At 72.7% G+C, this 55,238-nt stretch carries 57 protein-coding genes and 1 riboswitch (2 of these 58 cut by a window edge); of the genes, 24 read left to right on the plus strand and 33 right to left on the minus strand.

What is annotated here, in order from left to right:
* Positions 1-148: the final stretch of a helix-turn-helix transcriptional regulator gene (locus ASE25_RS03250; protein WP_056772203.1), read on the plus strand. 776 nt of this gene lie to the left of the window's left edge; 148 of the gene's 924 nt are visible here — the last part of the coding sequence; its start codon lies beyond the left edge, outside the window; it ends in the stop codon at positions 146-148.
* Between the two features lie 32 nt (positions 149-180).
* Here the strand turns inward: ASE25_RS03250 and ASE25_RS03255 are convergent, their stop codons facing one another.
* Both ASE25_RS03255 and ASE25_RS03260 read right to left on the minus strand, forming a co-directional pair.
* Complete coding sequence (locus ASE25_RS03255; protein ID WP_200958952.1) at positions 181-645, minus strand: OsmC family protein; 465 nt, start codon at positions 643-645, stop codon at positions 181-183.
* Between the two features lie 49 nt (positions 646-694).
* Positions 695-1,708 carry an LLM class flavin-dependent oxidoreductase gene (locus ASE25_RS03260; protein ID WP_235508517.1) on the minus strand — a complete coding sequence of 338 codons (1,014 nt, stop codon included), beginning with the start codon at positions 1,706-1,708 and terminating at the stop codon, positions 695-697.
* Between the two features lie 160 nt (positions 1,709-1,868).
* Here ASE25_RS03260 and ASE25_RS03265 point away from each other — a divergent pair, with 160 nt between their 5' ends.
* The gene (locus ASE25_RS03265; RefSeq protein ID WP_056822675.1) at positions 1,869-3,398 is read left to right on the plus strand and encodes a hypothetical protein; all 1,530 of its coding nucleotides are present in this window, start codon (positions 1,869-1,871) and stop codon (positions 3,396-3,398) included.
* A gap of 51 nt (positions 3,399-3,449) precedes the next feature.
* On the opposite strand, the gene ASE25_RS03270 is transcribed toward ASE25_RS03265, so the two are convergent.
* The gene (locus tag ASE25_RS03270) at positions 3,450-3,899 is read right to left on the minus strand and encodes a DUF732 domain-containing protein (RefSeq protein WP_056772209.1); all 450 of its coding nucleotides are present in this window, start codon (positions 3,897-3,899) and stop codon (positions 3,450-3,452) included.
* Positions 3,900-3,914: 15 nt separating this feature from the next.
* Between ASE25_RS03270 and ASE25_RS03275 the strand changes: the two genes are divergently transcribed.
* Complete coding sequence (locus tag ASE25_RS03275; RefSeq protein WP_056772212.1) at positions 3,915-4,196, plus strand: hypothetical protein; 282 nt, start codon at positions 3,915-3,917, stop codon at positions 4,194-4,196.
* Between the two features lie 10 nt (positions 4,197-4,206).
* Here the strand turns inward: ASE25_RS03275 and ASE25_RS03280 are convergent, their stop codons facing one another.
* The 7 genes from ASE25_RS03280 to ASE25_RS03310 form a co-directional block, all read right to left on the minus strand.
* Entirely contained in the window at positions 4,207-5,421 is a 1,215-nt protein-coding gene (locus ASE25_RS03280; RefSeq protein WP_056823816.1) for a pyridoxal phosphate-dependent aminotransferase, read from the minus strand.
* A gap of 186 nt (positions 5,422-5,607) precedes the next feature.
* A complete protein-coding gene (locus tag ASE25_RS03285; protein ID WP_056822678.1) occupies positions 5,608-6,141 on the minus strand; it encodes a hypothetical protein in 534 nt (177 codons plus the stop codon).
* A 75-nt stretch (positions 6,142-6,216) separates the two neighbouring features.
* Positions 6,217-7,773, minus strand: a complete 1,557-nt coding sequence (mptB, locus tag ASE25_RS03290) for a polyprenol phosphomannose-dependent alpha 1,6 mannosyltransferase MptB (protein WP_056822679.1) — start codon at positions 7,771-7,773, stop codon at positions 6,217-6,219.
* Positions 7,766-8,362 (minus strand): histidine phosphatase family protein, encoded by a 597-nt coding sequence (locus ASE25_RS03295; protein WP_056822682.1) that lies wholly within the window; start codon positions 8,360-8,362, stop codon positions 7,766-7,768. Before ASE25_RS03295 ends, mptB begins: the two co-directional genes overlap by 8 nt.
* Position 8,363: 1 nt before the next feature.
* Positions 8,364-8,894: a hypothetical protein gene (locus ASE25_RS03300; protein WP_056822684.1), complete on the minus strand. Its 531-nt coding sequence runs from the start codon at positions 8,892-8,894 to the stop codon at positions 8,364-8,366.
* A gap of 60 nt (positions 8,895-8,954) precedes the next feature.
* Complete coding sequence (locus ASE25_RS03305) at positions 8,955-11,285, minus strand: ATP-binding cassette domain-containing protein (RefSeq protein WP_056822687.1); 2,331 nt, start codon at positions 11,283-11,285, stop codon at positions 8,955-8,957.
* 22 nt (positions 11,286-11,307) lie between these two features.
* Positions 11,308-11,922, minus strand: coding sequence for an ECF transporter S component (locus ASE25_RS03310; protein WP_056772225.1), 615 nt, complete (start codon positions 11,920-11,922; stop codon positions 11,308-11,310).
* 89 nt (positions 11,923-12,011) lie between these two features.
* A riboswitch (TPP riboswitch) is annotated at positions 12,012-12,128 on the minus strand.
* Between the two features lie 63 nt (positions 12,129-12,191).
* On the opposite strand from ASE25_RS03310, the gene ASE25_RS03315 reads away from it, so the two are divergent.
* The gene (locus tag ASE25_RS03315) at positions 12,192-12,659 is read left to right on the plus strand and encodes a DUF4235 domain-containing protein (RefSeq protein ID WP_056772229.1); all 468 of its coding nucleotides are present in this window, start codon (positions 12,192-12,194) and stop codon (positions 12,657-12,659) included.
* 17 nt (positions 12,660-12,676) lie between these two features.
* Here the strand turns inward: ASE25_RS03315 and ASE25_RS03320 are convergent, their stop codons facing one another.
* Together ASE25_RS03320 and ASE25_RS03325 are read right to left on the minus strand one after the other, a co-directional pair.
* Positions 12,677-13,354 (minus strand): response regulator transcription factor, encoded by a 678-nt coding sequence (locus tag ASE25_RS03320; protein ID WP_056772231.1) that lies wholly within the window; start codon positions 13,352-13,354, stop codon positions 12,677-12,679.
* A complete protein-coding gene (locus tag ASE25_RS03325; protein ID WP_056822689.1) occupies positions 13,351-14,535 on the minus strand; it encodes a sensor histidine kinase in 1,185 nt (394 codons plus the stop codon). The genes ASE25_RS03320 and ASE25_RS03325 overlap by 4 nt, the downstream gene beginning before the upstream one ends.
* Positions 14,536-14,702: 167 nt before the next feature.
* Between ASE25_RS03325 and ASE25_RS03330 the strand changes: the two genes are divergently transcribed.
* On the plus strand, positions 14,703-16,115 hold the full coding sequence (locus ASE25_RS03330) for an MBL fold metallo-hydrolase RNA specificity domain-containing protein (RefSeq protein ID WP_056822691.1): 1,413 nt from the start codon (positions 14,703-14,705) through the stop codon (positions 16,113-16,115).
* A 91-nt stretch (positions 16,116-16,206) separates the two neighbouring features.
* Positions 16,207-16,416 carry a DUF1918 domain-containing protein gene (locus ASE25_RS03335; RefSeq protein ID WP_056772237.1) on the plus strand — a complete coding sequence of 70 codons (210 nt, stop codon included), beginning with the start codon at positions 16,207-16,209 and terminating at the stop codon, positions 16,414-16,416.
* Here ASE25_RS03335 and hutI read toward each other — a convergent pair.
* Genes hutI through ASE25_RS03350 form a run of 3 tightly spaced genes read right to left on the minus strand, consistent with a single transcriptional unit; the run spans position 16,413 to position 20,211 of the window.
* Positions 16,413-17,609, minus strand: a complete 1,197-nt coding sequence (hutI, locus tag ASE25_RS03340; RefSeq protein ID WP_056822693.1) for an imidazolonepropionase — start codon at positions 17,607-17,609, stop codon at positions 16,413-16,415. The two genes, ASE25_RS03335 and hutI, sit on opposite strands and share 4 nt — an antisense overlap.
* Positions 17,606-18,952 (minus strand): formimidoylglutamate deiminase, encoded by a 1,347-nt coding sequence (locus ASE25_RS03345; RefSeq protein ID WP_056822696.1) that lies wholly within the window; start codon positions 18,950-18,952, stop codon positions 17,606-17,608. The genes hutI and ASE25_RS03345 overlap by 4 nt, the downstream gene beginning before the upstream one ends.
* A complete protein-coding gene (locus tag ASE25_RS03350) occupies positions 18,949-20,211 on the minus strand; it encodes an allantoate amidohydrolase (protein ID WP_082622721.1) in 1,263 nt (420 codons plus the stop codon). The genes ASE25_RS03345 and ASE25_RS03350 overlap by 4 nt, the downstream gene beginning before the upstream one ends.
* A gap of 53 nt (positions 20,212-20,264) precedes the next feature.
* On the opposite strand from ASE25_RS03350, the gene ASE25_RS03355 reads away from it, so the two are divergent.
* Both ASE25_RS03355 and ASE25_RS03360 read left to right on the plus strand, forming a co-directional pair.
* Positions 20,265-20,798 carry an aminoacyl-tRNA deacylase gene (locus ASE25_RS03355; protein WP_056822698.1) on the plus strand — a complete coding sequence of 178 codons (534 nt, stop codon included), beginning with the start codon at positions 20,265-20,267 and terminating at the stop codon, positions 20,796-20,798.
* A gap of 34 nt (positions 20,799-20,832) precedes the next feature.
* The gene (locus ASE25_RS03360) at positions 20,833-21,210 is read left to right on the plus strand and encodes a DUF2256 and DUF3253 domain-containing protein (RefSeq protein WP_056822699.1); all 378 of its coding nucleotides are present in this window, start codon (positions 20,833-20,835) and stop codon (positions 21,208-21,210) included.
* A 37-nt stretch (positions 21,211-21,247) separates the two neighbouring features.
* On the opposite strand, the gene hutU is transcribed toward ASE25_RS03360, so the two are convergent.
* A complete protein-coding gene (gene hutU, locus ASE25_RS03365) occupies positions 21,248-22,903 on the minus strand; it encodes a urocanate hydratase (protein WP_056772246.1) in 1,656 nt (551 codons plus the stop codon).
* A gap of 43 nt (positions 22,904-22,946) precedes the next feature.
* A complete protein-coding gene (gene hutH / locus ASE25_RS03370) occupies positions 22,947-24,530 on the minus strand; it encodes a histidine ammonia-lyase (protein WP_056822701.1) in 1,584 nt (527 codons plus the stop codon).
* A gap of 100 nt (positions 24,531-24,630) precedes the next feature.
* Between hutH and ASE25_RS03375 the strand changes: the two genes are divergently transcribed.
* From ASE25_RS03375 to ASE25_RS03395, 5 genes are all read left to right on the plus strand, one after another.
* On the plus strand, positions 24,631-25,404 hold the full coding sequence (locus ASE25_RS03375; protein ID WP_056823824.1) for an IclR family transcriptional regulator: 774 nt from the start codon (positions 24,631-24,633) through the stop codon (positions 25,402-25,404).
* Positions 25,405-25,442: 38 nt separating this feature from the next.
* The gene (locus ASE25_RS03380; RefSeq protein ID WP_056822704.1) at positions 25,443-26,159 is read left to right on the plus strand and encodes a Type 1 glutamine amidotransferase-like domain-containing protein; all 717 of its coding nucleotides are present in this window, start codon (positions 25,443-25,445) and stop codon (positions 26,157-26,159) included.
* A gap of 10 nt (positions 26,160-26,169) precedes the next feature.
* A complete protein-coding gene (locus tag ASE25_RS03385; protein WP_056772253.1) occupies positions 26,170-27,147 on the plus strand; it encodes an NAD(P)H-quinone oxidoreductase in 978 nt (325 codons plus the stop codon).
* Positions 27,148-27,257: 110 nt separating this feature from the next.
* Complete coding sequence (locus ASE25_RS03390; protein ID WP_056822707.1) at positions 27,258-27,869, plus strand: hypothetical protein; 612 nt, start codon at positions 27,258-27,260, stop codon at positions 27,867-27,869.
* A gap of 97 nt (positions 27,870-27,966) precedes the next feature.
* Positions 27,967-28,599 (plus strand): proteasome activator, encoded by a 633-nt coding sequence (locus ASE25_RS03395; protein ID WP_056772256.1) that lies wholly within the window; start codon positions 27,967-27,969, stop codon positions 28,597-28,599.
* Between the two features lie 10 nt (positions 28,600-28,609).
* On the opposite strand, the gene ASE25_RS03400 is transcribed toward ASE25_RS03395, so the two are convergent.
* Entirely contained in the window at positions 28,610-29,293 is a 684-nt protein-coding gene (locus ASE25_RS03400; RefSeq protein WP_056772258.1) for a histidine phosphatase family protein, read from the minus strand.
* Complete coding sequence (locus ASE25_RS03405; RefSeq protein WP_056822709.1) at positions 29,290-29,502, minus strand: hypothetical protein; 213 nt, start codon at positions 29,500-29,502, stop codon at positions 29,290-29,292. Before ASE25_RS03405 ends, ASE25_RS03400 begins: the two co-directional genes overlap by 4 nt.
* Positions 29,503-29,605: 103 nt before the next feature.
* On the opposite strand from ASE25_RS03405, the gene ASE25_RS03410 reads away from it, so the two are divergent.
* Entirely contained in the window at positions 29,606-31,279 is a 1,674-nt protein-coding gene (locus ASE25_RS03410; protein WP_235508518.1) for a metallophosphoesterase, read from the plus strand.
* Here ASE25_RS03410 and ASE25_RS03415 read toward each other — a convergent pair.
* Genes ASE25_RS03415 through ASE25_RS03435 form a run of 5 tightly spaced genes read right to left on the minus strand, consistent with a single transcriptional unit; the run spans position 31,269 to position 36,342 of the window.
* Complete coding sequence (locus tag ASE25_RS03415) at positions 31,269-33,032, minus strand: AMP-binding protein (protein WP_056822714.1); 1,764 nt, start codon at positions 33,030-33,032, stop codon at positions 31,269-31,271. The genes ASE25_RS03410 and ASE25_RS03415 overlap by 11 nt on opposite strands.
* Positions 33,033-33,083: 51 nt before the next feature.
* The gene (locus tag ASE25_RS03420) at positions 33,084-33,773 is read right to left on the minus strand and encodes a PH domain-containing protein (protein WP_056822717.1); all 690 of its coding nucleotides are present in this window, start codon (positions 33,771-33,773) and stop codon (positions 33,084-33,086) included.
* 52 nt (positions 33,774-33,825) lie between these two features.
* A complete protein-coding gene (locus tag ASE25_RS03425; RefSeq protein WP_056822718.1) occupies positions 33,826-35,526 on the minus strand; it encodes a SulP family inorganic anion transporter in 1,701 nt (566 codons plus the stop codon).
* Between the two features lie 43 nt (positions 35,527-35,569).
* The gene (locus tag ASE25_RS03430; protein ID WP_056822720.1) at positions 35,570-35,896 is read right to left on the minus strand and encodes an SHOCT domain-containing protein; all 327 of its coding nucleotides are present in this window, start codon (positions 35,894-35,896) and stop codon (positions 35,570-35,572) included.
* Positions 35,893-36,342 carry a DUF6325 family protein gene (locus ASE25_RS03435; protein ID WP_157623302.1) on the minus strand — a complete coding sequence of 150 codons (450 nt, stop codon included), beginning with the start codon at positions 36,340-36,342 and terminating at the stop codon, positions 35,893-35,895. Before ASE25_RS03435 ends, ASE25_RS03430 begins: the two co-directional genes overlap by 4 nt.
* A gap of 238 nt (positions 36,343-36,580) precedes the next feature.
* Here ASE25_RS03435 and ASE25_RS03440 point away from each other — a divergent pair, with 238 nt between their 5' ends.
* From ASE25_RS03440 to ASE25_RS03450, 3 genes are all read left to right on the plus strand, one after another.
* Positions 36,581-37,597, plus strand: coding sequence for an AI-2E family transporter (locus ASE25_RS03440; RefSeq protein WP_235508520.1), 1,017 nt, complete (start codon positions 36,581-36,583; stop codon positions 37,595-37,597).
* 164 nt (positions 37,598-37,761) lie between these two features.
* Entirely contained in the window at positions 37,762-38,850 is a 1,089-nt protein-coding gene (locus tag ASE25_RS03445; protein WP_082622663.1) for an SGNH/GDSL hydrolase family protein, read from the plus strand.
* Positions 38,851-38,925: 75 nt separating this feature from the next.
* Positions 38,926-40,482 (plus strand): NAD(P)/FAD-dependent oxidoreductase, encoded by a 1,557-nt coding sequence (locus ASE25_RS03450; RefSeq protein ID WP_056822726.1) that lies wholly within the window; start codon positions 38,926-38,928, stop codon positions 40,480-40,482.
* 3 nt (positions 40,483-40,485) lie between these two features.
* Here the strand turns inward: ASE25_RS03450 and ASE25_RS03455 are convergent, their stop codons facing one another.
* Together ASE25_RS03455 and ASE25_RS03460 are read right to left on the minus strand one after the other, a co-directional pair.
* On the minus strand, positions 40,486-41,073 hold the full coding sequence (locus tag ASE25_RS03455; RefSeq protein WP_056822730.1) for a DNA-3-methyladenine glycosylase I: 588 nt from the start codon (positions 41,071-41,073) through the stop codon (positions 40,486-40,488).
* A 9-nt stretch (positions 41,074-41,082) separates the two neighbouring features.
* Positions 41,083-41,661 carry a GNAT family N-acetyltransferase gene (locus tag ASE25_RS03460; protein WP_056822734.1) on the minus strand — a complete coding sequence of 193 codons (579 nt, stop codon included), beginning with the start codon at positions 41,659-41,661 and terminating at the stop codon, positions 41,083-41,085.
* Positions 41,662-42,001: 340 nt separating this feature from the next.
* Here ASE25_RS03460 and ASE25_RS03465 point away from each other — a divergent pair, with 340 nt between their 5' ends.
* Complete coding sequence (locus tag ASE25_RS03465) at positions 42,002-42,496, plus strand: CAP domain-containing protein (protein WP_056822736.1); 495 nt, start codon at positions 42,002-42,004, stop codon at positions 42,494-42,496.
* A 73-nt stretch (positions 42,497-42,569) separates the two neighbouring features.
* Here ASE25_RS03465 and ASE25_RS23740 read toward each other — a convergent pair whose 3' ends face one another.
* Entirely contained in the window at positions 42,570-42,674 is a 105-nt protein-coding gene (locus tag ASE25_RS23740) for a hypothetical protein (RefSeq protein WP_369793453.1), read from the minus strand.
* 194 nt (positions 42,675-42,868) lie between these two features.
* Here ASE25_RS23740 and ASE25_RS03470 point away from each other — a divergent pair, with 194 nt between their 5' ends.
* The 3 genes from ASE25_RS03470 to ASE25_RS03480 are packed head-to-tail and all read left to right on the plus strand — an operon-like array spanning position 42,869 to position 44,087.
* The gene (locus ASE25_RS03470) at positions 42,869-43,186 is read left to right on the plus strand and encodes a helix-turn-helix transcriptional regulator (RefSeq protein ID WP_056822740.1); all 318 of its coding nucleotides are present in this window, start codon (positions 42,869-42,871) and stop codon (positions 43,184-43,186) included.
* The gene (locus ASE25_RS03475; RefSeq protein ID WP_056822743.1) at positions 43,183-43,707 is read left to right on the plus strand and encodes an SRPBCC domain-containing protein; all 525 of its coding nucleotides are present in this window, start codon (positions 43,183-43,185) and stop codon (positions 43,705-43,707) included. Before ASE25_RS03470 ends, ASE25_RS03475 begins: the two co-directional genes overlap by 4 nt.
* The gene (locus tag ASE25_RS03480) at positions 43,707-44,087 is read left to right on the plus strand and encodes a VOC family protein (RefSeq protein ID WP_056822747.1); all 381 of its coding nucleotides are present in this window, start codon (positions 43,707-43,709) and stop codon (positions 44,085-44,087) included. Before ASE25_RS03475 ends, ASE25_RS03480 begins: the two co-directional genes overlap by 1 nt.
* A gap of 6 nt (positions 44,088-44,093) precedes the next feature.
* Here the strand turns inward: ASE25_RS03480 and ASE25_RS03485 are convergent, their stop codons facing one another.
* The gene (locus tag ASE25_RS03485) at positions 44,094-45,563 is read right to left on the minus strand and encodes an HNH endonuclease signature motif containing protein (RefSeq protein WP_056822749.1); all 1,470 of its coding nucleotides are present in this window, start codon (positions 45,561-45,563) and stop codon (positions 44,094-44,096) included.
* 95 nt (positions 45,564-45,658) lie between these two features.
* Between ASE25_RS03485 and ASE25_RS03490 the strand changes: the two genes are divergently transcribed.
* Positions 45,659-46,504, plus strand: coding sequence for a phosphatase PAP2 family protein (locus ASE25_RS03490; RefSeq protein WP_056822752.1), 846 nt, complete (start codon positions 45,659-45,661; stop codon positions 46,502-46,504).
* On the opposite strand, the gene ASE25_RS03495 is transcribed toward ASE25_RS03490, so the two are convergent.
* The 4 genes from ASE25_RS03495 to ASE25_RS03510 form a co-directional block, all read right to left on the minus strand.
* The gene (locus ASE25_RS03495) at positions 46,494-47,354 is read right to left on the minus strand and encodes a carbohydrate ABC transporter permease (RefSeq protein ID WP_056772310.1); all 861 of its coding nucleotides are present in this window, start codon (positions 47,352-47,354) and stop codon (positions 46,494-46,496) included. The genes ASE25_RS03490 and ASE25_RS03495 overlap by 11 nt on opposite strands.
* A complete protein-coding gene (locus ASE25_RS03500) occupies positions 47,351-48,535 on the minus strand; it encodes a carbohydrate ABC transporter permease (RefSeq protein ID WP_235508521.1) in 1,185 nt (394 codons plus the stop codon). Before ASE25_RS03500 ends, ASE25_RS03495 begins: the two co-directional genes overlap by 4 nt.
* A gap of 81 nt (positions 48,536-48,616) precedes the next feature.
* Positions 48,617-49,867, minus strand: coding sequence for an extracellular solute-binding protein (locus ASE25_RS03505; protein WP_056822754.1), 1,251 nt, complete (start codon positions 49,865-49,867; stop codon positions 48,617-48,619).
* Positions 49,868-49,918: 51 nt separating this feature from the next.
* The gene (locus tag ASE25_RS03510) at positions 49,919-51,043 is read right to left on the minus strand and encodes a LacI family DNA-binding transcriptional regulator (protein ID WP_056772318.1); all 1,125 of its coding nucleotides are present in this window, start codon (positions 51,041-51,043) and stop codon (positions 49,919-49,921) included.
* Between the two features lie 216 nt (positions 51,044-51,259).
* Between ASE25_RS03510 and ASE25_RS03515 the strand changes: the two genes are divergently transcribed.
* Both ASE25_RS03515 and ASE25_RS03520 read left to right on the plus strand, forming a co-directional pair.
* Complete coding sequence (locus ASE25_RS03515; protein ID WP_056822758.1) at positions 51,260-53,395, plus strand: glycogen debranching N-terminal domain-containing protein; 2,136 nt, start codon at positions 51,260-51,262, stop codon at positions 53,393-53,395.
* A 58-nt stretch (positions 53,396-53,453) separates the two neighbouring features.
* Complete coding sequence (locus tag ASE25_RS03520) at positions 53,454-55,139, plus strand: FAD-dependent oxidoreductase (RefSeq protein ID WP_082622665.1); 1,686 nt, start codon at positions 53,454-53,456, stop codon at positions 55,137-55,139.
* A gap of 22 nt (positions 55,140-55,161) precedes the next feature.
* Here the strand turns inward: ASE25_RS03520 and ASE25_RS03525 are convergent, their stop codons facing one another.
* A protein-coding gene (locus ASE25_RS03525; protein WP_056772324.1) for a hypothetical protein crosses the window boundary here: on the minus strand, positions 55,162-55,238 show its end. 217 nt of this gene lie beyond the right edge of the window; the window shows 77 of its 294 coding nt (coding positions 218-294); its start codon lies beyond the right edge, outside the window; it ends in the stop codon at positions 55,162-55,164.

Raw genomic sequence — 55,238 nt, forward strand, 5'->3', positions numbered from 1 at the left:
CTGCTCCTACGGCGCGATGGTCGCGCACGTCCTGACGTTCGCGGCGCACCGGCGCACCCTCGCGGTGCGCGCGCTCGACAAGCACGGGGTCAGCCGGCTCGGGTGGGGCGACCCCATCGAGTGGCTCGACGCCGCCCACCACGCCTGACGGCATACGCCCTCGGGGACGGCGGGTCTCGGTCACTCGACGGTGGTCGTGACCTGCTGCCCGAGCTCGACGGTGCGGCTCACGGTGCACCACTCGTCGTGCGAGCGCTTGACGAGCTTGGGCAGCATCTCGCGCGCCGCGTCGCCGCCGTCACCCTCGGGGAAACGCACCCGGAAGCGCACCTCGATGTCCTGGAGGTGGTTGCCGTGCTCGTCCTTGACCTTGTCGGCCGTCACCTCGATCTCGAACTGCTCGGGCTCGGCGCGGCGCGTCGTCACGGTGTCGACGTCGACCGCGGTGCAGCCGGCGATGCCGGCGAGGAGCAGCTCGACCGGCGAGAGCTCCTCGGTGCCGGAGCTCAACGTGATCGAGCCTCCGCGGTCGTTGCGGGCCGTGTAGCGGCCGACGCTGTCGCGGGTCAGGGTGACGCGGCGCAGGTCCTTCGGGTCTCTCGCGGTCGTGCTCTCGGTCGTGCTCTCGGTCGTGCTCTCGGTCATGGTGCAAGCCTCTCAGACGTGGGGGGTGGCGGCTCGTCGCGTCCGGCGCTCAGAGCCAGGCGTCCGCGAGCAGCTCGTAGGAGCGCAGACGTGCCTCGTGGTCGTGGGCGCCGCACGTGACGATGACCTCGTCGACGCCCGTGGCCTCGACGAAGCCGGCGAGACCGTCGCGCACCTCGTCGGGCGTGCCGACGAGCGAGACCCGCGTCATCTCGCTCACGGCCTGGCGCTCGGCCGGCGACCACTGCGCCATGAGGCTCGCGATGTCGCCCTCCGGCTCGGGCAGACCGGCCCGTCGGCCGGTGACGATGCCGTGGAAGCGCTGGAGCACGCTCGTGAAGAGCCGCTCGGCCTCGGCCGTCGTGTCGGCGACCATGACGTTGACGCCGGCCATCGAGCGGGGGGCGTCGAGGCCGCCTGGCTCGGTCGACGGCGTGAACCGGGAGCGGTAGACCTCGAGCGCGCTCATCAGCGCGGCCGGCGCGAAGTGCGAGGCGAAGGAGTAGGGCAGGCCGAGGGCGGCGGCCACCTGGGCGCCGCCGTGGCTCGACCCGAGGATCCAGATCGGCACGTGGGTGCCTTCACCGGGGATGGCGCGGACCTTGGCGTCGGGGTCCGGGTCGCCGAGGTAGCCGATGAGCTCCTCGACCTCGCCGGCGAAGTTCATCGCGGCGGCCTCGTTGCGGCGCAGGGCGCGGGTCGTGAAGGGGTCGGTGCCCGGGGCGCGGCCGAGCCCGAGGTCGATGCGGCCCGGGTGGATCGTGGCGAGCGTGCCGAACTGCTCGGCGACGACGTACGGCGCGTGGTTCGGCAGCATGATGCCGCCGGCGCCGACGCGGATGGTCTCGGTCTGGTCGGCGACGTGGCCGATGAGCACGGCCGTCGAGCTCGACGCGACCCCGCGCATGTTGTGGTGCTCGGCCATCCAGTAGCGCTGGTAGCCCCACTTCTCGGCGTGCCTCGCGATGTCGACCGTCGAGGCGATGGCCTCACCGGCCGTGCCACCGTCGAGGACGGGGACGAGATCGAGGATGTTCAGCTGGGCTCTCGGGGCAGGACTCACGTGGGTGCCAACGGGCCGGCCGGGCCGCCGTATTCCGGGACGCGCGGTCCGGGCCGGCCCCTGCGAGCGTCTGCGAGGCGGGCACCGGATGCGGTGGAGGCACTCTTTGGGTACCTATGGATCACCGACACCGACGGCAGGTTCGTGTCGTCCCCACCCCGTGAGCGCCACCACCATGTCGACCGAGACCATCGCCCCCGCCTCCGAAGGCCGAGGTGTGCGCCCGCCGGGCGCCACGCCGCGGCTCGGCGTGCGCCTGCGCGTCGTCGCCGTCATCGCCGCCGCGTTCCTCGTGACCGAGGGGGTCGCTCAGGCGGTCACTCCCTTCATCCGCCAGGACGACTGGGCGTTCCTGCTGCCCGAGGGCTCTCCGGGGGCGGTCCCCCCGTCGTACTACAACGTCAGCGAGGGGCGCTGGCTCAACTCCGGCTGGTGGTGGCTGGTCGGTCAGCACGGCACCGTCACGACCGCCGCCCTGACGTATGCCGCCGCCTACGCGCTGCTCGTGGCGGGCATCTGGCGGCTGCTCCACCGGGCCGGGGTGCGCCCGCGACCCGCCGTCGACGCTCTCCTCGGCGTGGCGCTCTTCGCCTCGCCGGTCTGGGTCCAGCTGCTCTACTGGCCCGGGGCGCTGACGCCCTCGGCCCTCGTGGCCGCCGGGGCGGTCTGGCTCCTGCCCCGAGCCGCCCGCTCGGGGCGGTGGCTCGCGGTCTGGCTCGTCCTGAGCGGCATCGCCGCCGTGCTCACCTATCCGCCGATCGCGCTCGTGCTGCTCGTCCTCGCCGTCGTGTCGCTCCGTGACGCCCCGTGGCGCAGGGTGCTTCTCGTCGTCGCCGGCTGGGCCGCCGGGCTCGCCGCTGGTGTCGCGGTGGCCTACGCGCTCAACTGGGTCGTCAACGGGCACTTCGGCATCGAGGTCGCCGCCTGGCGTCAGGCCAACCCGTTGACCTCGCTCGACGCCCTCGGCGTCAACGCCGGTCGGTGGCTGTCGGCCGCGGGCTCGCTCTGGGCCGCGCAGTGGTGGGTCGCACTCGTCGCCGTCGTCGCCGTCGCCCTCGGCTGGAGGGACCCGCTCGTCCGCCCCCGGCTGCAGCGTCTCCTCCTCGCCCTCGCCGTCGCGTGCGGCGTCGACGCCGCGCAGACCCTCGCGACCGGCCTCGTCACCGAGGCCCGCGGCCAGCTGTGGACGTGGTTCGCAGCGGTGCTGGCCGTCGCGCTGCTCCTCGTCGACCGCGGTGCGGGCTCCAGGGCGCGCGTCGGACCAGTGCCCACCAGGCAGCCCGGGATACCGCCCACCGCACGCGTCGCGACGGCGCTGCTCGCGGTGCTCGCCGGGTGCGGGGTCCTGACGTGGCGCGCCGACATCGGCAGGCACCAGGACACGCGCCGGCAGTATGCCGCGATGGCCGAGGCCGCGACGGCGCACCCGACCGGGACCGCCCCGCCGACCGTCGTCGTCTACCAGGACCCCGCGCTCAAGGACACCCGCTCGGGCCGGCTCATGGCGAGCACCCTGTTCATGGCCGTCCGTCTCGAGCAGGACGGCCGCGTGCCACGCTGGTGCATCGGCATCGAGTGCCGGGAGATCGCGGCGCGGTCGACGGCGGGGCCGGTCGTCGACCTGGGTCGGGCCGGGAGCCTGCCCGGCATCGTCGGCATCGTCGTGCCGGCACCGCCCGGCTGGATCTGACGATCCGGGGTCGACCTGAGCCCGACCCGAGGACGGCCTCGCGGCGTGCCCTCAGGGCAGCTTCAGCTGGGAGACCTGGTCGTCGTAGTCGGGGCAGAACGCCTGCACGCCGGCGGCCATCAGCTGCTTCGCGCGCAGCGCGTCCCCGGTGTTGCCGAGCGGCTTGTCGCCGTCGTCGACCGCGATCTGGGCCAGCTCGACGCCGCCGTTCTTCAGGGCCCAGCACGTCGTCGTCCCGGTCTCGATGTCGTCGTCGACGGTGGCGCCCGTCACCGACGCCCCGAGCTTCTGCGCGGCGAGGACGAACTGCGCCTCCTCAGCCGAGATGCTCGGCCGAGCGTCTGCGATCCCCGCCGGCAGGTCGCCGAGGGTCGGGTCCGACCCGCCACAGGCGGCGAGGGACAGGACGACCACGAGGCCGGCCCCGGCAGCGAGCGTCCCGCGCAGTGCCGAGCGGACGGCATACGGCCGCGGAGCGTGCGCCGGTGTCTTCGTGTTCATCGTTACCCTGAACGCGTGAGCGAGCCCGATCGTCCCCGCGGCGCCGCGTCCGCGCGGCTGGCCGCCGAGGCGCCGATCGCCCGGGGTGCGGTCGTCGCGTCGCTGTCGGCCGTCGTGTTCGGGTTCGTCTTCCTGCCGCAGCTGCTCGGTCTGGCGCTCGCCGGGATCAGCCTCGTGCGCCGCGAGCCGGGCGGACGCCGACCCGCGCTGCTGGCCGCCGGCATCAGCCTGCTGCTCACCGTCGTGTGGGGCGTCGTGCTCGCCCTGCTCCTCAAGTGGTGGGCCACCTCCCGCTGACCCGACCCGCCTACTGGGAGTACGTCGAGAGGAACTTCTCGAGGCGTCCGACGGCGTCCTCGAGGTCCTCGACGCGCGGCAGGAAGACGAGCCGGAAGTGGTCGGGCGTCGCCCAGTTGAAGCCGGTGCCGTGCACGATGAGCATCTTCTGGTCGCGCAGCAGGTCGAGGGCGAAGCGCTCGTCGTCGCGGATGTCGTGGATTTTGGGGTCGAGCCGCGGGAAGAGGTAGAGCGCCCCCTCGGGCTTGGTCACCGACACGCCCGGGATCTCGTTGAGCATCTCCCAGGCGACGTTGCGCTGCTCGAGCAGGCGGCCGCCGGGCAGGATCAGCTCGTTGATCGACTGGTAGCCGCCGAGCGCCACCTGGATCGCGTGCTGCGCCGGGACGTTGGCGCACAGGCGCATGTTGGCGAGGATGTCGAGGCCCTCGAGGTAGTTGCGCGCGTGCTCCTTGGGCCCGGTGATCGCGAGCCACCCCGAGCGGAAGCCGGCGACGCGGTAGGCCTTGGAGAGGCCGTTGAAGGTGAGGCACAGCAGGTCGGGCGCGAGGGCCGCGATCGAGGTGTGCGTCGCGCCGTCGTAGAGGATCTTGTCGTAGATCTCGTCGGCCATGATGATCAGCTCGTGCTCGCGCGCCACCTGGGCGATGGCGTCGAGCACCTCGCGCGGGTAGACGGCGCCGGTCGGGTTGTTCGGGTTGATGACGACGATGGCGCGCGTGCGGTCGGTGATCTTGCTGCGGATGTCGTCGAGGTCGGGCGCCCAGCCGGCCTGCTCGTCGCAGACGTAGTGGACGGCCTTGCCGCCGGCGAGGCTCGCGGCCGCGGTCCACAGCGGGTAGTCGGGGGCCGGGATCAGCACCTCGTCGCCGTTGTCGAGCAGGCCCTGCATCGCCATGACGATGAGCTCGCTGACGCCGTTGCCGAGGTAGATGTCCTCGACGCCGACCGGCGGGAAGTCGCGGACCTCGTAGTGCTGCTTGACGGCGCGCCGGGCCGAGAGGATGCCCTTGCTGTCGCTGTAGCCCTGCGCCGTCGGCAGCTCCTGGATCACGTCGACGAGGATGTCCTCGGGCGCCTCGAAGCCGAACGGAGCCGGGTTGCCGATGTTGAGCTTGAGGATGCGGTGCCCCTCGTCCTCGAGCCGCTTGGCCTCGGCCAGCACGGGACCACGGATCTCGTAACAGACGTTCTGCAGCTTCTTGCTCTGGGTCACCGCGCGCATGTGGACCAGCGTCCCACCGCCGTGTGCCGTCGGCCGCGTCATTCCCACCATGTGACCCGTGCGGTGGATCACGCATCGGTCACGGTCCGTCGTGGGACGCGTGTGACGACGCGGCCACTCGAGTGTGACTGGGCGCTCACTCGAGTGGGGCGGGGCGCTCACTCGAGTGGGGCGGCGGTCAGGCGGTCAGCGCAGGAAGCAGCCGAAGCCACCGGCGGGGCTCGTCGCCGTGAGCGACTCGACGAGCGAGGACTCGGTCGCCGCGACCACGTCGATGGTCAGCGTGTGCCCCGACGCCGTGCGCGTCAGGTGGGCGAAGGCCGGCGGGGCGGCCGGCCGGACGGTCCAGCCGGACTGCTCGAGGTAGCCGACGAGCTCGGCGGCCTGCGGCCCGGTCGAGGGCGGGTAGGTGCGGGTGATGCGCCCGTCGACGCCCTCGCGGCACGGCGGGAGCTCGCTGTGCCCGAGCGGGACGATGGAGCGGTCGAGCACGTCGACCTCGCGCGCGAGCGACTCGTACGCGGCGACGTCGTCGGCGTGGACGCGGCTCGACCAGGCCCAGCCACCGAAGGCGACCAGGCCGACGAGGAGCACGCCGAGGACGATGGCCGCCGGGCCCGGACGCCGTCGCCTCCGTGCGACCCGCGCGCGCTCAGCGCCGTCGGAGGCGCCGTCAGGGGCGCCGATGGGGGCCTCGTCGACGAAGCCGGAGTCACTCACCGGGACAGTGTCCGGCACCGGGCCCCGTGCCGTCAGGGACCCCGGCAACTGTCGCCGATCCGTGACCCGGCGGCCTCAGCGTCGGACGAGGGGTCGGTCGAGGTCGAGCAGGTGGCGCCAGTCGGTGCGGCGGGCGGTGCGCAGGCCGCGGCGCAGCAGCAGCACGAGGACGACGAGCGCGACCGGGACGCCGACGGCCGTCGTCGTGAGGCCGAGGCTGTAGCCCTCGGGGAGCGTCGCGAAGCAGACGACGGAGGCGACGACAGCGAGGGGCCGTTCGAGCCGCTCCTGCCAGAGGGCCCCGAGCGACACCGCGAAGAACGGGAGCGCCCAGAGGGAGTACCACCCGAGGAAGACCGGGGCGAGCACGACGACGGCGAGCATGGCCCAGGCGATGCCGCGCACCGGCCGCAGGAGCGGCTCGGCCGCGGCATCCTCCGCCGCCAGGCCGCGGGTGTCCGCGGGCTTGAGCGCCGCGAGCCAGACGAGCGCGAGGAGCAGGGCCAGCACGACGAGTCCCACGGCCCGCGCCATCGCGATGCCCGGGTCGCGCCACTCGTCGTGGCCGAGCAGGTGCCCGACGGCACCGACGGCGATACCGATCGAGGTCGGCAGGGAGGTCCACTGCTCGTTCTTGCCCGGGGTCCCCGTCGGGTTGAGCCACGAGAACCCGAGCCCGGTCACGACGCCCCCGAGCGCCAGGGGGACACCCGAGCACAGCACCGTCAGGGCGCCCGCGCGCACGACGTCACCCCAGCGGGCGTATGCCGTGCCGTCCGTCCCCGGGGCCCGCACGGTCGCGACGTGGCGGGCCCAGAGGATGACGACGAACGGCAGCGCGATGACGGCAGTGACCTTGACCATGGCCCCGAGCGCGACGACGACGCAGGCGAGGACGAACCGCCCGCGCAGCGCGAGGGCGAGTCCGCCGAGCGCCGCGGCCACCATGAGGGCGTCGTTGTGGGCTCCTCCGACGAAGTGCGCGCCGACGAGCGGCACCGCGACGCCGAGCCAGAGCGCCCGGACCGGTGACCAGCCGATCCGGCGGGCGACGTCGGGCACGGCCCAGGCCATGATGACGACCCCGGCCACGGCGAGCAGGCGCAGCAGCAGGAGCGCGACCCACAGCTCACCCGAGACCGACGCGACGGCCCGGGCGAGGAGCAGCCAGACGGGTCCGTAGGGTGTCGGGCTGTCGAGCCACGTCGGCGCCGTCGAGGCGCGCCACGGCGAGTCGAGCTCGCGGACGACGTGGTCGTAGGGGCTGAGGCCCTGGTCCCAGAGCAGACCCTGGGCGGCGTAGGAGTAGAGGTCGCGGCTGTAGAGCGGCATCGCGGCGACGAGCGGCGCGAACCACAGGGCGATCGTCACCCACCACCAGCGCACCGACACGTCGGCGTCACGGAGTCGCCACCAGGCGAGGACGAGCAGGCCCATCGCGAGGACCGCGACGGTGGCGAGCAGGGGTGAGCCACCCTTCGGCGTCCACCAGGCGACGCCCGGCCAGAGCACCCCGGTGTTGAGCCGCGGCAGGGCACCCGAGCCCCACGAGGCGACCGCGAGCACGACGCCGGCGACGGCACCGGCCCAGCGCCACCGGCCGGGGGCGAGGGCAGGCCGCGCCTCAGCCATGCGTGACCGGTTCGTCACCCCACGCGAGCAGGCGCCACCCGGCCTCGGGGTCACCCTCCATCGTCACGACGTGCGCGTTGTCGAGCCTGCGACCGTCGAAGAAGTCGGCCGGCAGGCTGAGCGCGGCCGAGCACCACACGCGCATGGCGGCCCCGTGGCTCACGGCGAGGGCGGACTCGTGGCCGTCGGCGGCGATGCGCGCGATCGCCGCGTCGTAGCGCTCCATGAAGCCGGCACCGCTGTCGCCGCCGGGGATCGTGTGGTCGGGCTCGTCGCGCCAGCGGATGACCGCGTCGATGTAGGGCTGCCACTCGGTCGACATCTCGTAGTCGCCGGCCTGGATCTCGCGCAGCCCGGGCAGCACGACCATCTCGAGACCGAGCATCTCGGCGAGCGGCGCCGCGGTCTGCTGGGTGCGCACGAGGTCCGAGGTGTAGATCGCGCCGAGGTCCTCACCGCCGAGGCGGTCGGCGAGGGCCCGCGCCTGAGCCCGGCCCTCGTCGGTGAGGTCGAGGCCGGGGACGGCCGTGTCGAGCTGACGGGCGACGTTGGCGTGGGTCTGGCCGTGTCGCACGAGGTAGAGCCGCACGTCAGAGACCCTTGACGGTGACGCCGCTCAGGCACTCGACACCCTTGCTCGGCCCGGTGTGGAAGTCCTTGATGGAGACCGGCGCGGTCGCCCCGGCGGCGAGCGTGACGTCGACCTCCTTGCTGGCGACGTCGGAGCCGTCGGAGCTCTTGACGATGAAGACCGCCACGGTGAACGTGTGCTCCTGCGTGTCGGAGTTGGTGAGGGTGCCGGTGAAGCTCCACGACTCACCCGAGGGCGCACACGTCGCGCCCGTGAGGCTCGAGGCCGCGTCGAAGAGGCCACCGTCGCCGGGGTCGGTCGTGTCGACCGGGTCGGGCACGTCGTCGCTCGGGGTCTCGGCCGTGATGGTCGGCTGCACGGGGACGCTCACCGTCGGGGCCACGGAGTCGTCCGGCGACGACGGGGCGGGCTGGCCGCACCCCGCGAGCGCGAGCACGAGCGAGGCGGACACGCCCAGCGCGACGGTCGGGACGGCATACGCCCTGGGTGTCCGGATGACCCGGGTGGCGGTGCGGGGTCGGCCTGGCATGGGCACGTGCGGCCCCTTCCTGTCGGCAGGTGTGCGCGGCCCATTGTGCCCCGCGAGTCGTCAGGGCAGCGTCAGCCGGGCCGCGACGGCCGCGGCGACCACGACCAGACCGGCGCCGACGGCCAGCGTGTCGGCCGGACGCCACGGCGCTGGACCCGCCCACGTGCGGCGGCGGGCCTCGGCGAAGCCCCGGGCGTCCATCGCGAGCGCGAGCGTCGAGGCCTGCCCGAGCGCGCCGATGAGGAGTCCACCGGTGACGACGACCGCCTCGCGGCCACGGGCCAGGGCTCCGCGGTCGGCCCGGATGCCGCGCACCCGGCGGGTCGTCATGAGCTCGCCCCACAGGGTGTCGAAGGACTGGAGCCGCTGGAGCGCCGCCGTCGCGGCCACGACGGGCCGGGCCGGGAGACGGAGCCGCTGCGCGAGGTGGTCGCCGAGACCCTCCGGGTCGATGAAGCCGACGACGAACGCGGAGGGCACGAGCAGGCAGAGGACGCGCAGGGCAGCCGCCGCCGCGACCTCGACGTCCCGGCCGCCGAGGAGCCACGCCGACCAGGCGACCCCGACGACGGCGAGCGCGGCAGGGGCGAGGCGCGCGAGGACGCCTCGGAGGCGACCCTCCGGCGCGCGGCCCCGGCCCGGGGCGAGGAGGCCGACGAGGCCGAGGACGACCTCGACGGCGAGGACGGCGAGTCCCTGGCGCCACGTCTCGAGCAGCGCGGGCAGGGGCAGGACGCACAGGGCCGCCCCGAGCAGGGCCAGGGGCCCGACCCGGGAGAGCAGCGGGTGCCGCTCGGGCTCCGGGTCGGCGGGTGGCTGGGTGGGTGCGGCGAGCCGGACGACGCGGTCGGCGTCGTCGACGACCCCGGGGTCGTGGGTCGTGACGACGACGGCAGCGCCCTCGTCGCGGGCCGCGGCGAGCACGCCGGACACGGCGGCCCACGTGAGCCGGTCCTGCCCGACCGTCGGCTCGTCGGCGAGGAGGAGGGCCGGACCGTGCGCGACGGCGGACGCCATGGCCAGGCGACGCTGCTCACCGCCGGAGAGCTGGCGCGGGTCGGCCTGCGCGAGGTGCGCGAGCCCGAGCGCCGCGAGCAGGGCGTCGGCCCGCCGGCCGGCGGCCTCGGGCTCCTGCCCGAGCGCGAGCGGGGTGGTGAGCACGTCGTCGCGCACCGTGCGGCCGACGATCGAGGTCGCCGCGCGTTGCGGCACCCAGGCGACGACGCGCGCGAGGTCGAGCGAGGACCACTCGTGCGGGGGCGCGAGCCGGTCCCGCGCGGCGGCGCCGTCGCCGGTCTCGGCCGGGGTGAGCGGCAGCGCGAGGTCGACGGAGCCGCGCGACGGCTCGACGAGCCCGCCGAGGGCGGCCAAGAGCGAGGACTTGCCGGCGCCGCTCGGGCCGACGAGGGCCAGGGACCGACCGGCCCGGGCCTCGAGGTCGGCGCCGTCGACGGCGAGCGTCGTGCGGGACCGCTCCCCCAGTCGCCGGCTCCGGTGCTCGACCCGGACGTCGGAGGCCGCGGCGACGACGCGGCCTTGGGGCACGCGCCCGGCTGCCGCGTGCGGCGCCGGCTCGAGGTCGAGGGGCAGCGGCTCGGGGTCCGGCACCCCGGGGACCCAGATGCCCTGTGCCGCCAGGGATTCACCGTGGGCGGCAAGGACCGCGTGTGGCTTGCCGTCGGCCACGACCGAGCCGGTCGCGTCGAGGACGACGAGCCGGTCGACGAGGTCGAGCCACCCGTCGAGACGGTGCTCGACGACGACGAGGGTGAGACCGCGCCGCTCGACGACGTCGGCCACGACGGCCCGCACGTCCGCAGCCGTGTCGGCGTCGAGCATGGCCGTCGGCTCGTCGAGCAGGAGCACCGAGGGCTCCATGACGAGCGCCCCGGCGAGCGCGAGCCGCTGGGACTCGCCCCCGCTCAGGGTCGACGGCGCGCTGTCGGGCGACATCGCCAGCCCGACCTCGCGCAGCGCCGCCGCGACGCGGGACGGCATCAGGTCCCGCGGCAGCACGACGTTCTCGAGGCCGAAGGCGACGTCACGACCGATGCTCGAGGCGACGGTGCCCGCACCCGGGTCCTGAAGGACGAGGCCCACCGATCCCGGAACCTCCTGTGGCGCATGGCCGCCCACGGTGACCGTGCCCGAGAGCTCGCCGGCGTCCGCGGTGAGCAGCAGCCCGGCGACACCCCGGAGCAGGGTCGACTTGCCCGACCCGCTCGGCCCGGCGAGCAGCACGCGCTCGCCGGGCTCGAGGGTGAGGTCGAGGCCGTCGAGGACCGGACGCGAGCGCCCGAAGGGTCTCCACGTCAGGTCCTCCACGCGCACGCCGACACCCGAGGTCACCGACGGCGACCGTGCGTCGAGGTGTTCGGTTTCTCGTGCCACCGGCGCCTCCGTCCCCGACGGGTCAGACGGCCCGCTGCTCCCGGACCTCCTGGCCCGGCGGGAACGGGTTGAGCGCACCCGCGGCCGCGAGCAGGCGCGTCAGGCCGACGGCGAGGAGCGAGCCGAGGACGGCGACGGACGCACCGAGCAGGAGCAGGTAGGAGAGCTTGTAGCCCCAGCCCCAGTCGGTCCAGTAGGAGTACCACTCGTAGACGGCCTCGAACGCGCCGCCGAGGAAGCCACCGAGCAGCAGCGGCGCCCAGCTGTAGACGGCATACGCGAAGACGGCGAAGCCGAGCTCGACACCGAGGCCCTGCACGAGGCCCGACACGAGCGTGGTCAGGCCCCACTGCGTGCCGATGAGGGCCGACACGACGGCCGCGAGGAGCTCGGTGAAGACGGCCGCGCCGGGGCGCCGGATGATGAGCATGCCGACGATGCCGGCGACGAGCCAGGGCCAGTTGAAGAGGGCGCCGAGGGGCGGGAAGGCCGCCGACACGGCGTTCGACGGGACGGCGTAGACGAGCCCCCACGCCCAGTACGCGACGCCGAAGGCGACGCCGAGGAAGGCGCAGGTGAGCAGGTCGATGGTGCGCCAGCGGGTCAGCGGACCGCTCGCGGTGATGGTCGTGGACATGGTGTGTCTCCCGGGTTCCAGTGGATACGTGTGGATACCTGGGGGAAGCCAGCCGGACGGCACGCGTCGATGACGTGTGCCGTGCGGTGGCCTGAGAAATACCGACTTCCTTCGCCGGTGCTAACCGGAGCAGGTTCGAGGGTCTGCGGCTCGGCCCTTCGGGCTGCCGCACTCTCAGCGCGTGACGCGCTCCCCTGTCGTGATGGGTGGGTGGTGCTCTTCAGTTGTCGGGGTGACTCTACTCCGCAGCACGTGGGTACAGTCACGGCATGGGATCCAAGGACTCGAAGAAGGCCACCAAGGCGCTCGGCAGGGCGAAGGCCAAGGCCGAGGACGCCGCCACACCCCGCACGCCGCTCGGCGGCCCGGTGTGGAAGATCCTCAGCGTCGGCTCGACGATCCTCGCCACGAAGATCGCGACGGACGCGACGCAGAAGGGCTGGAAGCTCGCGACCGGCCGCAACGTGCCCGTCAAGGGTGACTTCGAGCGCGAGCGCACCCGCGACGTCATCCTCTTCACGGCGCTCTCGTCGATGGCCGTGGCCACGGCCCGGGTCGCCGTCGAGCGCGGCGCCGCGAGCTACTACCGCCGATCGACCGGTCACCTGCCCAAGGCTCTCGAGGACGAGAAGGTGTCGCCCACCGACAAGAAGGCCTCGAAGAAGGTCGCCAAGGGCAAGGCCAAGGCCGAGCGCGCCACGAAGAAGGCCATCGACAAGGCCACCGGCAGCCGCTGAGCCCGAGGCGACGTCCCTCAGGCCTCGCCGACGCGGACGAGCCCCGTCTCGTACGCCAGCACGACCATCTGCACCCGGTCGCGCAGTCCCAGCTTGGCGAGGATGCGCCCGACGTGGGTCTTGACGGTCGCCTCCGCGACGAAGAACGTGGCGGCGATCTCGGTGTTGTTCAGGCCCTTGCCGACCGCCTCGAGCACCTCGCGCTCTCGCTCGGTCAGGACGTCGAGCCGCTCGAGGCCGGACGGCTGCGCCGGGCTCGCGAGCACCGGCAGGAAGCGGTCGAGCAGGCGCCGGGTCGGGCCCGGGGCGACGACGGCGTCGCCGGTGTGGACGGCCCGGATCGCCGAGAGCAGCTCCGACGGGCCGGCGTCCTTGAGCAGGAAGCCGGCCGCCCCCGCCCGCAGGGCCGCGTAGACGTACTCGTCGAGGTCGAAGGTCGTCAGGACGAGCACCTTGGGGGTGTCGCCGCGCTCGACGACCCGGCGCGTCGCCTCGATGCCGTCGAGCCGCGGCATCCGGATGTCCATGAGCACGACGTCGACGTCGCGGCCGGGCAGCGCGTCGAGCGCGGCCAGCCCGTCGGCGCACTCCGCGACGACGTCGATGTCGGGCTCGGCGTCGAGGACCATGCGGAAGCCGGCCCGCACGAGGGCCTGGTCGTCGACGATCATGACCCGGGTCGGCCGGTCGGTCATCGCTCCCCCTCCGTCGGCATCGTCGCGAGCACCTCGAAGCCGCCACCGGCACGGGGCCCGGCCGTCAGCGTGCCACCGTGCACGGCGACCCGCTCGCGCATGCCGGGCAATCCGTGGCCGCGCCCGTCGTCGACGCTGCGCGCACCGACCCCGTCGTCGCACACCGAGATCCGCAGCGCCTCGTCGGTCTGCTCGACGTCGACGACGGCGCCCGCGGCCGGACCGGCGTGCTTGATGACGTTGGTCAGCGCCTCCTGGACGACGCGGTATGCCGCCAGGTCGAGTCCCACGGGCCGGGCGCGCTCGGTGCCGCGGACCGTCAGCGTCACCGGGACCCCGGCCGCGCGCACGCCCGCGACGAGGTCGTCGAGCTGGGCGACCCCACCTGTCGGTGCCAGCTCGACGCCCGACTCCGGGTCGCGCAGCACGCCCACGAGACGGCGGGTCTCGGTGAGGGCGTCCCGGGCCGTCGACCCGATGGTCTCGAGCGCGCCCACCGACCGGGCGAGCGCGCCCTCGGGACTGCGCTCGGCGGCATACGCGGCGCCGTCGGCCTGCACGACGATGACCGAGAGCGCGTGCGCCACGACGTCGTGCATCTCGCGGGCGATGGCCGCCCGCTCCTGCTGGGCGGCCAGCCGGAGGGCCTGCTCGCGCTCGCGCTCGACCCGCTCGGCGCGGTCCTGGAGGTCGGCGAGGCGCTGGAGGCGAGCGCGCTTGAGGTCGCCGAGCGCCCACGCCGCGAGGGAGGCCGCGGCGCACGCGACGAAGGTGAAGACGAACTCGCCGGGACCGGGCACGCGGCCGCTGACGGCGGTGAACCGTGCACCGGCGATGGCCGACCCGAGCGCCGCGACGCCGAGACCGGCGAGGCGCACGGCGCGGCGACGGTCGTAGGCGGCGAGCGAGTAGAGCGCGACGAGGAAGGCGATGTCGCCGGGCAGCAGGCTGCTCGTCGGGACGACCCGGATCGCGAGCGCGATGCTGACGACCGCGAACGCCGTGGCCGGGTGGGAACGCCTCCAGATGAGGGCGAGGTCGGCGAGGCCCACGACCGCCCAGCCGATGCCCTGGCCCTCGCCGAGCACGACGAGCCCGAGGAGCGCGAGGAAGACCGCGAGCGGGACGTCGAGGAGCAGCGGCCGGCGCTGCAGCCAGTCGTAGACGCTCCCCTCGCTCACGTCCCGAAGCCTACGAGGACGACGGGGTCGGGTCGTCAGACCGTGGTCGCAGATGCCGGCACCGACACGCGGGCACGGACGGCGCGGGTGTCTCCATCGTCACGCCCCGAACCCGGGTCGTCGGCTCCGGGCCGGGAGGACGATGGAGGTGGACCCGAGGAGGGGCCATGAGCAGTCACGGGAGACCCGAGCGGCACGGACCGGCGCCGGCACTGACGTTCCTCGGCGCGGCCGGGACCGTCACCGGCAGCAAGTTCCTCGTCGAGGGCGAGGGCGCGAGACTCATGGTCGACTGCGGCCTCTACCAGGGCGAGCGGCGCTGGCGGTCGCTCAACTGGGAGCCGCCTCCCGTCGACCCGGCCTCGGTCGACGCCGTGGCCCTGACCCACGCCCACCTCGACCACTGCGGCTACCTGCCGGCGCTCGTCCGGGGCGGCTTCGACGGGCCGGTGCACGCGACGTCCGGGACCGCGGCGCTCGCGGCCGTCATCCTGCGCGACAGCGCGCACCTGCAGGAGGAGGAGGCCGAGGGCGCCCGGCGGGGAGGCTGGTCGCGGCACGACCCGCCACTGCCGCTCTACACCGTCGGCGACGCCGACGTGGCCGTCGCGGCACTGCGCCCCGTCGGCGACGACGCAGCAGTACGCGTGGGCGGCTCGAACGGGGCGACCGTGACCTTCGTGCCGGCCGGCCACATCCTCGGCAGCTCGAGCGTGCTCGTCGAGGTCGACGGGGCGAGCGTCCTCTTCTCCGGTGACCTCGGGCGGCCGGACCACCCGGTGCTGCTGCCCCGGGCCCTACCGCCGGCTGCCCGCACCGTCGTCGTCGAGTCGACGTACGGCGACCGCGCCCACCCCGAGGTCGACCCCGAGCACCACGTCATGGCCGACGCGATCCGGCGCACGATCAGGCGAGGCGGCAGCGTCGTCGTGCCGGCCTTCGCCGTCGACCGCACCGAGATCGTCCTGCTCGCGATCGCCGACCTCGTCGCGAGCGGTGCGATCCCCGACGTGCCGGTGTGGGTCGACAGCCCGATGGCCCTCGCGGCGCTCGACATCTACCGCGACCCGACACATTCAGCGGAGGTGCGGCCGGGCGCCCTCGAGCGGCTGCGCCGCCTGTCCGGTCTGCGGACCGCGCACAGCGCCGAGGAGTCGATTCGGCTCAACACCCCGGGCACGCCCTGCATCATCGTGTCGGCCTCCGGCATGGCGACCGGCGGACGCGTCGTGCACCACCTGCGCCACCTGCTGCCCCAGGCGCGCAACACCGTGCTGCTCACCGGCTACCAGGCCATCGGCACCCGAGGCCGCGACCTGCACGCGGGGGCGCGCGAGCTGAAGATGGCCGGGCGCTACGTGCCGGTCCGGGCCGAGGTCGTCACCCTCGACGACTTCTCGGTGCACGCGGACGCCGACGAGCTGCTCACCTGGATCGGCGAGATGCCGCACCCTCCGGAGAGCGTCCACGTCGTCCACGGGGAGCCCGCGGCCGCGCGGGCGCTGGCGGACGGCATACGCGAGCGGTTCGACTGTGCCGTCTCGGTGCCGCGCCTCGGCGAGCGGGTCCTGCTCGACTGAGGTCTCGTCGGTCACTCGGCCCGCGAAGTCCTTCCCGCCGGGGCGAAGAGGTGGTGTCCTTGGAGGACAGCCCAGCGCGAGGAGGTGTGCCATGGAGGCACGGGTCGGTGACCGCATCACGATGGCCGCGGAGCACGTCGGTCAGAGCACGCGCGAGGGGACCATCCTGGAGGTGAAGGGTGAGGGCGGCGGCCCGCCCTACGTCGTCGAGTGGTCCGACGGGCACACCGGGATCATCCATCCCGGGCCCGGTTCGGTGCTGCGCTGCGAGCACCCCGCCGACGACGCCGCCGGCTCCTAGAGGTCGAGCGCTCGCACGATCGGCACCCCGGCCCGGTAGGCCAGGTGCAGGTGGCTCGGCGCGTCGATGACGGCCAGCTCGGCGGGCTGCCCCGGGGCGATGCGACGGTCGAGGCCGAGCGAGCGCGCCGAGACGGCCGTCGCGGCGTGCAGCGCCTCGGCGGGCGTCATCCCCATCTCGCGCACCGCGAGGGCGATGGCGAAGGGGATCGACGACGAGTAGCACGTGCCGGGGTTGCAGTCGGAGGCGAGCGCCACGTCCACGCCGGCGTCGATGAGGGCCCGCCCGTCGGGGTAGGGCGAGCGCGTCGAGAACTCGACGCCCGGCAGCAGGGTCGCGACGGTCGTGCCCCGGGCGGCGGCGAGCGCCTCGACGTCGGCGTCGTCGAGGAACGTGCAGTGGTCGACGCTGCGCGCGCCGAGCTCGCAGGCCAGGCGGACGCCCGGGCCGGGGCCGAGCTGGTTGCCGTGGACGCGGAGGGCGAGTCCGGCCGCGCGTCCCGCCTCGAGGATCGTGCGCGCCTCGTCGCCGTCGAAGGCGTGGGCCGAGTGCGGCTCGCAGAAGACGTCGATGCTCTCCGCGAGACTCGTCGGCCCGTCCGCGGTGACCGCGTCGAGCATCGGGCCCGTGACGAGGTCGACGTAGGCTGCCCGGTCCGACGCGTACTCGGGTGGCACGACGTGCGCGCCGAGGAAGGTCGTGTGCGAGGTGACCTCACGGGCGATGCGGAGGCTGCGCAGCTCGTCGTCGAGGGTCAGGCCGTAGCCACTCTTGATCTCGACGGTCGTCGTCCCCTGGGCGCGCATCTCGGCGACCCGGGCCGCGACGAGGGCTCGCAGCTCGTCGTCGCTCGCGGCCCGGGTGGCGGCGACCGAGACGGCGATGCCGCCACCGTCGTAGGGCGTGCCGGTCATGCGCGCCGCGAACTCCGCCGAGCGGTCGCCGGCGAAGACGAGGTGCGTGTGCGAGTCGACGAAGCCGGGGATGACCGCGCGGCCGCCGAGGTCGCGGCGGGTGTCGGCGTCGGGGGCCTCGTCGGCCGGTCCGACCCACTCGACCAGGCCGTCGGCCGAGACGACGAGGGCCGCGTCACGGACGACGCCGAGGAGGGCGTCTCCGCGGTCGGCGTGGCCGTCACCGCGGGCCGGGTCGTTCGTCGTCAGCTCCGCGATGCCCGTGAGGAGCAGGCTCACGCGTGCACCCCTCCGACGACCCCTCCCGCGACGCGGTCGATGGCGCCGACGAGCATCCGGCCGACGTCGCCCATCCGGTGGTGGCCGTCGCTCACGACGACGTCGCCACCGACGACGACGGTCGACACGTCGGACGCGACGCACGCGTAGATGATCTGGTCGTGCGCGGCGCCCGCGGTGTTGACCGTGTCGGTGCGCACCGTGACGAAGTCGGCGAGCGCCCCCTTGCTCAGGTGGCCACCGTCGGACCAGCCGAGGGAGCGGTAGCCGTTGAAGGAGGCCGCGAGGAGCAGGTCGTTGGCCGAGAAGCGGTCGCGCTCGTTCGTGACGAGCCGCTCGTGCATCTCGAGCCCCCGCAGCTCCTCGAACGGGTCGATGACGACGTGCTGGTCGGAGCCCAGCGAGAGCGGGCTCCCGGCGTCGTGGAGCGCCCGTGCCGGGCCGATGCCGTCGGCGAGGTCACGCTCGGTCGTGGGGCAGAAGCACGCGCCCGTGCCGGTGCCGCCGAGCAGGTCGATGTCGCGGTCCTCGAGGTGCGTGGCGTGCACGGCCGTCGAGTGGGCACCGAGGGCGCCGGCCTCGTCGAGCAGCTGGGTCGGACTGGCGCCGTAGAACATCTGACAGGCAAGGTTCTCGCCGTGCTGCTCCGACAGGTGCACGTGCAGCGGCAGGTCGCCGGCCGCCTCGACGACGCGCGGGAGGTCCTCGCGGCGCACTGCACGGACCGAGTGGATCGCCGCACCGAGCCGCACGCGGTCGGTCTCGGGGCGTCGCTCGGACATCCGGGACGCCCAGGCCTCGACGGTGCCGTCGCTGAACCGGCGCTGGCCCGGGTGCAGCTCGACGTGGCCACCGCCGTTGAGGCCGCCCTCGAGGTAGCACGTGTCGAGCAGCGTGAGCCGGATGCCGGCCTCGTCGGCGGCCTGACGCACCGCGAGCCCCATGGCGTTCGGGTCGCGGTAGGGATGTCCGCCCGGGCGGTGGTGGACGTAGTGGAACTCCCCCACGACCGTGATCCCGGCCTGCACCATCTCGGCGAACACGGCCCGCGCGAGCGCGAAGTACGTGTCGGGGTTGAGCTGCTCCGCAGCGGCATACATCTGCTCGCGCCAGCTCCAGAAGTTGCCGCCACCGCCGTTGACCCGGCCCCGGAGGGCGCGGTGGAAGGCGTGGCTGTGCGCGTTGGCCATGCCGGGCAGCGTCACGCCGGCGAGGCGGATGTCGTCGGGCTCGGGGTCAGCGTCGACGAGGACCTCCTTGAAGAGGCCGTCCTGGGTCACGAGGCGGACCCGCCGCGCGAATCCTCCTGTGAGCCAAGCACTCTCGCACCAGAACGCAGTCATCGGGCGTCGCTCATCGACTCGGGGTCCTTCCCTGTGCACAGCTCGGTCACGACGGCTGTCAGGGCCGTGACCCCATGGTGACAGTCATCCGTGCTCGCGAGCTCGGCGGGTGAGTGTGAAACTCCTGTGGGGTTGCGGACGAAGAGCATCGCGCTCGGCACGCCGTGCGTCGCGAGGATGCCCGCGTCGTGCCCGGCGCCCGTCCCGAGCAGGGGCGCGTCGGGGAGGACCCCGCGCAGCCTGCCGACGAGTCCGGTGTCGAAGGTGGTCGTCGGCGTCCACGACTCGGGGGTCGTCGTGGCGCCCAGACGGCCGGCCTCCGACGACACGGCATCGACCGCCGCGTGCACGACGTGCTCGCTGCGGCCGCGGACGTCGAGCCAGGCCGTGACGTGGCTCGGGATCGCGTTGACGCCTCCCGGGACGACGTGGACCTTGCCCACCGTGGCGACGCAGCCGAGCCCGACGGCATACGACCGGGCTGCCTGGATGACCGTGGCGAGGCCGATCATCGCGTCCTGCCGATCGGCGATGCGCGTCGTGCCGGCGTGGTTGGCCTCGCCCGGGATGTCGACCCGCCAGCGGCCGTGCGGCCAGATGTCGGTGCCGATCGCGACGGCCCGGCCGGCGTCGGTGAGGTCCTCGCTGCCGTCGGGGGCGAGCGCGAGCGCCTTGCCCTGCTCGACGTGCAGCTCGACGAAGCGGCCGACGCGTCGCACGGTGTCGTCGTCGCGGCCGAGGGTCTCGGGGTCCCGGCCCGCGCTGCGCCAGGCCTCGGCCATCGACACGCCGTCGGCGTCGGTCAGCGAGCGGGCCCGGTCGGCGTCGAGGGCCCCGGTGATGATGCGGGAGCCCGCACAGGCGATGCCGAAGCGGGCCCCCTCCTCGTCGACGAAGTTGACGACACCGAGCGGCACGTCGGGCTCGAAGCCGGCGTCGCGCAGCGCGTCGACGGTCGCGAGCGCGCTGACGACGCCGAGCGGGCCGTCGAACGCGCCGCCGTCGGGCACCGAGTCGAGGTGCGAGCCGATGACGACGCCGGGCGTCGTGTCGGGGTCGCCCCACCAGCCCCACTGGTTGCCGGCCCGGTCCTCGACGAGGTCGAGGCCGCGGGCCGCGCACTCGGCGGCGAACCACTCCCGCAGGTCGTGGTCGGTCCGGGTCCACGCGTAGCGGCGGTAGCCACCCGAACCGGCGTCGCGACCGACGGGCTCGAGATCAGCCCACATCCGGTCGAAGCTCGTCGTCACCTCGATCACCACTCCTCGCAACGTCGGCGTCTGCGTCCGGCTGTGTAACTAGGCTCTGTCCCATGGATCCTGACCGCGATGACACCGCCGAGCGTAGTGACTCGGGCCCGGAAACGCCGGTCCGCTCGCCGGCGGTCGACGCGGTCCTCGCGGCGGGCATCGAGCACACGGTGACCCGGCACGGGCGCGTCTCGAGCCTCGAGGAGGCGGCCGCCGCTCGGGGCATCGAGCCGCGTGACCTCATCAAGACCCTCGTCGTGCGCCGGGCCGAGGACGACCACGTCTTCGTCCTCGTACCCGGCGACCGCACCTTCTCGTGGGCCAAGGTGCGTGCCCTGCTCGGCACGAACCGCATCTCGATGCCCGACGCCGCGGCCGCGAAGGCCGTCACCGGCTACGAGCGCGGCACCATCACGCCCTTCGGCTCGGCCGCGCGCCTTCCCGTCATCGCCGACACGCACCTCGTCGGGCGCCGCATCTCGCTCGGCGGTGGTGGCCACGGGATCGGCCTCACGGTCAACGGCGACGACGTCATCCGTCTCTTCGACGCGACGGTCGCCGACATCTCCGACGAGGAGGTCCGCAAGGACCGTTGACGCCCCCGCGGTCCCGAGGGCGCAGACTGTGCACATGTCACGCACCCCGCTGCCCACCAAACCGTGCGCTCGATGCGGTCGCACGATCACGTGGCGCAAGGCCTGGGAGCGCGACTGGGCCACGGTGCGCTGGTGCTCCGACAACTGCCGCAAGCACGGCCTGACCCCCGTCGACCTCGAGCTCGAGGACGCCCTCACCAAGCTCGTCAGGGCGCACGCCGCCTCGGCCACGGTCGACCCGTCGGAGGCGGCTCGAAAGGTCGGCGGCGCGGACTGGGAGGCGCTCGTCGAGCCCGCCCGGAACGCCGCCCGACGGCTCGTCGCCGCCGGGCGCGCCCAGATCATCCAGGGTGGCCGGGTCATCGACCCGGACCACGCGAAGGGCCCGATCACGGTGCGCCGCCCCCGCTGAGCGGTCCACACGACCCCACCGGACGGCATACGCCCTCTCAGCCCTCCTGCATCGGGACGCGGACACCGCGCTCGTGCGCGACGCGGTCGGCGATGTCGTAGCCGGCGTCGACGTGGCGGATGACTCCCATGCCGGGGTCGTTCGACAGGACGCGCGCGAGCTTCTGCGCGGCGAGGTCGGTCCCGTCGGCGAGGGAGACCTGGCCGGCGTGGAGGCTCCGGCCGATGCCGACGCCGCCGCCGTGGTGGATCGAGACCCAGCTCGCGCCCGAGCTCGTGTTGACGAGCGCGTTGAGCAGCGGCCAGTCGGCGATGGCGTCGGAGCCGTCGGCCATCGACTCGGTCTCGCGGTAGGGGCTCGCGACGGAGCCGCTGTCGAGGTGGTCGCGCCCGATGACGATGGGCGCCGAGATCTCGCCCGTGCGCACCATCTCGTTGAACTTCAGGCCGGCCTTGTCACGCTCGCCGTAGCCGAGCCAGCAGATGCGGGCAGGCAAGCCCTGAAAGGCGATCCGCTCCTGCGCGCCGCGGATCCACTTGTGCAGGCGGTCGTTGTCGGGGAAGAGCTCGAGCACGGCCTTGTCGGTCGCGGCGATGTCGCGCGGGTCGCCCGAGAGCGCGGCCCAGCGGAACGGGCCCTTGCCCTCGCAGAAGAGCGGGCGGATGTAGGCGGGCACGAAGCCGGGGAACTCGAAGGCGCGGTCGTAGCCGCCCTGGCGGGCCTCGTCGCGGATCGAGTTGCCGTAGTCGAAGACCTCGGCGCCGGCGTCCTGGAACTCGACCATCGCCTTGACGTGCTTGGCCATCGAGGCGCGGGCGCGGTCGGTGAAGTCCTCGGGCTTCTTCTCGGCGTACTCGGCCCAGTCGGCGACGTCGACGCCCTCGGGTAGGTAGCTGAGCGGGTCGTGCGCCGACGTCTGGTCGGTGACGATGTCGATCTCGACACCCCGGCGGAGCAGCTCGGGGAAGACCTCGGCCGCGTTGCCGACGACACCGACCGACCAGCCGCGACGCTCGCGCTTGGCGGCCATCGCCTTCTCGATCGCGTCGTCGAGGTCGGTCGCGACCTCGTCGAGGTAGCGGTGCTCGACGCGCCGGTGCAGGCGGGCCGGATCGACGTCGACGATGAGGCAGGCGCCGTCGTTCATCGTGACGGCGAGCGGCTGCGCGCCGCCCATGCCGCCGCAGCCGCCGGTCAGGGTCAGCGTGCCGGCGAGGGTCCCGTTGAAGCGCTTCTCGGCGACGGCCGCGAAGGTCTCGTAGGTGCCCTGGACGATCCCCTGGGTGCCGATGTAGATCCACGACCCGGCCGTCATCTGGCCGTACATCGTCAGGCCGAGGTGCTCGAGGCGGCGGAACTCGGGCCACGTGGCCCAGTCGCCGACGAGGTTGGAGTTGGCGATGAGGACGCGCGGCGCCCACTCGTGCGTCTGCATGACGCCGACGGGACGACCGCTCTGGACGAGCATCGTCTCGTCCTGCTTGAGCGTGGTCAGCGTGCGGACCATCGCGTCGAAGGACTTCCAGTCGCGGGCCGCGCGACCGGTGCCGCCGTAGACGACGAGGTCGTCGGGGCGCTCGGCCACCTCGGGGTCGAGGTTGTTCATGAGCATCCGCAGGGGGGCCTCGGTGGCCCACGACTGCGCCGTCAGGGTCGTCCCACGCGCCGCGCGGACGGGTCGTGCACCTTCCATGTCACTCTCCTTCGAGGTGGAAAACGTTGGTATGCCGGGTCGCTCAGCGGAGCGGGCCGGTGACGGACTCGGCGGCGGCAAGGACGTCGCCGTCGGTCACCGCCCCGTGGGCGCCCTCGATGTCGGGGGCGAGGAAGCGGTCGGGCCCCGGGGCCGCGTTCGTGCGAGCGGACAGCGCGGCGATGACCGCGCCCGTGGCGGGCGACGGCTCGAGCGGGGACCGCAGCTGGATGCCGCGCGCCGCCGTCAGCACCTCGATGGCGAGGACGCGGCCGAGCGCGTCGACGGAACGGCGCAGCTTGCGGGCACCCGACCAGCCCATCGACACGTGGTCCTCCTGCATGGCCGAGCTCGGGATCGAGTCGACCGACGCGGGGACGGCGAGACGCTTCATCTCCGAGACCATGGCGGCCTGGGTGTACTGCGCGATCATGAGGCCCGAGTCGACGCCGGGGTCGTCGGCGAGGAAGGGCGGCAGCCCGTGGTTGCGGGCCTGGTCGAGGAAGCGGTCGGAGCGGCGCTCGGACATCGACGCGACGTCGGCCGCGACGATGGCGAGGAAGTCGAGGACGTAGGCCACCGGGGCGCCGTGGAAGTTGCCGTTGGACTCGACCCGACCGTCGGGGGTGACGACGGGGTTGTCGACGGCCGAGGCCAGCTCGGCGGCGGCGACGCGGGCGGCGTGCTCGACCGTGTCGCGGGCGCCACCGTGCACTTGCGGCGCGCAGCGGAGGGAGTACGCGTCCTGCACGCGGGTGCACTCCTCGGTGCGGTGCGACTCGCGGATCGGCGAGTCCGCCATGACGGCAAGGATGTTCGCCGCCGAGTCCCCCTGACCCACCTGGGGGCGCAGCGCGTGCAGGTCCCGCGCGAAGACGCTGTCGGAGCCGAGCAGGCCCTCGACGCTCATCGCGGCCGACACGTCGGCGACCTTGAGCAGGTGACGCAGGTCGTGGATGGCCAGCACGAGCATGCCGAGCATGCCGTCGGTGCCGTTGATGAGGGCGAGGCCCTCCTTCTCGGCGAGGACGACGGGCTCGATCCCGTGGTCGCGCAGGGCGGTTGCCGCGTCGGTGAGCGTGCCGTCTGCGAGGCGCACCGGCCCCTCGCCCATCGCGGCGAGCGCGCAGTGCGACAGCGGCGCGAGGTCGCCGGAGCAGCCGAGCGAGCCGTACTCGTGCACGACGGGGGTGATGCCGGCACTCAGCAGGGCGGCATACGTCCGCGCCGTCTCGAGGCGGACGCCGGTCCGGCCCGTCGCGAGGGTCGACAGGCGGAGCAGCATGAGGGCGCGCACGACCTCGCGCTCGACCTCCGGACCGGCGCCGGCGGCGTGCGAGCGCACGAGCGAGCGCTGCAGCTGGGCGCGCAGCGCCGTCGGGATGTGACGGGTCGCGAGCGCGCCGAAGCCGGTCGAGACGCCGTAGTGGGCGACGGTGTCGTTCGCGAGGTCCTCGATGACGGTGCGGCTGCGGGCGATCTCCGCCTCGGCACCGGGGGAGAGCTCGACCCGGGCGTCGTGGCGGGCGACGGCGACGACGTCCTCGAGGGAGAGCGGACCGGTGCCGACCGTGACGGTGCCGGCGCCGGTCACCGAGTGGGCGGCGGTGGCGGGTGCTGCGTTCATGGACCCATCGAACCGCCGAACGGCTGGCGTGTCGGCCCGCGAGGGAGGACAATTGTCTCGGATGCGAGACTTCCTCGATCGCGGACCGGAGGTGGCCCACATGTCCAACGCCCCCGCCGCCGCCAACGCGCTCGACGTCCTCGAGCACCTCTCGCGCCACGCCGAGCCGGTGCCTGCCGCGTCGATCGCCCGCGACCTCGGCCTGCCCCGCAGCTCGGTCTACCACCTGCTCAAGGTGCTGCACAGCCGGGGCTACGTCACCCACTACGTCGAGGAGCGACGCTTCGGTCTCGGCCAGGCGGCGTACGAGCTCGGGTCGGCCTACCAGCGGCAGGCGCCCCTGGCCCGTGTCGCGCGGGCGGCCATGCGCCGGCTCGTCGACCAGTGCGGCCGCAACGCCCACTTCGCCACCCTCGACGGACGCGACGTCATCTACCTCCTCGAGGAACGCGCCCCCGGGCAGCCGATGCTCGTCACCGACGTCGGTGTGCGCCTGCCCGCCCACCTGACGGCCAGCGGGCTCGCCATGCTGTCCGCCCTCCCCGCGACGCAGGTGCGGGCGCTCTACCCCGACCGGGCCTCGTTCGTGCAGCGCAGCGGTGGGGGGCCGCGGTCGCTCGGCGAGCTGCGGAGCGTGCTCACCCGCACGCGCACCGACGGCTACGCCCGCGAGGAGGGCACCGTGACGGCCGACCTGTCGTCGGTCGCCGTGCCGGTGCTCGACCGCGCCGGCCGGCCGCTCGCGGCGATCGCCCTGACGCTGCGGACACCCGACGCGAGCACGGAGCACGTCGCCGAGCTCGTGGGCCGGGCCCGTCTCGCCGCCGAGGACATCGCCCGCCGTCTCAGCCCCAGCCCGACCGGTCGCCGCTGAGCCCCCCACCGGGCACCGGGGTCTCCTAGGGTGCCGACATGGACGTCCACCTCATCGGCGGCGGCTGGGACGACGCCCTCGCCCCCACGCTCTACGGACCCTTCGTCGAGGCCGCCGCGCGTCGCGCCGGCGGCACCCCGCGCATCCTGCTCGTCGTCATGGGCACTGACCCCGAGTCGCTCGAGTACCACGAGAAGTACGTCCACACGCTCGGCCTCGTGGGTGGCCACGACCTCGTCGTGGAGCGGGTGTCCGAGGGCACGCCGCTGGAGCCGGCCGTCCTCGACGGGATCGACGGCCTCTTCGTCGGCGGCGGCCCCACGCCGGAGTACCACGCGTCGCTCGCGGGCAGCTACCACCGGATCCGAGCCCTCGTGTCCGCAGGTGTGCCGTATGCCGGGTTCTCCGCGGGGGCTGCGATCGCGGGCTCCCACGCGGTCGTCGGCGGCTGGCTCCTCGACGGGCGGCCCGTCTGCCCCGAGGACAGCAACGAGGAGCTCGACGACGTCGCCGTGGTCGGGGGCATCGGCCTCGTGCCGGGAGCCGTCGACGTGCACGCCGCCCAGTGGGGCAACGTCTCGCGCCTCGTCGCCGTGGTGGCCGCGGGGCTGGCCCCGAGCGGTGTCGCGATCGACGAGGGGACGCTCCTGCGGTCGGACGGTGCGGTGGCCGGCGCCGGACGCGTGTGGCACGTCACGCCGGACACGACGACGCCCGGCGGGGCGCTCGTGCGGGCTCGGGCCGGAGGTCAATAGGCTCGGCCCCATGCGCGCCATCACGATCCCCGAGCCCGGAGACGCCGACAGCCTCGTCCTCGACGAGGTGCCCGACCCCGAGGTGACGGCCGGCCACGTGCTCATCGACGTCGCCGCCGCGGGCGTCAACCGCGCCGACGTCATGCAGCGCCTCGGTCACTACCCGCCGCCTGCGGGCGCGTCGGAGTATCCCGGCCTCGAGGTGAGCGGCACCATCGCGGCGCTCGGCGAGGGCGTCGAGGACTGGCAGGTCGGCGACGAGGTGTGCGCCCTCATCGACGGCGGTGGCTACGCCGAGCGTGTCGTGGCGCCGGCCGAGCAGCTCCTGCCGGTGCCGCGCGGCGTCTCGCTCGTCGACGCGGCCGGCCTGCCCGAGGTGACGTGCACCGTCTGGTCCAACGTCTTCCTCGTCGCCAACATCCAGCCGGGCCAGGTGCTCCTCGTCCACGGCGGCAGCTCGGGCATCGGCACCATGGCCATCCAGCTCGCCAAGGCGGTCGGCGCGCACGTCGCCGTCACGGCCGGCAGCCAGGCCAAGCTCGACGTGTGCCGCGACCTCGGTGCCGAGTTCCTCGTCAACTACCGCGAGGAGGACTTCGTCGAGCGCGTCCGCGAGCTGACGAAGGGTCACGGTGCCGACGTCATCCTCGACAACATGGGCGCGAAGTACCTCTCCCGCAACGTCGAGGCCCTCGCCATCAGCGGACGCCTCGTCACGATCGGCCTCATGGGCGGCCGCACGGGCGAGCTCGACATGGGCATGCTGCTGGCCAAGCGCGCCGCCGTCATCGCCACCTCGCTGCGGGCCCGCCCCGCGACGGAGAAGGCCGCCATCGTCGCCGCCGTCCGTGAGCACGTCTGGCCCCTCATCGAGGCCGGCGCGGTGCGCCCGGTCGTCAACTCGCGCCACCCCCTCGAGCACGCCGCCGAGGCGCACCGCGAGATGGAGGCCTCGGGCCACATCGGCAAGATCCTGCTCACCACGTGAATCCGGTCGTGTCGGACTCGTCCCCTGACGCGTCCGACGCGACCGGCGTACGGTCGATCGATGGGCCACTTCGGCTCGAAGCGGCCCCCGATCGCAACGGGAGGTTCACGGTGTTCATCCAGGTCATCCAGGGTCGGTGCACTGACGCCGACGCCCTCCACCGGCAGATGGACCGGTGGAGCGAGCAGCTCGAGCCCGGCGCGTCCGGCTGGCTCGGGGGGACGTACGGCATGACGGACGACGGCGAGTTCGTCGGGGTCGTCCGCTTCGACTCGCGGGCCTCGGCCGAGGCCAACTCGGCCCGGCCCGAGCAAGGCGCGTGGTGGGAGGAGACGGCCCGGCTCTTCGACGGCGAGGCCAGCTTCCACGACTGCGACGACGTGACGATGATGCTCGACGGCGGCAGTGACGACGCGGGCTTCGTCCAGGTCATCCAGGGCCGGCTCAGCGACCCGGAGCGCTTCCGCCACATGATGGAGGGGCCGATGGACATGCTCCACGAGGCCCGGCCCGACATCATCGGCGGCACCATCGCGATCGCCGCCGACGGGTTCTTCACCCAGACGATGGCCTTCCGCACCGAGGACGCGGCGCGCGAGGGCGAGCTGAAGAGCCCGCCGCCCGAGGCCCAGGCCGAGATGGACCAGATGATGGCGTTGATGAGCGACGTCAGCTACCACGACCTCCACCACCCGTGGTTCGCCACAGCCGGCGCGCACTGACGCCCGGCACCTGAGCACGCCAAGGGGCCCGTGCGACCTGACGGGGGACGCACGGGCCCCGCCCCTCTGCCTCTCCGGGTGAGGCAGGATGGAGCGCATGAGCGACGACGCGAGCCGACAGGGCCAGGGCACCGACACCGACTCCCAGCGCGACGAGCCGCGCATCGTCGTCGTCACGCCCGACGGCATGGGGGTGGCGCACGCCCAGGACGAGGACCGCCCCGACGGCCAGGGCGCCCACCCTGAGGGCCGCGAGGAGCGACGCGAGCGCGAGCGCACCAACCCGGCCGACCTCGTCGAGGAGCCGGCCAAGGTCATGCGCATCGGGTCGATGATCAAGCAGCTGCTCGAGGAGGTGCGCAACGCGCCCCTCGACGAGGCCGGGCGCCGTCGACTCGCCGACGTGCACCACCGCTCCATCGAGGAGCTCAAGGACGGTCTCGCGCCCGAGCTCGTCGCCGAGCTCGACCGGATCGCCCTGCCCTTCCGCGACGACTCACCGACCGACGCCGAGCTGCGGATCGCCCAGGCCCAGCTCGTCGGCTGGCTCGAGGGACTCTTCCACGGCATCCAGACCGCGCTCGTCGCGCAGCAGATGGCGGCCCAGCAGCAGCTCCAGCAGATGCGCGCCCTGCCGCCCGGCCCGGGGACCACCTACGGCACGCCCCCCGGCGTGCAGCCCGGCGAGCACCACCCGGGCGAGCCCGGCCCCACCGGCCAGTACCTCTGAGCCGAGGCGGTCAGATCCAGCTCGAACGCTCGCGCTCGGTCGGCGCGACGTCGGTGTTCCACTGCGTGAAGGGCGCCTCGAGCTTGAACCGGAAGTCCTTCTGGCGCAGCAGCACGACGGGCTGGGCGTTCTCGGGGTTGTCGAGCGACTCGAAGTAGTCGACGCTCCAGTGGAACCACCGCATGCAGAAGAGGCGCATCGTCAGGCCGTGCGTCACGATGACGACGTTGCGCGGCGCCGCCGGCGTCTCGAAGTTGCGGTGCATCGACTCGAGGAAGGTCGACACCCGGTCGTAGACGTCCGACCCGGACTCGCCGTTGCTGAACCGGTAGTAGAAGTGGCCGTAGCGGTCGCGCTCGGCCTTCTGCTCCGCGATGTCGACGGGGTCCTGGAAGTTGGCCCAGTCCTGCTCGCGCAGGCGCGGCTCGACCCGCACGTCCCGCTCCGCCACCGGCAGCGCGAGCGCCTCGAGGGTCTGCCGGGTGCGCACGTAGGGCGAGACGTAGGCCTCCACGGACTCCCCGTCGAGCACCTCCCGGATCGCGGCACCCGTGTCGCGGGCCTGCTCGAAACCCTTGGGCGTCAAGCTGATCCGGTGGTCGGGCACGCGCTCGTAGACAGTGTCGTCGAGGTTGCCCTCGGACTCGCCGTGCCGCACGAGGATGATCCGGTTCGGTCGGTGCTCGAGGCTCACCGCCTCAGACTACGGTCGCGACCGCGTGCCGCCCCGCGTGCCGCCCACGGAGCGACGAGCAGCACGAGCCAGGCGAAGCCGACGACGAAGCTCGCGACGAGGATGACGACCCCGGCCGACCCGCCGAGGACCCGCGGGCCGACAGCGAGCAGGACGGCATACGCCATGAGCGCCGTGACGACGACGGCCCTGCGACGAGTCGACCCCATGACTCCCCCTCGCTGCGATGCGCTGACCACCCCATCGCACCACCCGCACGTGAACGGGCGGTGCCGTCCGGGTGACACGTCCCGGTCCGGTTAGGGTGAGGCGATGCGACAGGTGGGCGACCTGCTGACCGGTGACAGCCCCTGGCTGCGCCGGGCCTCGCACGTGCTCAAGTGGCTCGCGGTCCTCGTGGCCTGCTACCTCGGTGGCGTGGCCGCGACCAACCTCGCGCCCACCGTCGCCGAGACCTCCCAGTACCGCGCGGTCCTGCGCCTCGACCCGGTGCCGCGTCACTCCCCCGTGCTCCACGCGCCGACGATCGTCGGTGACGTCGACGTCCAGTTCGCCTCTCCCATCGTCGCGCCCGGGCTCGACGTGCAGGTCGCGGTGCGCGAGGAGATCACCAACCTCTTCACCCGGCCCAACGTCGACATCAAGGCGCTGCAGCCCTCGCCCGACGAGATCTCGTCGGCGATCGCGCAGGCGGCCGTCGGCGTCGGCATCCGCTTCGTCCTCGGCGCGACGGCGATCGCGGTGCTTCTAGCCCTGGCCTCGCACTACATCAGGCAGCGCACCACCCGTCGCCACCACGTGCTCTTCGTCGCGTCCGCGATGGTCGTGGCGACCGCCGTGACCTTCGGCGGGATCGCCCTGACCTACCAGCCGGGCCGCTTCGCGGAGTACCGCACGAGCGGCGTCCTCGGCGTGGTGCAGCGCAACGCCGGCCTGCTCGCCGACGTCGAGGCGCGCGCCACCCAGGTGACGCCGTACTTCCGCAACCTCCTCGCGGTGACGCAGGCGCTCCAGCAGAAGTACGTCGCCGGCAACGTCAACGAGCCCGTCTCGGCGCGCTTCCTGCTCGTCTCCGACATCCACGGCGCGAACCAGTACGCCCTGATGCGCACGATCATCGCGGGGGAGGACATCGACGCCGTCATCGACAGCGGCGACCTCGTCAACTTCGGCCGGGTCCAGGAGGGCGACGCCGCCGGGCTCTACCGCTCGATCCAGTCCCTCGGCGTGCCCTACGTCTTCACCAGCGGCAACCACGACCAGTCCTCGGCGAGCGACCGGGCCGTCCTGGCTCGGCTCGCGCGCATCCCCAACGTCGTGCTCCTCGAGGACGCCGCCGGGTCGCTGCGCGAGGTGACCTTCCACGGGCTGCGCATCACCGGCTTCAACGACCCCCGCTACTTCGGCGACGACAACGCCGACCCGACGGCCAAGGCCAAGCCCGCGGCCGACCGCTACAACGCGGCCGTCGCCGGCCAGCCCGAGCCCGACCTCGTCGTGACGCACGAGCCGTATGCCGCCGAGCAGGTCGAGCGAGGACGCCTTCTCATCAACGGGCACATGCACACCCCCGCGATCGAGGGCAACCGGATCCAGGTCGGCACCTTCACCGGTGGCGGGGTCGTCTCGCACTACTCCGAGGGTCCGGGGCAGGAGCTCGACGGCCAGCCGTACTCCTTCGACATCGCGCAGTTCGGCACGTCGTGCGAGCTGACCTCGCTGACCCGCTACTCCTTCCGCAACCTGCTCGAGGGCCGGCCGGCCTACGACAGCGTGCAGGTCATCAGCGGAGCCCGCATCGACCCCTACCGGCCCGCCGCACCGACCGTCCAGCAGCCGGGTCAGGACCAGCCGGACCCGGCCAAGCGCATCTGCAGCCGCATCGACGAGACGACGGTGCGATCGCTGCCGCTCGCCCCGGACGACCCGACATCGTCGGGCACCACGACCCCTGCCGTGCCGTCCGGGCTGTCGGTCACCCCTTGAGGTCGGGGAACTGGTCGTCGCGCCACTCGTTCGCGGGCTGGTCGGCGCCGGTCGCCTCGAGGTCGGTCTCGCGGCCCCGCAGCTCGACCCGGCGGATCTTGCCCGAGATCGTCTTGGGCAGCTCGTAGAACTCGATCCGCCGGACCCGCTGCCACGGCGCGAGCTTCGCACGGGCGTGGGCGAGGATCGAGCGCGCCACGTCCTCACCGGGCTCGTGGCCCGGGGCGAGGGCGATGTAGGCCTTGGGCACGGCCAGTCGCACGGGGTCGGGCGCGGGCACGACGGCGGCCTCGGCGACGGCCGGGTGCTCGATGAGCACCGACTCGACCTCGAACGGGCTGATCTTGTAGTCGCTCGCCTTGAAGACGTCGTCGGTGCGTCCGACGAAGGAGATGTAGCCGTCGGCGTCGACCGACGCGACGTCGCCCGTGTGGTAGAAACCGCCGGCCATGGCGTCGGCGTTGCGCTGCTCGTCGCCCTGGTAGCCGGTCATGAGCGGGACGGGGTGCTGGGACAGGTCGAGACAGATCTCGCCCTCGCGGTTGCCGTCCGAGTCGGCCTCCGTGACAAGGACATTCGTGAGCGGGTCGACGACGACGACCGGACAGCCAGGGAGCGGCCGGCCCATCGAGCCCGGCTTGACGGTGGAGCCGGGGGTGTTGCCCACCGCTGCGGTCATCTCGGTCTGTCCGTAGCCGTCGCGGATCGTCAGGCCCCACGCCTTCTCGACCTGCGCGATGACCTCGGGGTTGAGCGGCTCGCCGGCGCCGATGACCTCGCGCAGCGACCCCGGGCCGCCAGTCAGGTCGCTCTTGATGAGCATCCGCCACACCGTCGGCGGCGCGCAGATCGAGGTGACCTCGTGCGTGCGCAGGACCCGCAGCAGTGCGGCCGGGTCGAACCGGCTGTAGTTGTAGACGAATGCCGTCGCCTCGGCCGCCCACGGCGCGAAGAACGACGACCATGCGTGCTTGGCCCAGCCGGGGCTGCTGATGTTGAGGTGCACGTCGCCGGGCTGCAGCCCGATCCAGTACATCGTCGACAGGTGCCCGACGGGGTAGGAGCGCTGGGTGTGCTCGACGAGCTTGGGCCGGCTCGTCGTGCCGGACGTGAAGTAGAGGAGCATCCGGTCGTCGGGCGCCGTGCCCGGGTGCTCGGTGGGCGGGACCTCGAGGTCGTAGGCCGCCTCGTGGCGTTCCCAGCCAGCCGTGGCGGTCCCGGCCGGATCGGCCCCACCGACGGCGACGCGCAGGTAGTCGCCCGGCACGTCGTCGAACTTGTGCACCTCGGACGCGTTGGTGATGACGGCGCGGGCCGCGCCGCGCTCCATCCGGTCGACGAGGTCGCCGGGGCCGACGGCGGTCGTCGTCGGCATGACGACGGCTCCGAGCTTGATGACGGCTAGCATCGACTCCCAGAGCTCGACCTGGTTGCCGAGCATGAGGATCACCGAGTCACCGCGGCGCACACCGAGGGCGGCGAGGTGCGCGGCCACCTGGTCGGAGCGGCGGGCCATCTCGTCCCAGGAGTACGACGCCGACGACTCGTCCTGCTCGACGATCGTCAGGCAGGCGCCGACGTTGCCCCGGGCGACGGCGTCGAACCAGTCGACGCCCCAGTTCCAGCGGTCTCCCACGTCGGGGAAGGTGAACTCGCGGACGGCTCTGGCGTGGTCGCCGCGCAGGGCGAGGAGCTCGTCACGGGCGGCCCGGTAGGTCGCGGTCACACCCGGTTCGTCGACAGTGGAGGTCATGACCCGACGATGCCACACGCGCCTGCCGTGCGGCAGGGGACGGCGACGGGCTCAGAGCGACTGGTCGCTGCTGTCACCGAGGTCGCGCGGGCGGCGGCGCTCCTCCGCGAGCTCGGGTCGGTCGGGCCGGTCGGACCGCTGGCGCGGGATCGCCGTCGTGTCCTCGCTGTAGTCGTCGTCGCCGGCCGCGAAGGCCGGGTCCGAGCCGGGAGCGTCGACCATGCCGCGGCCGTGGGTGCGGCGGCGCAGGTCGTCCTCGTCGATGAGGCGGTTGATGAGCTGCTGGACCTCGTTGCTGCGCGGGATGTTCGTGAGGTTCTCGTCGGGGCTGTCGCCGGCCGACTCGATGTGCAGCGAGCCCGCGCCGATGATCCGGTCGACCACGGTCTGCTGGAAGCTCACGTCGGTGATCTTCGAGAGCGTGATGTCCTTGCCGTTCTTCGTCAGGATGCCTCGGCGCACCATGACGCGGTGCGAGGTGATGACGTAGTGGGTGGTGCGCCAGCGCAGGTAGGGCACGAAGACCGCCGGGACGGCGACGAGGACGAACACCGCCACGGCGATCCACTGGATCCGGTTGCCGGTGTCGTCGTCGGGGGTGGCGCGGGCGACGGTGATGCAGGCCGCGGCCAGCAGCAGGCCGAAGATCGTGGGCACGACGACGGTGAGCCAGTGCGGGTGCAGGTCGCGCTCGACCTTCTCTCCCTTGGCGAGCACGTTCTCCGGGAACCCCACGGTCATCCTCCTGTCGTCAGGTCCGCTCGGACCACGCGTTGCCACTCAGCCTAGGCGGTCACGCCTCCCCGTCGGTCGGGTCGGACTCCGCGAGCAGCCGCAGGCCGTCGGCCCGGGCCCGGCGCGTGGTCTCACCGAGCCACTCGGTGCCGAGGTAGACGTGGTCGGGTCCGACGAGCCCGACGAGCCCCTCGGCCTCCATCTGGTGCAGCACCTGCCGGTTGTCGACGACGAGCTTGAGGACGCCACCGTGGGCCTGGAGCTCCCTCGCGTAGCCGCGGAGCACGTCGATGAGGGTCAGGCCGATCTGGTCGACGCCGCGGAGACGGAGCACCACGACGGCGTGCCGCGACCCGTCGTCGACGCGTGGTAGCAATGCGCGGAACGTCGGGGCGCTGGCGAAGAAGAGGGAGCCGTACGGCTGGAGCACGAGCACCTCGCCGCCCGGCACGGTGACCGGTGGCTCGCCCTGACGCACCCTCCCGTCTCCGTCGAGGTCGAGGCGCGTGACCCGCACCCGGTTGGACTGCTCGACGACATGGAGCACGATCGCGAGGGCGACCCCGACGAGCACGGCGTACTGCACCGGGATGAGGAGGGTCAGCACGAAGGTGAGCGCGAGGACGACGGTCTGGACGGTCCCCGTGCGCATCACCGACTGCACCCTCGCCGGCTTCACGGCGCCGGCTCCGACGACCATGAGCAGCGCCGCGATGGACGGCAGGGCGACGAGGGCCACGACGTCGGCGAGCACGAGCACGACGAGCGCCATGACGCCGCCGGCGAAGCCGAGCGAGAGGCGCGTCCGGGCGCCCGCGGTCGCGACGAGCGAGGACGCCGACATCGAGCCGCCGACCGGCATACCCCGGAAGAGACCGGAGACGATGTTGCCGACTCCCTGCCCGATGAAGTCGCGCGAGGCGACGGACGGGCGCCCGTCGGGGTTGGGCACCGCAGCCGACACCGCGGCGCCCTGGACGAGTCCGATGAAGGCCAGAGAGACCGCGGGCAGCGCGAGGTAGGGCACGTCGCCGAGCGACGGCAGCGCCGGCAGCGGCAGGGAGTGCGGGACCGCGGCGATGTCGCCCACGACCGCGACGTGCGCGTCGAAGAGCGACCCCAGCACGCCGGCGAGGAGCGAGCCGACGGCCATCGCCACCACGAGGCCGAGAGCGCCCAGGCGGGTGCGCTGGAGCCCGACGATGAGGACGAGGGTCACCGCCCCGACGAGCAGGGTCATGAGGTCGATCCGCGACGGATGGAGGACCAGGTCGAGGGTGCGCATGACCCGGTTGGCGCCGGACGTCTCGGCTCCCGTGAAGTCGCCGAGCTGGCCGAGCACGATGTTGACGCCGACGGCCGTGACGAAGCCGGTCATGACCGAGCTCGGCACGAACCGCAGCAGCACCCCTCCCCGCAGCAGGCCGGCCGCGATCATGACGCCGCCGGTCAGCGCGGCCAACGTCCAGAGCGCCCGCTCCGGGTCAGGTCGAGACCCCAGGTCGGCGTCGGCGACGACGAGTGACATGGCGCCCGTCGCCTGGACGGCCATGAGCGTGCTGCTCGTGAAGAGCGCCGCGCCGACCATGCCGTAGAGGTAGCCGTAGAGACCGGCGAGCGGGTTGACGCCCGCGAGGACGCCGCTCGCCAGACCGTCGGGGACGCTCTCGACACCGAGCACGACCCCCGCCTTGACGTCGGCGCCCCAGGGCCGGCTCCTCAGCCGAGCGAGGGCTCCCCGAGCCGCCCCGCCCGTCACGGTGCCGCCGGCGTCGTCACCGATGGCGGCGCCAACATCCGGATCAGCCGCCCAGGATGCGGGCCTTCTGCTGCGCCAGCTCCTCGTCGGTGAGGATGCCCTGCGCGTGCAGTGCCGCCAGGCGCTCGAGCGAGTCCAGCATGTCGTCGGCTGCGGGCGCGGCAGGCGGGGGCGGCGGGGGCGGGGGCGCCTGGGCAGCCATGTCCTGGGCCTCCTGCTGCTGCCGGTAGGCCTCGGCATCCGCGGCCTGCTGCGCCTTGGCCTGCTGGCCCTGGTGCACCTTGCCGCTCACAGCGGTGGCGGTGCCGGCGACGACGGCCGTACGGGCGGCCACCCCCAGCAGACCGGGCCGGCCCCTGCGTCCTCTCATGACCCCTCCTCGTTCGATGCGATCGCGCTGAGCGCCACCTCGATGTCCTCACGCGGCAGGCGTTCCATGACGAGCAGCTGCCCGTCCAGCTCGCGCACCTCGGCAGCGATCTCGGACGCCCACACGTTCTCCCAGGCGATGACGAGCACCGTCGTGCCAGGATCCATCTCGGCGGCGATGCTGAGGGCGTCCTCCTCGCCGACGAGGTCGGGCATGACGGTCGGGAAGCCGAGCAGCTCCTCGGCACCCTCGGGTGACTCGGCGTCGTACATCAGCACGCTGCCGTCGTCGTCCTTGCGGACGAGCAGCACGTCGAGCACGCGGACCGCGCCCTTGTCGACCGCTCGCGCCACCGCATCGCGTATGCCGCCCTGCCGCAGCTCTCCGCGGAAGCCGATGACCGCCAGGTCCACTGGCCCGATCGGCCCTGTCGTCGCAGTCGACATGGGACTCCTCCCGGTTCGTGGCGGAGTCGTGACCGGCACCGCTCGCCTTCATGCTCCGGTGCGCCCGCGCCGTGGGCATCACCCCGACGGGGTGACGCCCGCCGTGCGCGCCGGTGGTGACATGACAGGCATGAGCGGAACGGACGTGCCGAGGGCCGGAGATCCTGGGGATCCGGTCCCCGGGGCGCCGTCCGGGCTCGTTCCGGCGAGGCGAGCACGCCCCGCGATCCCGCGGGGCGTGCTCATCCTCGTGGCGCTGGCGGCCGGCTTCGTCGTCGCCTTCGGCATCCACCTCGTGTCGGGCATCCTCGGGCCGCTCTTCCTCGCCCTCGTCCTGACCATCGCGGCCTTCCCGGTGCGCAACGCCATGGTCCGGCGCGGCCTGCCCCACTGGTTGGGCACGCTCGCGGTCGTCTTCGTGATCTACCTCGGCATCGTGGGGCTCGCCCTGCTCGTCGTCGTGTCCGGCGCCGAGCTCGCAGGCCTCCTCCCCCAGTACGCCGACGACCTCGCGGCCCTCGTCGCCGACGTGACCGACTGGCTCGCCGCCCGTGGGGTCAAGCCCGAGCAGACGCAGGCGATCGCCTCGTCCTTCGACCTCGGGCGCGTCAGCGCGCTCATCACCTCGCTCCTCTCGGACATCTTGTCGCTCGTGACGAACCTCGTCTTCGTCCTCGCGCTCGTGCTCTTCTCCGCGATGGACGCCCGGGGCTTCTCCGAGACCCTCACGACCCTCCGCACCGAGCGCCCTGCGTTCGTGTCGGCGATGATGTCCTTCACGCACGGCACGCGCCGATACCTCGTGGTGGCAACGGTGTTCGGTGCCATCGTCGCCGTCTTCGACACCATGTTCCTGTGGCTCGTCGGGGTGCCGGGCGCGCTCCTCTGGGGCCTGCTTGCCTTCATCACGAACTACATCCCCAACATCGGCTTCGTCATCGGCCTCGTGCCACCGGCGATCCTCGCGCTGCTCGAGGGCGGGTGGAGCCTGTTCGCCCTCGTCGTCGTGGTCTACAGCGTCATCAACCTCATCATCCAGTCGGTCATCCAGCCGAAGATCGTCGGCGACGAGGTGGGCCTCTCAGCGGTCGTGACGGTCCTGTCGCTCGTCGTCTGGTCCGTGCTGCTCGGCGGCATCGGCGCCGTGCTCGCCATCCCGCTGACGCTGCTCGTCAAGGCCCTGCTCGTCGACGTCGACCCTCACGCGCAATGGCTCGGCAGCCTCCTCGGGGACCGTCGCGAGGCGCCGTCCTGACGAGCCGACCGGCCGGCTGCAGTTCGGCTCGCGGGTCGGGCACGGTGCCCCTACTGTCCGGTAGTGGGACGTGTGACGCAGGGCACAGCGTGGCCGGCGGGCGGCGCCCCGGCAGGTTGCAGTGCTCGGCGTCAGCAAGCCTTCCACCCACAAAGGAGTGTGTCGTGAAGAGCAGGTCCGTCATGTCATCCACCCGCCGGCGTGCCCTCGGGGCCGGTCTCTCCGCCCTCATCGGAGCCGGAGCCGCCCTCGCCCTCGGCGCCCCGGCCGTCGCCGCGGGCACGGGCTACGTCGCCCTCGGCGACTCCTACTCCTCGGGCACGGGGACCCGGACGTACATCAGCGACGGCACGTCGTGCCAGCGCTCCGTCTACGCCTACCCGTCGCTCGACGCCTCGGCCCTCGGGCTGGCACTGAGCTTCCGCGCGTGCTCCGGCGCGACGGTCGCCGACGTCACGAACACCCAGCTGTCCGCGCTGTCGAGCACGACGGCATACGTCACGATCTCGGTGGGCGGCAACGACGCCGGCTTCGCGAGCGTCCTGACGACGTGCGCGCAGCCGAGCTGGCTCAGCAACTGCAACGGCGCCATCGACGCGGCCCAGGGCACCATCACCAACACGATCCCGGGCCGGCTCGCGACGCTCTACTCCTCGATCCGCGCCAAGGCCCCGAACGCCCGCGTCATCGTCGTCGGATACCCGCGCATCTTCAACGGCGAGGACTGCAACGCGTTCACGTGGTTCTCCCCCACCGAGGAGTCGCGCCTCAACGCGACCGCCGACCTGCTCAACGCGAAGACGGCCACGGCCGCCTCGAACGCCGGCTTCACCTTCGTCAACCCGACCTCGAAGTTCGTCGGCCACGCCGTGTGCGACAACGTCGAGTGGCTCAACGGCCTGTCCAACCCGGTCGGCGAGAGCTACCACCCCAACATCGCCGGGCACCGTGACGGCTACGCGGTCGTCACCAAGCCCGCCTTCGGGCTCGCCCTCACACTCTCGGCGTCGCAGGCCGAGGCCAGGGCCGTCGCGTCCGCCGACGCGCTGGCCCGGGACGCGAGGAGGTATGCCGCCGTCGACCGCACGATCACACCGGAGCGTTTCGTCGCTCCCGACCTCACGACCCCCGCGGCCCGCGCCGCCGCCGCGCGCGCCGGGGTCGACCTGAGCAGCCGCGCCAGCATCGACGCCGCGGACCGGCTCTACTCGGCCCGTCAGGACGCCGCGAGGAGGTCCGTGGCTCCGCGGTGAGCCCGCGGTGAGCCCGCGGTGAAGAAGTGGTGAGGTCGTCGGGCGTCGCCCGGGCACGGCACCTAGTCTGACCGGGTGCGCTACGACGACATCATCATCGGGGCCGGTCACAACGGCCTCACGGCCGCCGCCTACCTGGCCCGCGCGGGAAGGACTGTCCTCCTCCTCGAGCGATCGGACCGGGTGGGCGGCGCTGCCGTGTCCGCCCGCGCCTTCGAGGGGGTCGACGCACGACTGTCGCGCTACTCCTACCTCGTCTCGCTGCTGCCACGTCAGGTGCTCACCGACCTCGACCTCGACCTGCGGCTCATCCGGAGGCGGTTCTCGTCCTACACGCCGGTCCCGTCGGACCCCGCCCGCGGCCTCCTCGTCGACCACGGTGACGCCGCGGCGACCCGAGCGGCCTTCCGCGCGCTGACCGGTGGCGACGACGCGTACGCCGGGTGGAGCGACTTCTACGGCCGGATGGCCGACGTCGCCGCGCGGGTCTTCCCGACGGTCCTCGAGCCGCTGCGCTCCCGCGACGACGTGCGCACGCTCTCCGGGGACGGCGACTTCTTCGACGCACTGACGACGCGGCCCATCGGCGAGCTCATCGAGTCGGTCACCGACGACGACACGCTCCGCGGCATCATCGCCACCGACGCCCTCATCGGCACGTTCGCCTCGCTCGGCGAGGGCGACCTGCGCCAGAACGTCTGCTTCCTCTACCACCTCATCGGCGGCGGCACCGGAGACTGGGACGTCCCCGTCGGGGGCATGGGCGCGCTCACGGACTCCCTTGCGGCAGCGGCGGTCTCGGCCGGCGCGACGATCGTCACGGGCGCCGAGGTCACGTCGGTCGACCCCTCGACGGGCGAGGTCGCCTGGTCCGGCGGGAGCGCCGGCACCGGCAGCGCCGTCGGCGGCACCCTCGTGGCCGGTTGCGCACCCACTGTCCTCAACCGCCTCCTCGCCGCTGCGGGTGCGGCACCGGTCGACACCGAGCCCGACGTCGAGGGCGCCCAGCTCAAGGTCAACATGCTGCTGACGCGCCTGCCGAGCCTGCGCGACGCCGCCGTCGATCCCGCCGCCGCGTTCGCCGGCACCTTCCACATCAACGAGGGCTACGGCCAGCTCGAGCAGACGTATGCCGTCGCGCGCGACGGGAGCATCCCCGACCTTCCCCCGTGCGAGATCTACTGCCACACCCTCTCGGACCGCTCGATCCTCGGAGCGGATCTCGCCGCCACGGACGCACAGACGCTGACCCTCTTCGGCCTGCACCTGCCGGCCCGGCTCTTCCGCGCCGACAACGAGACCGCGACGAAGGAGGCCCTGGCCGCCACCCTCCGCTCGCTCGACTCGGTGCTCGGCGAACCGATCGAGTCGGTCCTCGCCCGCGACGCCGACGGCAACCCCTGCATCGAGGTCAAGAGCCCCGTCGACCTCGAGCAGTCGGTCGGCCTGCCCGGCGGCAACATCTTCCACCGCTCGCTGCAGTGGCCCTGGGCCGAGCGGGACGTCGAGGTGGGCACGTGGGGCGTCGAGACGGCATACGACAACGTGCTGCTCGGCGGTGCGGGCGCCCGGCGGGGCGGCGGGGTCAGCGCGATCCCCGGCCACAACGCGGCGCGGGCGATCCTCGGCTGAGGGCTAGGCGGGCCAGACGCCCGAGCTGCCGCGCCGGTGGCTGCCCATGAGATGGGTGTCGACGATGCCGACGGCCTCCATCAAGGCATACATGGTCGTCGGTCCGACGAACGCGAAACCCTTCTTGCGCAAGGCTTTTGAGAGCGCCTTGCTCTCGTCGGACACGGTCGGCACGTCGGAGTGGTCCTCCGGGCGCGGGGTGTCGGGCGGCTGGAAACCCCATACGAAGTCGACGAGGCCGCCCTCGTCGCGCAGCGCGATGGTGGCCCGGGCGTTGGTGATCGTCGCCTGGATCTTGCCGCGGTGGCGGATGATGCCGGCGTCACCGAGCAGCCGCTCGACGTCGGCGTCGGTGTAGGTCGCCACGACGTCGGGGTCGAAGTCGGAGAAGGCCGCCCGGAAGTTCGGGCGCTTGCGCAGGATCGTCGCCCACGACAGGCCGGCCTGGAAGCCCTCGAGGCAGATCCGCTCGTAGAGGCCTCGCTCGTCACGGATCGGCACCCCCCACTCGGTGTCGTAGTAGTCCATGAGGAGCGGGTCGACCGACGCCCACGTGGGGCGGGCGAGCCCGTCAGCGCCAACGACCGTCATGCCGCGACCCTAGGACAGCGCCCGGCGCATGACGACGCGGGGGAAGCCCCCGGACACGGAGTCGGTGTCGGCCGCCTTGGCGAAGCCGGCTCGCTCGAAGAGCACGCGCGTGCCGACGTAGGCCATCGTGAGGTCGACCTTCTGGCCGCGGTTGTCGACGGGGTAGCCCTCGACGGCGGGCGCGCCCTGGTCGCGGGCGTAGCCGACGGCGCCCTCGAGGAGCGGTTGGGCGATGCCCTGGCCGCGGTGACCGGGGCGGACCCGGATGCACCAGATCGACCACACGGCGACGTCGTCGACGTGCGGGATCTTCGCCGACCGCGCGAAGGGCAGCTCGGACCGGGGCGCCACGGCGGCCCAGCCGACGACCTCGGCGCCGTCGTAGGCCAGCACTCCCGGCGCGACGGCGCGGCGCGTCAGGTCGCGGACGAACTCGCCGCGCTCAGGACCGACGAGCGCCCTGTTGGTCCTCGAGTCGAGCCGGTGGCTCAGGCACCAGCACACGGTCGAGGCCGGGCTCCTCGGGCCGAGCATCGTCGCGACGTCGTCGAACCGCGCGAGCGTCGCGGGGCGCACCTCGAAGGTCATGGCGCCAACGCTAGCCAGAGGCGGTGACGGTGGCCGGTCCACCGCGCGGGCATGATGGGCCCGTGACGCCGGACCCGCATGCCGGACTCGACCTCGAGTCGCTCGACCTGCGCGAACCACCCCGGAGGACGAGGTCACGGCCGCGGCGGCCCGGGTGTTCAAGGCCGCCTGGGACGCCGTGAAGGAGGTCACCGAGTACACCGACTGGCGCGCGCAGCACCGGGAGCGCCACGGCTGACATCGTCGTCGCGCGGTTGATATGTCCGATTTGTCGACCGGCGGCTGCCGACCTCCGTACCGTGGCCGGACGGCATACGCCCGCAGTCATCTCGGAGGACCCATGCAGCCCAACGGCACTTCCACCCGCACCCGCGTCGGCCTCGTCATCGCCGCCTCGGCCGCGCTCGCGGCCACGCCGGCGATCGGCTCGTCGCGGCCGGCCGAGGCGGCCACGGTGAGCGTCCAGAACCAGGTCATCCAGCTCGTCAACGTGCAGCGGGCCAAGGTCGGGTGCCGCGCCCTCGTGCTCGACGCGCGCCTCTCACGAGCGGCGCGGGCGCACTCGATCGACATGGCGAAGCGCCGCTACTTCTCGCACACGAGCCTCGACGGCCGCACTTTCGCGCAGCGCATCCGGGCGCAGGGCTACACCGGCTCGCTCATCGGCGAGAACATCGCGGCCGGGTACCCCACACCCAAGGCCGTCATGGACGCGTGGATGAAGAGCCCGGGACACAAGGCCAACATCCTCAGCTGCCGCTACAAGGCCATCGGCGTCGGCTCGGCGGTCGGCGGGCCCTACCGCTACTACTGGACGCAGGACTTCGGCGGCTGAGGCCGAAGCACCTCAGTCGTCGAAGACGTGCCAGCAGATGGCACTGCGGCGACGCTGGTCGTCGAGCACGAGCTCACGGATGGCGCATGCCGCCGCGCCCAGCTCGTGCGCGGGCGACCTCCATGGCGTCCTGCGGACGGGTGTCGTCCGGGTGCGCGGACTCGAAGAGCGGCAGCACGTGCGTGGCACACCCGAGGGCCCACTCGGCGAGGAGCCGGTGGTGCTCGTCCGTCAGCGTGCCTCCGCGCCGGATCGTGATGACCGCGGGTCACGCTCGGTCGGCAGGATCGGCACGCTTCGTTCCTACCATGCAGAGGGCCGTGGTTGTTGATTACCCTTGCGGGTACATACCAGGTTGGGTACATTCACTACATGGACGCGGTACTGCAGGCCTTGAGCGACCCGAGCCGACGCACGGTGCTCGAGATCCTGCGCAACCACGAGGCGACCGCCGGCGAGCTCGCCGACGCCCTGCCGATCGCCCGGCCGGGCGTGTCCCGGCACCTGCGGGTGCTCCGCGAGGCCGGGCTCGTCGACGTGCGCCAGGAGGCGCAGCGCAGGATCTACACCCTGCGCCCCGAGGCGCTCGTCGAGGTCGACGAGTGGCTGGACGGCTACCGCGCCCTGTGGCAGAACCGGCTCGATGCCCTGCACACGGAGATCGCACGAGGAAAGAAGGCACGGAAGTGAAGATCACCGGCACGATGCGCGCCCTCGACGACACCCGCGGAGCAGTCCGCGTGGAGGACGTCTACGACACGGACATCAACGACCTCTGGGAGGCGTGCACGAACCCCGAGCGGCTGGCCCGATGGATCGCCGAGGTGTCCGGGGACCTCCGCGTGGGCGGGACGGTGCACGCCGTCTTCACGAGCACGTGGACCGGACCGGCGACGGTCGAGGTCTGCGAGGCACCGCACCACCTGCTGCTGACGACCGAGCCCGGCACCGACGACGAGAGCCAGATCGAGGCCTGGCTCACCGTCGAGGGGGCGCAGACCCGACTCGTCGTCGAGGAGCGCGGCCTGCCGGTCGGGCAGCTGCACTTCTACGGAGCCGGCTGGCAGGTGCACCTCGAGGACCTCGGGCGTTCACTGGTCAGCGGCGGCTCGGCCCACGCCGGTGGCTGGTCGCAGGAGGTGCCCGCACCGGCCTGGAAGGAGCGCTGGACGGCGCTGACCCCCGCCTACGAGAACCTGTCGGACCGCTGATGTCCGGCACGATCAGGTTCGACGGGACCACGGTCAACGCTCCCGACGCGCTCGCGCTGGCGACGTTCTACGCCGAGATCACCGAGGGCGTCGCGAAGGGCTCGGCGCACTGGGCTGCGGTCAGCACCGGTGGTGCGCTCATCGCCTTCCAGCAGGTCGAGGACTTCGCGCCACCGACCTGGCCGGGCGGGTCCGCGCCGATGCAGCTGCACCTCGACTTCTTCGTCGACGACCTCGCGGCGAGCGGGGCACGCGCGACCGCGGCCGGGGCCCGACTCCTCGAGGTCCAGCCCAACGACCACTGCCGCGTCTATGCCGACCCGGCCGGCCACCCGTTCTGCCTGTCGACATGGGAGGGACAGCAGCTCTTCGACAGGTGATCCGCGTCAGGTCGGGGTGAAGTCGACGAGGTGCAGGTGCAGGGTGCCACCGGAGGGGGCGGGGTAGCGCCGCCCGAGTCGGGTTGGTGGTCTGCGACGGTCCGGCTGGTCCGGCTGGTCCGACCCGTCCGGTTGGTTCGGGTCGGGGGCCACGGCGAGGCGGGGCGGCGCGTGGGGTGGGGGTGGTTGCTGGGGTGGGCCGATGAGCAGGCCGGTGTCGGTGTGGAAGGTGAGCCCGTCGGGGCGGGTGGGGTCGCCGGTGAGGGTGAACTCGCCGCGGTGGTGTCCGTCGTGGTGGAAGGTGCACAGGGCGAGCAGGTTGGTGGTGTCGGTGGGGCCGCCGTCGCGCCAGTGGGTCAGGTGGTGGATCTCGAGGTGGTGGGTGGAGGCGCAGCCGGGGAAGCGGCCGCCACGGTCGCGGTCCAGGACCAGGATGCGGGTGCGGTGTGGGACGACGCGGTGGGCGCGGCCGACGTTGACGGGGTGCCCTTGCGTCTCCCAGACCGGGGTCAGGGTGCCGTCGCAGGTGAGCTGGTTGGTGATGTGCTGGGGCAGGCGGGGGCGGCCGGTGAGCCAGCCACCGTCGGTGTCGAGGTGGACCTGCACCCGGTAGCGCGCCCGCCGGGCTGCACCACCAGCCCTGTCACTGCCTGCGGCGTCGAGGGAGCGGGTGGCGAGCACGAGCAGGGCGTCGGCCCACGTGACGCGGGGCCGGCCGCCGTCGATCTCGGTCCAGGTCGGGTGCAGGACGTCCCCGTTGAGGGCCTGCTTCTGCTCGTGGCTCACGCTGCCGTCAGCGTCGTGGTCGCTCTCGGGGGTGACGGTGTGGAAGAGGTGGTCCTTGGCCTCGGCCAACGCTGACTCGACGAGGGCACCGACCTCGGCCGGGGCGTCGTAGCGCAGCCGGAACCGGCCGTCGACGTCGAGGCCCATGCTCAGGTGCGCCGGCTCGACCGGCATCCGCTTCCGTGACCCACCGCGTCCGTCCTCCCCGCCGCTCTCGTCACCGGGCGGCATCTCGCCGGGCAGGCCCCGGCCGCGGTCGTCGACGCTGTCGGGCTGCAGGGTGAAGTCGTAGCGGGTCACCGAACGCTGCAGCTGGGTCACCGTCGCGTGCTGGGCGAACTGCGCGACCGTGGGGTCGAACGCGGCCGGGGTGTGCCGGGCCACGACCGCCGCCTGGTCCAGGCTGATCCGCCCCTCCCGCAACGCGGCAACGGTCGCGGGCAGCTCCCCCGCCCGGCGGGCCAGCAGCACCACCGCACCGGCCTGACCCCGGGACAGCCCCGCCCGGAGCATCAGCCAGTGCTCGGGCGAGCGCAGCCCCGCGGCCTGCCACGACCCGTCGGCCAGGACCGCGACGACGAAGTCGACGAGCCGGGCGTGCGCGTCGTGCAGGTCGGCGGCCAGGGACGCGACGTGGTCCCAGTCCTGCTCGTACTGGTGTTCGAATGACCAGACAAGAGTTGTCCACACGAAAACGTTTGTCCCGCAATGGTTTACGTCTCATTGGGACGCGCCGGACGGCATACCTCTGCGGCCGGACGGGCGCTCATGGGTAAGGATGGGGCATGCCAGAGCCCACGCGCCCGCAGACCCCGGACGACACCATCGGGGCACGCGACCTCACCGCCTGGCACACCCGCTTCGGGCGGTGGCTCGTCGACGTCTTCGCCGGCCTGGCCCGCGTGTCCCGACCGGCAGCCCGCCGCATCCGGTCGTGGTCCTCCGCGCACGTGGCCTTCGTCGTCTTCGCGGTCATCGCGCTCGTCGTCATGGTCGCCCTCGTCGAGGGCATCGAGACGGTCTACGAGGGTGTCGTCGGGCGCGACGGCCTGACGGCCGTCGACCAACCGGTGCTCGACACGGCGATCACCCTCCGCTCGCCCGGCCTCGACTCCGCCGTCACGGCCTTCACCGACGTCGGCGGCCCCGTCGGCATGCCGATCCTCGCCCTCGTCGCCGTCGCGATCATCACGTGGCGCCGTCGCCGGTGGACGCCGATCGTCCTCACCGTCATCGCCGCGGCCGGGTCGCTCGCCATGACGATCGTCGGCAAGAACGTCGTCGACCGCGCCCGCCCTCCGGCCTCGCTCGCCGTGCCACCGCTCGAGCTCTCGCCGTCGTTCCCGAGCGGCCACACCCTCAACGCGACGGTGCTGACGACGATCGTCGTCTACCTCGTCCTCATCGAGACGACGGCCGCCTGGCAGCGGACCCTCGCGATCACGCTCGGCACCCTCTTCGTCCTCACGATGGGGCTCTCCCGGGTCTTCCTCGGGCACCACTGGCTCACCGATGTGCTCGCCGGCTGGCTCATCGGCCTCGCCTGGGCCCTCGCGGTCATCACCGCGCACCGCCTCTGGCTCACGCTGCGCCAGCGACCTCAGGCGGCGGGTGGGCCCATCACCCCTTGACGCCTCCCTCGTTCGCACCCCGGATGAAGTAGCGCTGGAGCGCGAAGAAGAGCAGCGCGACCGGGATCGTCGTCAGCAGGGCGGTGCCGAGCTTGAGCGGGTACTGCGTGCCGGCGCCGAGCTGTCCGCTCGTCATGCTGGCCAGACCGGTGACGAGCGTCTGGTGCTCGGGGGTGCCCTTGGTCACCACGAGGAAGTGTGAGAACTCGTTCCACGAACCCTGGAACGACAGGATGGTCAGGGTGATGAGCGCCGGCTTGGCCATCGGCAGCACCACCGACCAGAAGGTGCGGAAGATGCTCGCGCCGTCCATCCGGGCCGCCTCCTCGATCGAGATCGGCACCGAGTCGAAGAACTGCTTCATGATGAAGATGCCTGCGGCGTCGACGATGAGGGGCAGGATCATCGCGGTGTAGGTGTCGTAGATGCCGAGGTAGTTGACCATGAGGAACTTCGGGATGAGCAGGGCCACACCCGGCACCGCCATCACCGCGAGGAGAGCGGCGAAGACGGCCTTGCGGCCACGGAACTGCAGCCGCGAGAGCGCATACCCGGCCAGCGAGTCCAGGAAGACCCGGCAGGCGGTGACGACGAGGGTGATGAGGACCGAGTTCTGTGCCCAGGTGGTGATCGGCACCGACGAGTCGCCGGTCTGGCCGAAGATGCGCTGCCATACCTGGGTGGTGAAGGGATTGGGCACGAGCGACAGCGGGTTGTTCGCGGCGTCCGGATCGGTCTTGAACGAGGTCGCGATCTGGATCAGGAACGGGTAGATGAAGAGCACGGCGAACGCGAGCACTGCCACGTAGAGCAGGATCGTCTTCACGGGGTTGGACCTGCGAACGTTCATCTGCGGCCTCCGCGTCGGAAGAAGGGCTTGCGCTCGTCCTTGTCGGTCAGCACGTACCGCTGGACGCGCGTCAGGACGACGATGATGAGGAACACGACGAACGCCATGGCCGCGCCCGAGCCGTAGCGGAAGTTGCCGAAGCTCTGCTGGTACGACAGGAAGGCGGGGCTCAGTGTCGTCCCCGCGGGAGCGCCCTTGCCCATGACGTAGATCTGGTCGAAGACCTGCCACGTGCCGATGAGCCCGAGGGTGATGACGAGGAAGAGCGCCGGTTTGATCATCGGCAGCGTCACGTGCCGCAGCTTCTGCCAGCGCGAGGTGCCGTCGAGCGCCGCCGCCTCGTCGATCTCGACGGGCAGGTCCTGCAGCGCCGCGATGAACATCAGCATGAAGGTGCCCGACGTCGTCCAGATGACGAGGAAGATGATCACGAACATCGCGACCGACGGCCCGGAGAGCCAGTCCCAGAGACTGCGTCCGAAGATCTCGCCCTGGGCCCACGCGGGGTTGTCGATCCCGACGGCGTTGAAGGCGAGGTGGAGCAGGCCGCGGCTGTCGCTGAACCACTGTGGGCCGTCGATGCCGAAGAATCCGAGGAAGGCGTTGACGGCGCCGGTGTTGGAGAAGAGGAAGAGGAACACCGTCGCGATGGCGATCGAGCTCGTCACCGACGGGAAGTAGAAGGCGGTGCGGAAGAAGCTGCGGCCCTTGAGCATCGTGTTGTTCACGAGCAGCGCGAGCGCGAGTGCGAGGACGGTCTGCAGCGGGACGACGAGCAGCACGTAGTAGAAGGTGTTGCCGATCGACTGCATGAAGTTGTCGCGGGTCAGGCCGTCACGCGCGAAGAGGTCGGTGTAGTTCTTCAGACCCACGACGTCGGTGCCCTGCCCGACCACGAACGGGTTGGTGTTGCCCTGCCAGTTGGTGAAGCTCACCCACAGGGCCATCCCGATCGGGATGACGAGGAAGAGCCCGAGGATGACGATCATGGGAGCGACGAAGATCCAGCCTGCCGCACCTTCACGCCCCCGTATGCCGCTACCGCTGCGGCGTGGGGCACGTCGGGCTCCGGGGGCGCCGGCCGGCCCGGTCGGGGTGCCCGCGGAGGCCGCGGCCACCTGTCCGGCTCGCGCGCCGGACGCGGAGACGTCGTCCTGCGGACGTTCGTCGATGGATGCCATGGAGCCCTCCTGGGGATCGGCGACCGTGGGGAGAGGGCGTCCGCCCGCCGCGCCATGGGGCGGGCGGACGCCGTGGCTGGGTCAGTCGGAGATGGCCGAGGTGCCGTTCTTCTGAAGCTCCGCGAGCCAGGCGTTCGGGTCGCCGCCCTTGCCCAGGGTCGCCAGCTGCGAGTTGAACTTCGTCATGACCTCGTCGAAGCCCGGCAGGTTGACCGGGCCCTGCGCGTACTCGCCGCCGGCGACGAAGGCCTGCTGGTCGGGGAACTTCGCCGCGAACGCCTTGGCGCCCTCCTCGGTCGAGGGCATGACGCCGAACGCGTCGGCGAACTTCATCTGCTGCTCAGTCGTGATGAGCGACTTGACGAGGTCGACGGACTGCGCCTGGTTCTGCGACTTGGCGGCGATGCCCCAGCAGTTGCTGAAGAGCAGCGTGCCCTTGCCGGCCGGGCCCGCGGGGAGCTCGACGACCTTGTACTTGAGGTCGGGGAAGTCCTTCTTGGCACCGCTGATCCAGTTGCCCTCGATGGTCATGGCCGCAACGCCCTTGCCCAGCGCCTCGCCGCCCCAGCCGGTGGCCGGGGAGGTGTCGGAGCTGAACTTGAGGACGCCGTCCTTCATCATCTTCTGGACCTCGGCGAGGCCCGCCTTGGCGGGTGCGCTGTCGGCCGTCATCGTCTTGCCGTCCTCGGAGACGATCCACCCACCGGCCTGCTTGATGAAGGCTCCGCTGCGGTTGATGTCGTTGCCGATGACGAGACCGGTGACCTTGCCCGACGTCAGCTTCTTGGCGACGGCCTCGAGGCCGGCCCAGTCCTTGGGGATGTCGGCGTCGGTGAGCCCGGCCTTGGTCCACAGGTCGGGGTTGATCTCAAGAGCGAGGGTCGAGTAGTCCTTGGGGGCGCAGTAGAACTTGTTGTCGTAGGTGAAGGCCTTCACGAGGGCCGGCAGGAAGCCGGCGTCCTTGACCTGGTCGCCGTAGGCGTAGAGGTTTCCGGCCTTGGCGAACGTGCCGACCTTGGAGGCGTCGGTGTAGAAGACGTCGGGAGGCGTCGTCGACGCGAAGGCCTGACCCAGCTGCTGGCCGAGGTCCGAGGCGGCGATGACCTCCACGGTGTTGCCGGTCTTCTTGGCCCACGCCTCCGTGGCCGCCTTGACCGCGTTGGTCTCGGCGTCGCCCGAGCTGCCGATCATGACTGTGAGCTTGACCGGGCCCTTCGCGGTGGCCTGCGGCGCGTTGTTGCCACCGCTGAAGCCGCCCCCGCCGCAGGCGCTCAGGGCGAGCACTCCGGTGAGGCAGGCCGCTGCGGCGGCCGTGGTGGTCTTGCGTGACATCGTTCTCTCCTGTTTTCGGGTGTGGTGTGGTCAGCGGCACGTACCCGTGGATCACGGGCGTATGCCGGGTGGGTCCTCGTCGGGCCGCGCTTGCTTGGCGGTGGGTCGGGTGTCGGCACGCGCGGGGGCGGCCGGTTCGCGCACGCTCGAGGCGCGCACGGTCAGGGAGGGCTCGAGGAGCACCGGTCCGGGTGTGGTCGTGGGGTCGACGAGCATGTCCCAGGCGGTGCGGGCGGCCTCGGCGACGGGCTGGTGGACGCTCGTCAGCTGCATGGCGGCAGCCACGTCGGTGTCGTCGAAGCCGACGACCCCGACGTCGCGTCCGGGCTCGAGGCCGCGGTTGCGCACGGCGCGCAGCACCCCGAGGGCGAGCAGGTCGGAGGCGCAGACGACGGCGGAGTCCGGACCGAGCCGGTCGAGCAGTCGGGCGGCGGCGTCCGTCGCCTCGTCGAGGTCCTGGACCGCCTCGGCGGTCGGGGCGTCGCCCGTGACGCCGAGCTCGGCGAGGCCGTCGGACCAGCCCTGCCGGCGGTTGTCACCCACGGGTGAGCCGGTGGGCCAGCCGAGCCAGCCGATCTGGGCGTAGCCGGCCTCGGCGAGGTGCCGCACGGCCTGGAGCACGCCGGCGTGGCCGTCGACGTCGACCCAGCGGGTCAGCTCCGGCAGGTCCCAGACGCGTCCGAAGGACACGAAGGGCACGTGCTGCTCGAGCAGCCAGGGCGGACGGGGGTCGGAGTGCCGGGTGTCGGCGAGGACGAAGCCGTCGACGAGACCGCTCGCGAGGGTCTGCCGGTAGCCGGCGATGACGTCATCGGGGTCGGGTGCGAAGGCCACGAGGTGGCTGGCGTGCGAGGGCGCCGACACGGTGAGCTCGACGAGGAACTCGTCGAGGATGTGGCCGAGGCGGCGGTGGCCCGACGGGTTGACCTCGAAGCCGTAGGCCGAGGCACGCTGACGGCGCAGCTGCTGCGCGGACACGTGCGGGGTGAAGCTCAGCCGCTCGATCTCCCGGAGCACGCGCTCGAGGGTGTCGGGGGCGACCTTGTGCGGTCGGTTGAGGGCGTTGCTCACCGTCTGGCGCGACACGCCCGCGGCCTCGGCGACGTCGACGATGGTCGGGCGCGACGGGGCGGCGACAGCGTCTCGCCGGGCCTCTCGGCTCTCGTCGGTGCTCACCCGTCACGCTCCCTTGCGCTTGGTCGCGGCCCGCCACGGGCCGTGTTGATCGTTCAAAACGGAACAGACTTGAACGTTCATACGTGAGGGAGCATGCTCTTGTCTGCCCCGATGGTCAAGCGTGCTTGACCATTCCGTGACAGGTTGGTCGGGCGCCCTCGGCGTCCCCCAGCACCCCTCCGGCAACGACCCCTGCTCCCGACGGAAGGCCCCTCGGTGTCCGAGCGCGACGCGCCGCTCCCCCCTCGCCAGCCCTGGCTGCACGAGTTGTCCATCGTCGTCGACGGGAACGCGACGGTGCTCTCGGACCGCTCGGGTGACGTGCTCCCCGGCACGAGCCAGGGGCTCTACGTCGACGACCGGCGCATCCTCGGCACGCTGCGCCTCGAGGTCGCGGGAGAGACGCCGGACTTCGTGGCCGAGCGCGCGTCGGGCGCGGCCGCCGACTACGCCGCGGCCGCGCGCGGGCTGGGCAACCCCGGCCCCGACCCGACCGTCGAGGTGCTCCGCAGCAGGCGCCTGCTCGGCTCGGGCACCCGAACCCTCACCGAGCACGTCGCCATCACCTCGCGGGCCGCGCAGACCGTGCTCGCTCCCCTTCGCCTCGTCGTCGCCGGCGACGGCCTCGACATCGGCGCCGTGAAGTCCGGCCACCTCAGCGGGCCCGCCACCGCGGCCACCGCGACGGCCGACGGTCTCGTCCTCACCGACGACTGGCACCGCACGACCGTCGCCCTCGAGGAGCTCCCCCCGGGCGCCACGGTGGCCGTGCGGCCGGGTGACGACGGTTCCGTCGCACTCGAGACGACCCTCGTCGTCGAGCCCGGACACACCACCTCGGCCTGCCTGCGCATCACCACGGAGCGGCTGCAGGCCTCCGCCTTCGACGCCGACCCCGGCTCCGACGCGCTGGCGTGGGACGACGTGCGCGTCACCGCCCAGGACCACCGGCTCGCACGCACCGTCGAGCGTGGCCTCGACGACCTGCGCCACCTCGTCCTGCGCGACCCGGCTTCGCCCCAGCACGTCTTCGCGGCAGCCGGAACCCCTTGGTACCTCACGCTCTTCGGCCGCGACTCCCTCTGGACAGCACGCCTGCTGCTCCCCTTCGGCACCGACCTGGCCGAGGGGACGCTGCACACCCTGGCCCGACGCCAGGGCACGACGCACGACCCCGTGACGGGCGAGGCGCCCGGCAAGATCCCGCACGAGCTGCGGCGCCACGTGCACCGCGACACGACCACGGGCATGACGCTGCCGCAGGTCTACTACGGCACCGTCGACGCGACCGCCCTCTGGGTCTGCCTCCTCGCCGAGGCGTGCGACTGGGGCCTGCCGCCCGAGCGCGCCCGCACCCTGCTGCCGGCCCTGCGGGCGGCCGTCGCCTGGCTCATCGGCGACGGTCAGCCCGACGACGACGGTCTGCTCAAGTACCTCGACACGTCCGGCACCGGCCTCGCCAACCAGGGCTGGAAGGACTCCGGCGACTCGATCCGCTGGCGCGACGGCACGGTCGCCGACGCCCCCATCGCGCTCGTCGAGGCGCAGGCGTATGCCGTCGAGGCCCTTCGCGCCGCCGCACGCCTCCACCGGTCGCTCGGTGACGACGACACCGAGGCCGCCACCGAGGCCGCCACCGAGGCCGACGCCGCGGACGCCGCGGCGACCGCTCTCGAGGGCCGGCTGCGCGCCCGCTTCTGGGTCGACACCGACGCGGGCCACCACCTCGCCCTCGCGCTCGACGGCGCGGGCCAAGCGGTCGACGGGCTCGGCTCCAACATGGGCCACGTGCTCGGCACGAGCGCCCTGACCCCCGCCGAGGCGGCCTCGGTGGCGGCCACCGTGACCAGCCGCGAGCTGCTCGACGACTTCGGCGTGCGGACCTTCGGCACCGGCAACGGCGGCTTCAACCCCATCGGCTACCACACCGGCTCGATCTGGACCCATGACACCGCGATCACGGCGATCGGCCTGTCCCGTGAGGGATTCGGCGCCGAGGCGAGCGAGGTCGCGCGGACCCTGCTCGCGTCGGCCGAGGCCTTCTCCTACCGCTGGCCAGAGCTCTACTCCGGTCTCGCGCTGGCCGGTGCGCCGACGCCCTACCCGGCGTCGTGCCGGCCCCAGGCGTGGTCGGCGGCCTCCGCCGTCGCGTTGCTCACGGTGGCGCTGCGTCCCCGACCCGACGCGGCCACCCGCACGCTGCACCTCTCGCCGGTGCGGCCCGCCCCCTACGGGGCGCTGCGCGTCGAGGGACTGCGCTTCTGCGGCGGCCGCGTCGACCTCGCCGTCTCGGCCGACGGTGACGTCGAGGTGCTCAGCGCACCCGACGACGTCACGGTCGTCACCGACTGAGGCGACGGCATACTCCACGGCATGTTCCCGGGGGGCCGGGGCTCCTAGGATCGGCAGGGTGAAGCCGGCGATCATCCTCGTGTCCGAGACCCGCTGCGACGAGCTGCTCGACGAGTTCGGGCGCTACGCCCGCGACTACGAGCTGCCCACGGCGACCTCCGCCCACGAGGCCAAGCTGGCCGCGAAGCGCGTCGTCGCCGAAGGCGGCCAGGTGGCGATGTTCGTCACCGAGTCCCGCCTGCCCGACGCCGACGTGCACGAGGCCTTCCACTGGTGGCGCCAGACGGTGCCGACCGCCCGCCGGGTCATCGCCGCGCACGTGTCGACCTTCAGGGAGGACGCCGAGCGCCTCCGCGGTGGCATGGCCAAGGGCAAGTACGACGCCTACCTGCTCGCGCCGCGGGGTGCCCGCGACGAGGAGTTCCACACCGCCATCTGCGAGCTGCTGTCCGACTGGGGCTCGACGGTGGCCGAGCCCGAGGTCGTGGCGGTTGCCCTCGTCTCGCCCGTCGAGGACGCCCTGACCCTGAGCATCCGCGACTACCTCGACCGGATGGGCCTGCCCAACCGCGTCTACGCGCCCGAGAGCGAGAAGGGCCGGCACGTCCTCGCGCTCGTCGCTGCCGAGGGCGGCGAGGCGGAGTTCCCGCTCTTCATGGACCTCAACCAGCGCGTCGGCAGTGCCAGGAGCGTGCGCGACGTCGCGTCCGCCATCTACGGCCGCCCGGCCGACGTCGATGTCGACCGCGTCGTCGACGTCGCCATCGTCGGAGCCGGCCCGGCGGGTCTCGCGGCCGCCGTCTACGCCTCGTCCGAGGGACTGAGCACCGTCGTGCTCGAGGCCGAGGCCGTCGGCGGACAGGCGGGCACGTCGTCGATGATCCGCAACTACCTCGGCTTCCCGAGGGGCATCAGCGGTATGCGGCTCGCCCAGCGGGCGCGCAACCAGGCGATCCGCTTCGGCACGCAGTTCTTCTCCGGCTGGCCGGTGACGTCACTCGAGCCCGGGGAGGTGGACGCCGAGGGCGTCCTCGCGCCGCACCGCCTCCGCACCGAGGGCGGCGACCTGCTCGCCCGCGCGGTCGTCGTGTCGGCCGGGGTGAAGTACCGCCGTCTCGACGCGCCGGGCATCGAGCGCCTCGTCGGGCTCGGCGTGCACTACGGCAGCGCCATGACGGCGGCCCGCGAGATGGAGGGGGCCGACGTCGTCGTCGTCGGTGGCGGCAACTCGGCGGGGCAGGCGGCGATCCACCTGGCCCGCTTCGCCCGCACGGTGACGATCCTCGTGCGGCGCGCATCGCTCGCCGAGACGATGTCGAGCTACCTCGTCGGCGAGATCGCCTACAACCCTCGGATCTCCGTCCTCGCCTGCTCCGAGGTCCTCGAGGGTGGGCCCGGCGAGGACGGCCGGCTCGGATGGGTCACCGTGCGCAACACCGCCGACGGCACGCAGGAGCGGCGCGAGTGCCGCGGCCTCTTCCTGCTCATCGGCGCGGCGCCGCACTGCGACTGGCTGCCCGACGAGGTGGTCCGGGACGAACGGGGCTTCGTCCTGACCGGCCGCGACGTGCCGCAGGACCGCTGGCGCGACGGGCTGCCGCCCGAGAGCCTCGAGACGACGGTGCCGGGCGTCTTCGCGGCCGGGGACATCCGCGCGGGCTCGATGAAGCGCGTGGCGTCGGCGAGCGGCGAGGGCGCCTCGGTCGTGCCGCTCGTGCACGCCTGGCTCGACCCGTCGCACTGACGACCGGGACGGGGACGAGTGGTCAGAGGCGGATGAGCTGGCCGTCGCGGAACGAGTAGCGGTAGGCCGTCGTCGTCGCCGCCGGCAGGTTGGCCGGGT

Origin of the sequence: Terrabacter sp. Root85, assembly GCF_001429185.1 — a bacterium.
GTDB lineage: Bacteria > Actinomycetota > Actinomycetes > Actinomycetales > Dermatophilaceae > Terrabacter.

What these genes read in the sequence shown, in the direction of transcription:
- ASE25_RS03255 (WP_200958952.1), bottom strand. Translation starts at nt 645, where the DNA reads ATGACCGAGAGCACGACCGAGAGCACGACCGAGAGCACGACCGCGAGA.
- ASE25_RS03270 (WP_056772209.1), bottom strand. Translation starts at nt 3,899, where the DNA reads ATGAACACGAAGACACCGGCGCACGCTCCGCGGCCGTATGCCGTCCGC.
- ASE25_RS03280 (WP_056823816.1), bottom strand. Translation starts at nt 5,421, where the DNA reads ATGCGCGCGGTGACCCAGAGCAAGAAGCTGCAGAACGTCTGTTACGAG.
- mptB (WP_056822679.1), bottom strand. Translation starts at nt 7,773, where the DNA reads ATGGCTGAGGCGCGGCCTGCCCTCGCCCCCGGCCGGTGGCGCTGGGCC.
- ASE25_RS03300 (WP_056822684.1), bottom strand. Translation starts at nt 8,894, where the DNA reads ATGCCAGGCCGACCCCGCACCGCCACCCGGGTCATCCGGACACCCAGG.
- ASE25_RS03310 (WP_056772225.1), bottom strand. Translation starts at nt 11,922, where the DNA reads ATGTCCACGACCATCACCGCGAGCGGTCCGCTGACCCGCTGGCGCACC.
- ASE25_RS03315 (WP_056772229.1), top strand. Translation starts at nt 12,192, where the DNA reads ATGGGATCCAAGGACTCGAAGAAGGCCACCAAGGCGCTCGGCAGGGCG.
- ASE25_RS03320 (WP_056772231.1), bottom strand. Translation starts at nt 13,354, where the DNA reads ATGACCGACCGGCCGACCCGGGTCATGATCGTCGACGACCAGGCCCTC.
- ASE25_RS03330 (WP_056822691.1), top strand. Translation starts at nt 14,703, where the DNA reads ATGAGCAGTCACGGGAGACCCGAGCGGCACGGACCGGCGCCGGCACTG.
- ASE25_RS03335 (WP_056772237.1), top strand. Translation starts at nt 16,207, where the DNA reads ATGGAGGCACGGGTCGGTGACCGCATCACGATGGCCGCGGAGCACGTC.
- ASE25_RS03345 (WP_056822696.1), bottom strand. Translation starts at nt 18,952, where the DNA reads ATGACTGCGTTCTGGTGCGAGAGTGCTTGGCTCACAGGAGGATTCGCG.
- ASE25_RS03355 (WP_056822698.1), top strand. Translation starts at nt 20,265, where the DNA reads ATGGATCCTGACCGCGATGACACCGCCGAGCGTAGTGACTCGGGCCCG.
- ASE25_RS03360 (WP_056822699.1), top strand. Translation starts at nt 20,833, where the DNA reads ATGTCACGCACCCCGCTGCCCACCAAACCGTGCGCTCGATGCGGTCGC.
- hutU (WP_056772246.1), bottom strand. Translation starts at nt 22,903, where the DNA reads ATGGAAGGTGCACGACCCGTCCGCGCGGCGCGTGGGACGACCCTGACG.
- hutH (WP_056822701.1), bottom strand. Translation starts at nt 24,530, where the DNA reads ATGAACGCAGCACCCGCCACCGCCGCCCACTCGGTGACCGGCGCCGGC.
- ASE25_RS03375 (WP_056823824.1), top strand. Translation starts at nt 24,631, where the DNA reads ATGTCCAACGCCCCCGCCGCCGCCAACGCGCTCGACGTCCTCGAGCAC.
- ASE25_RS03380 (WP_056822704.1), top strand. Translation starts at nt 25,443, where the DNA reads ATGGACGTCCACCTCATCGGCGGCGGCTGGGACGACGCCCTCGCCCCC.
- ASE25_RS03385 (WP_056772253.1), top strand. Translation starts at nt 26,170, where the DNA reads ATGCGCGCCATCACGATCCCCGAGCCCGGAGACGCCGACAGCCTCGTC.
- ASE25_RS03395 (WP_056772256.1), top strand. Translation starts at nt 27,967, where the DNA reads ATGAGCGACGACGCGAGCCGACAGGGCCAGGGCACCGACACCGACTCC.
- ASE25_RS03405 (WP_056822709.1), bottom strand. Translation starts at nt 29,502, where the DNA reads ATGGGGTCGACTCGTCGCAGGGCCGTCGTCGTCACGGCGCTCATGGCG.
- ASE25_RS03410 (WP_235508518.1), top strand. Translation starts at nt 29,606, where the DNA reads ATGCGACAGGTGGGCGACCTGCTGACCGGTGACAGCCCCTGGCTGCGC.
- ASE25_RS03415 (WP_056822714.1), bottom strand. Translation starts at nt 33,032, where the DNA reads ATGACCTCCACTGTCGACGAACCGGGTGTGACCGCGACCTACCGGGCC.
- ASE25_RS03420 (WP_056822717.1), bottom strand. Translation starts at nt 33,773, where the DNA reads ATGACCGTGGGGTTCCCGGAGAACGTGCTCGCCAAGGGAGAGAAGGTC.
- ASE25_RS03430 (WP_056822720.1), bottom strand. Translation starts at nt 35,896, where the DNA reads ATGAGAGGACGCAGGGGCCGGCCCGGTCTGCTGGGGGTGGCCGCCCGT.
- ASE25_RS03435 (WP_157623302.1), bottom strand. Translation starts at nt 36,342, where the DNA reads ATGTCGACTGCGACGACAGGGCCGATCGGGCCAGTGGACCTGGCGGTC.
- ASE25_RS03455 (WP_056822730.1), bottom strand. Translation starts at nt 41,073, where the DNA reads ATGACGGTCGTTGGCGCTGACGGGCTCGCCCGCCCCACGTGGGCGTCG.
- ASE25_RS03460 (WP_056822734.1), bottom strand. Translation starts at nt 41,661, where the DNA reads ATGACCTTCGAGGTGCGCCCCGCGACGCTCGCGCGGTTCGACGACGTC.
- ASE25_RS03465 (WP_056822736.1), top strand. Translation starts at nt 42,002, where the DNA reads ATGCAGCCCAACGGCACTTCCACCCGCACCCGCGTCGGCCTCGTCATC.
- ASE25_RS03470 (WP_056822740.1), top strand. Translation starts at nt 42,869, where the DNA reads ATGGACGCGGTACTGCAGGCCTTGAGCGACCCGAGCCGACGCACGGTG.
- ASE25_RS03480 (WP_056822747.1), top strand. Translation starts at nt 43,707, where the DNA reads ATGTCCGGCACGATCAGGTTCGACGGGACCACGGTCAACGCTCCCGAC.
- ASE25_RS03490 (WP_056822752.1), top strand. Translation starts at nt 45,659, where the DNA reads ATGCCAGAGCCCACGCGCCCGCAGACCCCGGACGACACCATCGGGGCA.
- ASE25_RS03495 (WP_056772310.1), bottom strand. Translation starts at nt 47,354, where the DNA reads ATGAACGTTCGCAGGTCCAACCCCGTGAAGACGATCCTGCTCTACGTG.
- ASE25_RS03500 (WP_235508521.1), bottom strand. Translation starts at nt 48,535, where the DNA reads ATGGCATCCATCGACGAACGTCCGCAGGACGACGTCTCCGCGTCCGGC.
- ASE25_RS03505 (WP_056822754.1), bottom strand. Translation starts at nt 49,867, where the DNA reads ATGTCACGCAAGACCACCACGGCCGCCGCAGCGGCCTGCCTCACCGGA.